The 55,414-nt window shown below is 60.7% G+C and carries 61 protein-coding genes, 1 pseudogene and 1 riboswitch (1 of these 63 running past the window's edge); of the genes and pseudogenes, 24 read left to right on the plus strand and 38 right to left on the minus strand.

From position 1 onward, the window contains the following. From JV201_RS29985 to JV201_RS24545, 3 genes are all read right to left on the minus strand, one after another. On the minus strand, positions 1–348 hold a 348-nt coding region (locus JV201_RS29985), incomplete at its 3' end, for a DUF1302 domain-containing protein (RefSeq protein ID WP_257903264.1). 331 nt (positions 349–679) lie between these two features. Continuing rightward, entirely contained in the window at positions 680–2,362 is a 1,683-nt protein-coding gene (locus JV201_RS24540; RefSeq protein WP_003216170.1) for a fatty acid--CoA ligase, read from the minus strand. Between the two features lie 131 nt (positions 2,363–2,493). Next, entirely contained in the window at positions 2,494–3,126 is a 633-nt protein-coding gene (locus JV201_RS24545; protein WP_003216169.1) for a LysE family translocator, read from the minus strand. 84 nt (positions 3,127–3,210) lie between these two features. On the opposite strand from JV201_RS24545, the gene JV201_RS24550 reads away from it, so the two are divergent. The 3 genes from JV201_RS24550 (at position 3,211) to JV201_RS24560 (ending at position 6,049) form a co-directional block, all read left to right on the plus strand. Then, positions 3,211–4,176 carry a 2-hydroxyacid dehydrogenase gene (locus tag JV201_RS24550; RefSeq protein WP_003216168.1) on the plus strand — a complete coding sequence of 322 codons (966 nt, stop codon included), beginning with the start codon at positions 3,211–3,213 and terminating at the stop codon, positions 4,174–4,176. Positions 4,177–4,206: 30 nt separating this feature from the next. After that, positions 4,207–5,205, plus strand: coding sequence for a class I SAM-dependent methyltransferase (locus JV201_RS24555; RefSeq protein ID WP_008434258.1), 999 nt, complete (start codon positions 4,207–4,209; stop codon positions 5,203–5,205). Positions 5,206–5,256: 51 nt separating this feature from the next. Beyond that, positions 5,257–5,376: riboswitch (yybP-ykoY riboswitch) on the plus strand. Between the two features lie 88 nt (positions 5,377–5,464). Continuing rightward, positions 5,465–6,049 carry a TMEM165/GDT1 family protein gene (locus JV201_RS24560; RefSeq protein WP_003216166.1) on the plus strand — a complete coding sequence of 195 codons (585 nt, stop codon included), beginning with the start codon at positions 5,465–5,467 and terminating at the stop codon, positions 6,047–6,049. A gap of 160 nt (positions 6,050–6,209) precedes the next feature. Here JV201_RS24560 and JV201_RS24565 read toward each other — a convergent pair whose 3' ends face one another. Continuing rightward, a complete protein-coding gene (locus tag JV201_RS24565; protein WP_003216165.1) occupies positions 6,210–7,028 on the minus strand; it encodes a M48 family metallopeptidase in 819 nt (272 codons plus the stop codon). 1,332 nt (positions 7,029–8,360) lie between these two features. On the opposite strand from JV201_RS24565, the pseudogene JV201_RS30285 reads away from it, so the two are divergent. Then, positions 8,361–8,561 (plus strand): annotated as a pseudogene (locus JV201_RS30285) (HAMP domain-containing protein); the annotation flags it as partial. A gap of 114 nt (positions 8,562–8,675) precedes the next feature. Then, entirely contained in the window at positions 8,676–9,419 is a 744-nt protein-coding gene (locus tag JV201_RS30290; protein WP_371135980.1) for a methyl-accepting chemotaxis protein, read from the plus strand. Positions 9,420–9,552: 133 nt separating this feature from the next. Here the strand turns inward: JV201_RS30290 and JV201_RS24575 are convergent, their stop codons facing one another. From JV201_RS24575 to JV201_RS24585, 3 genes are read right to left on the minus strand one after another with little or no spacing between them, the layout of a single operon-like run. After that, positions 9,553–10,173: an SOS response-associated peptidase gene (locus JV201_RS24575; RefSeq protein WP_003216163.1), complete on the minus strand. Its 621-nt coding sequence runs from the start codon at positions 10,171–10,173 to the stop codon at positions 9,553–9,555. A gap of 36 nt (positions 10,174–10,209) precedes the next feature. Further along, entirely contained in the window at positions 10,210–10,470 is a 261-nt protein-coding gene (locus tag JV201_RS24580) for a putative signal transducing protein (RefSeq protein ID WP_017477710.1), read from the minus strand. A gap of 10 nt (positions 10,471–10,480) precedes the next feature. Continuing rightward, entirely contained in the window at positions 10,481–10,660 is a 180-nt protein-coding gene (locus tag JV201_RS24585; protein ID WP_102369897.1) for a CPXCG motif-containing cysteine-rich protein, read from the minus strand. Positions 10,661–10,804: 144 nt separating this feature from the next. Between JV201_RS24585 and JV201_RS24590 the strand changes: the two genes are divergently transcribed. Next, positions 10,805–11,968 (plus strand): 1-acyl-sn-glycerol-3-phosphate acyltransferase, encoded by a 1,164-nt coding sequence (locus tag JV201_RS24590; protein WP_029615884.1) that lies wholly within the window; start codon positions 10,805–10,807, stop codon positions 11,966–11,968. A gap of 135 nt (positions 11,969–12,103) precedes the next feature. Here the strand turns inward: JV201_RS24590 and JV201_RS24595 are convergent, their stop codons facing one another. Beyond that, complete coding sequence (locus JV201_RS24595) at positions 12,104–12,361, minus strand: hypothetical protein (protein ID WP_177122440.1); 258 nt, start codon at positions 12,359–12,361, stop codon at positions 12,104–12,106. A gap of 181 nt (positions 12,362–12,542) precedes the next feature. Between JV201_RS24595 and JV201_RS24600 the strand changes: the two genes are divergently transcribed. Continuing rightward, positions 12,543–12,752, plus strand: a complete 210-nt coding sequence (locus JV201_RS24600) for a hypothetical protein (RefSeq protein ID WP_008434269.1) — start codon at positions 12,543–12,545, stop codon at positions 12,750–12,752. A gap of 107 nt (positions 12,753–12,859) precedes the next feature. On the opposite strand, the gene JV201_RS24605 is transcribed toward JV201_RS24600, so the two are convergent. Further along, on the minus strand, positions 12,860–13,444 hold the full coding sequence (locus JV201_RS24605) for a YajG family lipoprotein (RefSeq protein ID WP_003216157.1): 585 nt from the start codon (positions 13,442–13,444) through the stop codon (positions 12,860–12,862). 184 nt (positions 13,445–13,628) lie between these two features. On the opposite strand from JV201_RS24605, the gene JV201_RS24610 reads away from it, so the two are divergent. Both JV201_RS24610 and mqo read left to right on the plus strand, forming a co-directional pair. Further along, entirely contained in the window at positions 13,629–13,862 is a 234-nt protein-coding gene (locus tag JV201_RS24610; protein WP_003216156.1) for a hypothetical protein, read from the plus strand. Positions 13,863–14,589: 727 nt separating this feature from the next. Continuing rightward, positions 14,590–16,098: a malate dehydrogenase (quinone) gene (gene mqo, locus JV201_RS24615; RefSeq protein WP_003216154.1), complete on the plus strand. Its 1,509-nt coding sequence runs from the start codon at positions 14,590–14,592 to the stop codon at positions 16,096–16,098. 93 nt (positions 16,099–16,191) lie between these two features. On the opposite strand, the gene JV201_RS24620 is transcribed toward mqo, so the two are convergent. The 4 genes from JV201_RS24620 to JV201_RS24635 form a co-directional block, all read right to left on the minus strand. Beyond that, a complete protein-coding gene (locus JV201_RS24620) occupies positions 16,192–16,479 on the minus strand; it encodes a PA4642 family protein (RefSeq protein ID WP_003216153.1) in 288 nt (95 codons plus the stop codon). A 208-nt stretch (positions 16,480–16,687) separates the two neighbouring features. Beyond that, positions 16,688–17,173, minus strand: coding sequence for a hypothetical protein (locus JV201_RS24625; protein ID WP_219406148.1), 486 nt, complete (start codon positions 17,171–17,173; stop codon positions 16,688–16,690). A 35-nt stretch (positions 17,174–17,208) separates the two neighbouring features. Continuing rightward, the gene (locus JV201_RS24630) at positions 17,209–17,676 is read right to left on the minus strand and encodes a WbuC family cupin fold metalloprotein (protein WP_003216151.1); all 468 of its coding nucleotides are present in this window, start codon (positions 17,674–17,676) and stop codon (positions 17,209–17,211) included. A gap of 3 nt (positions 17,677–17,679) precedes the next feature. Further along, positions 17,680–18,237 (minus strand): hypoxanthine-guanine phosphoribosyltransferase, encoded by a 558-nt coding sequence (locus JV201_RS24635; RefSeq protein WP_003216150.1) that lies wholly within the window; start codon positions 18,235–18,237, stop codon positions 17,680–17,682. A 165-nt stretch (positions 18,238–18,402) separates the two neighbouring features. On the opposite strand from JV201_RS24635, the gene upp reads away from it, so the two are divergent. Together upp and JV201_RS24645 are read left to right on the plus strand one after the other, a co-directional pair. Then, positions 18,403–19,041: a uracil phosphoribosyltransferase gene (gene upp, locus JV201_RS24640; RefSeq protein ID WP_003216149.1), complete on the plus strand. Its 639-nt coding sequence runs from the start codon at positions 18,403–18,405 to the stop codon at positions 19,039–19,041. Between the two features lie 2 nt (positions 19,042–19,043). After that, entirely contained in the window at positions 19,044–20,318 is a 1,275-nt protein-coding gene (locus tag JV201_RS24645) for a uracil-xanthine permease family protein (RefSeq protein ID WP_087692860.1), read from the plus strand. 128 nt (positions 20,319–20,446) lie between these two features. Here the strand turns inward: JV201_RS24645 and hisC are convergent, their stop codons facing one another. The 10 genes from hisC to JV201_RS24695 form a co-directional block, all read right to left on the minus strand. Continuing rightward, positions 20,447–21,499 carry a histidinol-phosphate transaminase gene (hisC, locus tag JV201_RS24650; protein ID WP_003216145.1) on the minus strand — a complete coding sequence of 351 codons (1,053 nt, stop codon included), beginning with the start codon at positions 21,497–21,499 and terminating at the stop codon, positions 20,447–20,449. Between the two features lie 3 nt (positions 21,500–21,502). Beyond that, on the minus strand, positions 21,503–22,828 hold the full coding sequence (hisD, locus tag JV201_RS24655; protein ID WP_008434283.1) for a histidinol dehydrogenase: 1,326 nt from the start codon (positions 22,826–22,828) through the stop codon (positions 21,503–21,505). Between the two features lie 127 nt (positions 22,829–22,955). Continuing rightward, complete coding sequence (gene hisG, locus JV201_RS24660) at positions 22,956–23,591, minus strand: ATP phosphoribosyltransferase (RefSeq protein ID WP_003188599.1); 636 nt, start codon at positions 23,589–23,591, stop codon at positions 22,956–22,958. Between the two features lie 247 nt (positions 23,592–23,838). Continuing rightward, the gene (gene murA / locus JV201_RS24665; protein ID WP_003216140.1) at positions 23,839–25,104 is read right to left on the minus strand and encodes a UDP-N-acetylglucosamine 1-carboxyvinyltransferase; all 1,266 of its coding nucleotides are present in this window, start codon (positions 25,102–25,104) and stop codon (positions 23,839–23,841) included. A 23-nt stretch (positions 25,105–25,127) separates the two neighbouring features. Next, entirely contained in the window at positions 25,128–25,367 is a 240-nt protein-coding gene (locus tag JV201_RS24670) for a BolA family protein (protein WP_008434291.1), read from the minus strand. Between the two features lie 114 nt (positions 25,368–25,481). Next, positions 25,482–25,787 (minus strand): lipid asymmetry maintenance protein MlaB, encoded by a 306-nt coding sequence (locus tag JV201_RS24675; RefSeq protein WP_219406149.1) that lies wholly within the window; start codon positions 25,785–25,787, stop codon positions 25,482–25,484. Further along, complete coding sequence (locus tag JV201_RS24680; RefSeq protein ID WP_003216135.1) at positions 25,784–26,437, minus strand: phospholipid-binding protein MlaC; 654 nt, start codon at positions 26,435–26,437, stop codon at positions 25,784–25,786. Before JV201_RS24680 ends, JV201_RS24675 begins: the two co-directional genes overlap by 4 nt. Positions 26,438–26,448: 11 nt before the next feature. Next, a complete protein-coding gene (gene mlaD, locus JV201_RS24685) occupies positions 26,449–26,916 on the minus strand; it encodes an outer membrane lipid asymmetry maintenance protein MlaD (RefSeq protein WP_003216133.1) in 468 nt (155 codons plus the stop codon). After that, positions 26,916–27,713: a lipid asymmetry maintenance ABC transporter permease subunit MlaE gene (mlaE, locus tag JV201_RS24690; protein ID WP_003216131.1), complete on the minus strand. Its 798-nt coding sequence runs from the start codon at positions 27,711–27,713 to the stop codon at positions 26,916–26,918. The genes mlaD and mlaE overlap by 1 nt, the downstream gene beginning before the upstream one ends. Beyond that, the gene (locus JV201_RS24695; protein ID WP_003216128.1) at positions 27,713–28,522 is read right to left on the minus strand and encodes an ATP-binding cassette domain-containing protein; all 810 of its coding nucleotides are present in this window, start codon (positions 28,520–28,522) and stop codon (positions 27,713–27,715) included. Before JV201_RS24695 ends, mlaE begins: the two co-directional genes overlap by 1 nt. 292 nt (positions 28,523–28,814) lie before the next feature. Here JV201_RS24695 and JV201_RS24700 point away from each other — a divergent pair, with 292 nt between their 5' ends. The 10 genes from JV201_RS24700 (at position 28,815) to JV201_RS24745 (ending at position 35,864) form a co-directional block, all read left to right on the plus strand. Next, entirely contained in the window at positions 28,815–29,789 is a 975-nt protein-coding gene (locus JV201_RS24700) for a KpsF/GutQ family sugar-phosphate isomerase (protein WP_003216126.1), read from the plus strand. Then, positions 29,790–30,314, plus strand: a complete 525-nt coding sequence (locus JV201_RS24705) for an HAD family hydrolase (RefSeq protein WP_003216124.1) — start codon at positions 29,790–29,792, stop codon at positions 30,312–30,314. 8 nt (positions 30,315–30,322) lie between these two features. Further along, positions 30,323–30,895: an LPS export ABC transporter periplasmic protein LptC gene (lptC, locus tag JV201_RS24710; RefSeq protein ID WP_003216122.1), complete on the plus strand. Its 573-nt coding sequence runs from the start codon at positions 30,323–30,325 to the stop codon at positions 30,893–30,895. Continuing rightward, positions 30,882–31,454: a lipopolysaccharide transport periplasmic protein LptA gene (gene lptA, locus JV201_RS24715; protein ID WP_023659193.1), complete on the plus strand. Its 573-nt coding sequence runs from the start codon at positions 30,882–30,884 to the stop codon at positions 31,452–31,454. Before lptC ends, lptA begins: the two co-directional genes overlap by 14 nt. Then, positions 31,454–32,179, plus strand: a complete 726-nt coding sequence (gene lptB / locus JV201_RS24720; protein ID WP_003216119.1) for an LPS export ABC transporter ATP-binding protein — start codon at positions 31,454–31,456, stop codon at positions 32,177–32,179. The genes lptA and lptB overlap by 1 nt, the downstream gene beginning before the upstream one ends. Before the next feature lie 184 nt (positions 32,180–32,363). Beyond that, positions 32,364–33,857, plus strand: coding sequence for an RNA polymerase factor sigma-54 (locus JV201_RS24725; RefSeq protein ID WP_003216117.1), 1,494 nt, complete (start codon positions 32,364–32,366; stop codon positions 33,855–33,857). A gap of 75 nt (positions 33,858–33,932) precedes the next feature. Further along, a complete protein-coding gene (gene hpf / locus JV201_RS24730) occupies positions 33,933–34,238 on the plus strand; it encodes a ribosome hibernation-promoting factor, HPF/YfiA family (RefSeq protein WP_003216115.1) in 306 nt (101 codons plus the stop codon). A 12-nt stretch (positions 34,239–34,250) separates the two neighbouring features. Then, complete coding sequence (ptsN, locus tag JV201_RS24735) at positions 34,251–34,715, plus strand: PTS IIA-like nitrogen regulatory protein PtsN (protein WP_003216114.1); 465 nt, start codon at positions 34,251–34,253, stop codon at positions 34,713–34,715. A gap of 2 nt (positions 34,716–34,717) precedes the next feature. Then, on the plus strand, positions 34,718–35,575 hold the full coding sequence (rapZ, locus tag JV201_RS24740) for an RNase adapter RapZ (protein ID WP_003216111.1): 858 nt from the start codon (positions 34,718–34,720) through the stop codon (positions 35,573–35,575). Positions 35,576–35,591: 16 nt separating this feature from the next. Continuing rightward, positions 35,592–35,864: an HPr family phosphocarrier protein gene (locus tag JV201_RS24745; protein ID WP_003216108.1), complete on the plus strand. Its 273-nt coding sequence runs from the start codon at positions 35,592–35,594 to the stop codon at positions 35,862–35,864. Positions 35,865–35,884: 20 nt separating this feature from the next. On the opposite strand, the gene JV201_RS24750 is transcribed toward JV201_RS24745, so the two are convergent. Further along, complete coding sequence (locus tag JV201_RS24750; protein ID WP_177080098.1) at positions 35,885–36,886, minus strand: SLAC1 anion channel family protein; 1,002 nt, start codon at positions 36,884–36,886, stop codon at positions 35,885–35,887. 114 nt (positions 36,887–37,000) lie between these two features. Between JV201_RS24750 and JV201_RS24755 the strand changes: the two genes are divergently transcribed. After that, the gene (locus JV201_RS24755; protein ID WP_008434308.1) at positions 37,001–37,951 is read left to right on the plus strand and encodes a GlxA family transcriptional regulator; all 951 of its coding nucleotides are present in this window, start codon (positions 37,001–37,003) and stop codon (positions 37,949–37,951) included. A 13-nt stretch (positions 37,952–37,964) separates the two neighbouring features. On the opposite strand, the gene JV201_RS24760 is transcribed toward JV201_RS24755, so the two are convergent. From JV201_RS24760 to pmbA, 6 genes are all read right to left on the minus strand, one after another. Beyond that, positions 37,965–38,858: a ZIP family metal transporter gene (locus JV201_RS24760; RefSeq protein ID WP_134327315.1), complete on the minus strand. Its 894-nt coding sequence runs from the start codon at positions 38,856–38,858 to the stop codon at positions 37,965–37,967. A 31-nt stretch (positions 38,859–38,889) separates the two neighbouring features. After that, on the minus strand, positions 38,890–39,501 hold the full coding sequence (locus JV201_RS24765; protein WP_177080096.1) for a superoxide dismutase: 612 nt from the start codon (positions 39,499–39,501) through the stop codon (positions 38,890–38,892). Position 39,502: 1 nt separating this feature from the next. Beyond that, a complete protein-coding gene (locus tag JV201_RS24770) occupies positions 39,503–39,946 on the minus strand; it encodes a hypothetical protein (protein ID WP_003216099.1) in 444 nt (147 codons plus the stop codon). Positions 39,947–39,973: 27 nt separating this feature from the next. Then, complete coding sequence (locus JV201_RS24775; RefSeq protein ID WP_177122446.1) at positions 39,974–41,350, minus strand: aspartate ammonia-lyase; 1,377 nt, start codon at positions 41,348–41,350, stop codon at positions 39,974–39,976. Further along, positions 41,343–41,738, minus strand: coding sequence for a FagA protein (locus JV201_RS24780; RefSeq protein ID WP_102369905.1), 396 nt, complete (start codon positions 41,736–41,738; stop codon positions 41,343–41,345). Before JV201_RS24780 ends, JV201_RS24775 begins: the two co-directional genes overlap by 8 nt. A 149-nt stretch (positions 41,739–41,887) precedes the next feature. Then, positions 41,888–43,234: a metalloprotease PmbA gene (pmbA, locus tag JV201_RS24785; protein ID WP_003216094.1), complete on the minus strand. Its 1,347-nt coding sequence runs from the start codon at positions 43,232–43,234 to the stop codon at positions 41,888–41,890. Positions 43,235–43,342: 108 nt separating this feature from the next. Between pmbA and yjgA the strand changes: the two genes are divergently transcribed. Continuing rightward, entirely contained in the window at positions 43,343–43,864 is a 522-nt protein-coding gene (gene yjgA / locus JV201_RS24790) for a ribosome biogenesis factor YjgA (RefSeq protein WP_003216092.1), read from the plus strand. Positions 43,865–43,909: 45 nt separating this feature from the next. Here the strand turns inward: yjgA and tldD are convergent, their stop codons facing one another. From tldD to mreB, 8 genes are all read right to left on the minus strand, one after another. Beyond that, positions 43,910–45,352: a metalloprotease TldD gene (tldD, locus tag JV201_RS24795; protein ID WP_219406150.1), complete on the minus strand. Its 1,443-nt coding sequence runs from the start codon at positions 45,350–45,352 to the stop codon at positions 43,910–43,912. A gap of 16 nt (positions 45,353–45,368) precedes the next feature. After that, complete coding sequence (locus JV201_RS24800; RefSeq protein ID WP_008437218.1) at positions 45,369–46,217, minus strand: carbon-nitrogen hydrolase family protein; 849 nt, start codon at positions 46,215–46,217, stop codon at positions 45,369–45,371. Between the two features lie 48 nt (positions 46,218–46,265). Beyond that, entirely contained in the window at positions 46,266–50,081 is a 3,816-nt protein-coding gene (locus JV201_RS24805) for a YhdP family protein (RefSeq protein ID WP_177027800.1), read from the minus strand. A gap of 76 nt (positions 50,082–50,157) precedes the next feature. Next, positions 50,158–51,615 (minus strand): ribonuclease G, encoded by a 1,458-nt coding sequence (gene rng, locus JV201_RS24810; protein ID WP_003216085.1) that lies wholly within the window; start codon positions 51,613–51,615, stop codon positions 50,158–50,160. A gap of 70 nt (positions 51,616–51,685) precedes the next feature. Continuing rightward, positions 51,686–52,282 carry a nucleoside triphosphate pyrophosphatase gene (locus JV201_RS24815; protein ID WP_003216083.1) on the minus strand — a complete coding sequence of 199 codons (597 nt, stop codon included), beginning with the start codon at positions 52,280–52,282 and terminating at the stop codon, positions 51,686–51,688. Between the two features lie 50 nt (positions 52,283–52,332). Then, entirely contained in the window at positions 52,333–52,821 is a 489-nt protein-coding gene (gene mreD / locus JV201_RS24820; protein WP_003216081.1) for a rod shape-determining protein MreD, read from the minus strand. Further along, the gene (mreC, locus tag JV201_RS24825; protein ID WP_080673268.1) at positions 52,821–53,930 is read right to left on the minus strand and encodes a rod shape-determining protein MreC; all 1,110 of its coding nucleotides are present in this window, start codon (positions 53,928–53,930) and stop codon (positions 52,821–52,823) included. Before mreC ends, mreD begins: the two co-directional genes overlap by 1 nt. 140 nt (positions 53,931–54,070) lie before the next feature. Beyond that, complete coding sequence (gene mreB / locus JV201_RS24830) at positions 54,071–55,108, minus strand: rod shape-determining protein MreB (RefSeq protein WP_002555108.1); 1,038 nt, start codon at positions 55,106–55,108, stop codon at positions 54,071–54,073. Between the two features lie 210 nt (positions 55,109–55,318). Between mreB and gatC the strand changes: the two genes are divergently transcribed. Beyond that, positions 55,319–55,414, plus strand: the 5' portion of a protein-coding gene (gatC, locus tag JV201_RS24835; protein ID WP_003216077.1) for an Asp-tRNA(Asn)/Glu-tRNA(Gln) amidotransferase subunit GatC. 192 nt of this gene lie beyond the right edge of the window; the window shows 96 of its 288 coding nt (coding positions 1–96); it begins with the start codon at positions 55,319–55,321; its stop codon lies off the right edge, out of view.

The raw sequence follows: 55,414 nt of genomic DNA on the forward strand, positions 1-55,414 counted from the left end.
GAAGTCATACCAGTACTTGCCCCGGACAAACACGCCGGTGTCGCCGTATTTCAACTCAAGGTCATGAATGCCTTTGAAGATCTTCGAGAAGGAATCACCTTTGTCGAAGTTCAGGTGACCGTCATCCGAGGTTTGCGACAACCCCCTGCCACCGTTGTTGGCACCGATCAGGTCTTTATTGCGACCCGCCGTCGACCAACTGGCCCCGACCGACAGGGACGAGTCAAAGCTGCCTTCGATTTCACCGATGTTGAAACTGACGCCGAATGCGGGCCCGGCGAGCGTAGAGGCGAGGCTGACGGCCAAAGGCAGTTTTGCCCGGCGCCAGAACTGGTGTGCTGAGATCATCGACGCTACTCCATGTGCATTATTGTTATGGCAGTGAGTCGTTTCTAAGGGCTTGTAACGGCCGGAATACAACGATTCCAATGCCGGGCGAACAGATGAACCCGCCAGGTTCACAGCACCGCACCTTGAAAAACTCTGGGATGGACTATAGCCAGCAGGGGGTAGCGCTTGATCCCTCTAAAGTGTGATTTGCATCACCAACCCGTCTGCCACAGTCCTTTTCGCCATGCCGGCGATAGCCAGCGCCGCAAGGATGGCTGAAAATTGGCAAATCACAAGTGAAGGCTTGGACTAGAGCGCTGCCGTGCCCGCGAGGGCACGGCAAGCAGCGTCAGAGAGTGGAAAGGAAGGTGCTGTTGTTGGCCTGCCATTCAATGATGTCGACACGGATACGTTTTTTGTCGAGCTTGCCGACGCTGGTCTTGGGAATTTCCGTAACAACGGCGATTTGGCTTGGAATCGCCCACTTGCTCAGGTGGCCCAATTCCACAAACGGCTTGAGATGTTCCTTCAGCTCTTTGGCCCCTATCACATGGCCATCACGCACCACCAGCAACGCAAACGGGCGCTCGCCCCACTGCGGGTCGGCAATCCCCACCACCGCTACTTCGCGTACCGCCGGGTGGCGGCTGACCAGGTCCTCAAGGGCCAGCGAGGAGATCCACTCACCGCCGGTCTTGATCACGTCCTTGATGCGGTCGCGAATATCGATCACGCCGAAGGCATCGAGGGTGGCCACATCGCCGGTGTGCATCCAGCCGCCGGCCCACAGCTCGGCGCCCTTCTGCGGCTCGTTGAAATAGCCTTCGCTGAGCCATGGCGCGCGCAGCACCAGCTCGCCCTGGGATTCACCGTCGGCGGGCAGGAAGTTGCCCTCGCCATCGATGATCGCCGCTTCCACCAATGGCCCGGGCACGCCGGCCTTGATGCGGTAGGTGGTGCGCTCGTCTTCGGTACCCGCCATCAGTTCTTCATTGAGGTGGGCGCAGGACACCAGCGGCCCGGTCTCGGACATGCCGTACGCCGCCGTCAGCTGAATCCCGCGGGCCTTGGAGGCTTCATACAGCGAACGATTGAGGGCGCTGCCACCGATGACGATTTTCCAGCCGCCGAAATCCACGCCCTGCCCGGCCTTGGCGTTGAGCACCATTTGCAGGATGGTCGGCACACAATGGGAGAAGGTGACCTTCTCCTTGCGCCACAGCTCCACCAGGTATTCGGGGTCGTAGCGGCCTGGATAAACCTGCTTCAGGCCGAGCATGGTCGCCACATACGGCAGGCCCCAGGCGTGGACGTGGAACATCGGAGTGATCGGCATGTAGACGTCGTTGGTGCCCAACAGCCGCACGCTGTCGACGCTGCCCATGATGGTCGCCACGCCCATGGTGTGCAGCACCAGTTGGCGGTGGGTGAAGTACACGCCCTTGGGATTGCCCGTGGTGCCGGTGGTGTAGAAGGTGGTGGCGACGGAGTTTTCGTCGAAATCCTCGAAGTCATAGCGGGGGCTCGCCGCCGCCAGCAACGTTTCGTACTCACCCACGAGGTTGGGCAGCTCGGCGGTTTTGTCCGCGCCGTCGGTGAGCAGCAGGGTTTTGTCGACGGTGGTGAGGTGGCCGGCGATGGCCTGGTAGAGCCCCACGAACTCGCTGTTGACCAGCACAAAGCGGTCCTCGGCGTGGTTCATGGTGTACAGAATCTGTTCCGGGGACAGGCGCACGTTGATGGTGTGGATTACCGCACCAATCATCGGAATGGCAAACATGCATTCCAGGTAGCGATGGCTGTCCCAGTCCATCACGGCCACGGTATCACCGGCCTTGACCCCGGCCTCGGTCAGCACATTGGCCAGGCGGGCGACGCGCTCGATCAGGGTCGGATAGGTGTAGCGCAACTGGTCGCGGTAGACGATTTCCCGGGTCTTCTCGTAGCGTGTCCCGGACATCAACAGGCGTTTGATCAACAGCGGGTATTGGTAGGCGCCTTCGGCGGGCGGGATAACACGAGTCTGCAACATACGAATCCCTTATCTGACTGCACGGTCTTGGCTGAAACATCTGCACTTTAGAGCGCTTATGTTTCAGCCAAATCAGCCAAAGGAATGATTTGCAGAACCCAATGAATGCTAGCTTTGAGCCAGCATCCGGCTTATTTCATGCTGGTAAAGGCCAGCTTCACACCGATGGCAATCAGCACCGCGCCCATGGTGCGGTCGAACCAGTGGCCCATGCGTGCAAAACCGGCGCGTACGCGTTGCTGGCTGAACAGCATGGCCACCAGGCAAAACCAGATCGCGGTCGCCACGGCCAGGTACACGCCGTAACCGGCCTGGACCGCCAACGGCGTGTGGGGATTGATCACCACGGTGAACAGCGACAGGAAGAACAGCGTGGCCTTGGGGTTCAAGCCATTGGTGACAAACCCTGAGGTAAACGCACCACGGGCGGTGCGCTCGCCCGCTTCCAGGTGCAGGTCTTCTTCACTGGCAGGCTTGGCCGGCTGGGCGCGCAGGGCCTTGAAGCCGATGTACAGCAGGTAGGCCGCCGCCGCCCATTTCAGCGCATTGAACAGCACGATGGACTGGGACACGATCAAGCCGATGCCCAGCAGCGAATACCCCACGTGCAGGAAAATCGCCGAACCGACGCCCAACGCCGTCCAGGTGCCGGCCCGTCGGCCATGGGTCACGCTTTCACGTACCACCACGGCGAAATCCGGGCCAGGGCTGGCCACCGCCAACAGGTGAATCAGTGCCACGGTCAAGAACTCGGTGAGGTACATGCACACTCCAGGAAGTAACTGATTATTTCATCTGATAGGCTCGGCAGATTACGCCTTCGAATCCCGCCGCAAAAGGTACAGTTGATGACGAACAATCGCCGCGCCGTCTTCCTTGATCACCCTTCCCTGGACCTCGGGGACCTGGACCTCAGCGGGTTGCAGGCACTCTTCAGCGAACTGAGCCTGCACCAGCAGACCACACCCGAAAACATTATCGAACGCCTGCAAGGCGCGCAGGTGGCGATCAGCAACAAGATCGCGCTGAATGCCGAGACCCTGGCGGCCTGCCCCGAGCTGAAGCTGATCCTGGTGACCGCCACCGGCACCAACAACGTCGACCTCGCCGCCGCCCGCGCCCACGGCGTTACCGTGAGCAATTGCCAGGGTTACGGCACGCCATCGGTGGCGCAGCATACGATCATGCTGCTGCTGAACCTGGCGACGCGCCTGAACGACTATCAACGGGATGTGCAGGCGGGGCACTGGCAACAAGCCAAGCAGTTCTGCCTGCTGGACTACCCGATCGTCGAACTGGAAGGCAAAACCCTCGGGCTGCTGGGCCATGGTGAATTGGGCGGTGCCGTTGCGCGCCTGGCTGAAGCCTTTGGCATGCGCGTGATCCTGGGTGCGATTCCAGGCCGCCCGGCCCGCGCCGATCGCGTGCCGCTGGACGAGTTGCTGGCGCAGGTCGACGCGCTGACCCTGCACTGCCCGCTCAACGAACACACCCGCGACTTTATCGGTGCCCGCGAACTGGCGCTGCTCAAGCCCGGCGCGTTTATCGTCAACACGGCCCGTGGTGGCTTGATCAACGAACAGGCCCTGGCCGATGCCTTGCGCAGTGGGCACCTGGGCGGCGCGGCGACCGATGTATTGAGCGTGGAACCGCCGGTGAACGGCAACCCGCTGCTGGCTGGCGATATCCCGCGGTTGATCGTTACGCCACACAATGCATGGGGCAGTCGCGAAGCGCGGCAGCGGATCGTCGGCCAATTGATCGAAAACGCTCAGGGCTTTTTCAGCGGCGCCCCGCTGCGTGTCGTCAGTTGATAAACTGCGCCCCTTTTCAAGGAGCAGACCATGGATCCGCGCAGTGAAGTACTGCTTCGCCAGGCCGAACTTTTTCAAGGCGACGTGCTGCTGGTGGGCTTGCCCGCCGACGACCTGCTGGGCCGCCTGCCCAATGCCCATGGCTGGAGCTGGCACGCCGGCGACCAGGCCGCGCTGGACGCACGTTTTGCCGAGCGCAGCCAGTTCGGTGTGAACGTGCCCGAGCGTTCGTTCGAGACCGCGGTGGTGTTCCTGCCCAAGTCCAAGGACCTCACCGATTACCTGCTCAATGCCGTGGCGGCGCGTTTGCCCGGCAAGGAGTTGTACCTGGTGGGGGAGAAGAAAGGCGGCATCGAAAGCGCGGCCAAGCAACTGAATCCGTTCGGCAAGCCGCGCAAGCTCGACAACGCGCGGCACTGCCAGTTGTGGCTGGTGACGGTGGCCAACGCCCCCGAGCCGGTAGAACTGGAGAGCCTGGCGCAGGTGTTCGAGGTGCCGCTGGCTGAGGGCCCGCTCAAGGTGGTGAGCCTGCCGGGCGTGTTCAGCCACGGTCGGCTGGATCGCGGTACCGCATTGCTGCTGGAGCATCTGGACAAGTTGCCGAGCGGTCACTTGCTGGATTTCGGTTGTGGCGCGGGTGTGCTCGGGGCAGCGGTCAAGCGTCGCTACCCGCATAACACGGTGACAATGCTCGACGTGGATGCCTTTGCCGCTGCCAGCAGTCGCCTGACACTGGCGGCCAATGGCCTGGAAGCCGAGGTGTTGACCGGTGATGGCATCGACGCTGCTCCGATGAATCTGAACGCGATTCTGAGCAACCCGCCGTTCCACGTCGGGGTGCACACCGATTATTTCGCCACCGAGAACCTGCTGCGAAAAGCGGCCAAACATCTGGCAAAAGGCGGCGAACTTCGCTTGGTCGCGAACAGCTTCCTGAAGTATCAGCCGCTGATTGAAGAGCATCTTGGCGTGTGCGCAATCAAGGCAGAAGGTCAGGGTTTTCGCATTTACCGTGCCAAGCGCGGCTGAGATCTTTTTCCAAAAGAAGGCTTGCCGAATGGATTTTGCCTAGGCAGAATCCGCTCCGTCCTAGGGGAGTAGTCTCCCACGAGCGCCACGCTCGTCCGGCATACGTCAACATACTTGGTCAACAGGCCATGGCGTATGCGACCCAGGAGTCCGCACAGACGGACCGGGGTTTGACAAGACCTATGACACGAACACCTTACCCGGGGCGGGAAGGCTGTACGTGTCATAGCCGTGTCGACCCGCCCCTGGAACTTACCTGATGCTGGATTCTCTGCTCGTCCCTACCGCAATCGTTGCCTTGGCCGAAATTGGCGACAAGACGCAACTGCTCGCGCTCATTCTCGCTGCACGCTTTCGCAAACCCTGGCCGATCATCGCCGGCATCGTTGCCGCGACCCTGGCCAACCATGCGGCCGCCGGTGCCGTGGGGGCCTGGTTCGGGAGTTTCTTCTCGGATGCGGTGCTGCACTGGATACTCGCGGCGAGCTTCTGCGCCACGGCGCTGTGGACCCTGGTGCCCGACAAGCTCGACGATGACGAAGCCAGCACTTCCCGCAAGTTCGGGCCCTTCCTGACCACGCTGATCGCATTCTTCCTCGCGGAAATCGGCGACAAGACCCAGATCGCTACCGTGATGCTCGCGGCGCAATACCCGGAACTGTGGCTGGTAATTATCGGCACGACCCTGGGCATGTTGATTGCCAACGTGCCGGTGGTGCTGGCGGGTAATTTTGCCGCGGACAAATTGCCGCTGACGCTGATTCGTCGACTGGCGGCTACGGCATTCTTCATCCTGGCCATTGTTGCGGTGTACAAGGCCATGCAGAGCAGCGGCTGGATCTAAACGCAACCCCCTATGAGGGCTGGGCTTTGGTGGGAGCTGGCTTGCCTGCGATAGCATCACCTCGGTGCAACTGACGCACCGAGGTGCCTGCATCGCGGGTAAGCCCGACTCCCACACAAGCCGGGCCCCCACAGTCAGATTTGCATTTCAGCCTTATAAATCAGGATTTTTTCGCCTGCTGATACAACGGCATCACCTTCGGAATAGCCGCCTGCAACGAGGCGATCCGGCTGTCGGAGGCAGGGTGGGTGCTCATGAATTCAGGTGGCGAGCCTTCCGAAGCCTTGGCCATTTTGTTCCACAGGGTAATCGCCGCGTTCGGGTTGTAACCGGCACGCGCCGACAACTCCAGGCCGATCAGGTCCGCTTCGTTTTCATTGCTGCGGCTGTTGGGCAAGGTCATGCCGTAGTTGGCCACGGTATCGGCCAGCGCCAAGCTGTCCTGACCGAGGCCGAACAACGCACCGGCCCCCTGCTTCGCCATTTCGATACCGTAGGCCTTGGACATGGCTTCGCGGCCGTGCTCACGCAAGGCGTGGGCAATTTCATGGCCCATCACGGCGGCGAGTTCGTCGTCGGTCAACTTGAGATTGTCGATCAACGCGCTGTAGACAAAGATCTTGCCGCCAGGCCCGCAGTTGGCGTTCATCTCGTCACTTTTGATCAGGTTCACTTCCCACTTCCACTGCGCCGCATCCGGGCGGAAGGTGGGCGCCTGGGCGATCAGGCGGTTGGCAATCGCCTGCACGCGCTTGGCGTTGGCGCTGGTCTTGTCCACCAGGCCCTTGCCGCTGGCTTCACCCAGGGTCTGCTGGTAGGACTGCGCATACATCTGGTCGACTTCCTGGCTCGACAACATGCTGAACATGTACTGCTTGCGCTCAACGCCCACGGCGCCGCCGCTGGTGGTGTTGACCGACTGACAACCGGCGAGCAACAAAGCCGCGCCCAACGCACATACCGCCACTGTCTTTTTCATCAACCTGCTCCCTGAAAACATGGCGCGTATCGTAGTCGGCCAATTGTATCGACGCCAGATACAACAGACGTATAGCCACCTGATTTCAGATACATCCCACACTGCCGCAAAAAATTCACAAACGCTGGCAACCATTCCATTTACGACATTCGCCCATCCGGCACAGCCATTTTGAGGTAATGGCCCTCATGTCTCCCCCGCCCGCGGCCGATATACACAAGCAGCCAATCTCCCCCTGCGTTCGGAGCCGTCATGAAGTTCAAGTCGATTCAATTTTCTGTCGCGGCACTGGCCGGGGCCATTGTCCTGAGCGTGGTGGCGGTGTTGGTGCTGTATGCCTTGTTCGCCGGGGCGCGCACCCAGGAGATGGTGCGGGAACGCACCCAGGGTCAATTCGAACAAATCATCGAGCAGCGCCTGACCGCCCTGGCGCAAACCCAGGCGACGCTGATCCAGCGCGAACTCGAAGCGCCGCTGGTGACGGCCAAGGGCCTGGCCACCGCCAACGCCCTGATGGGCATGAAAGACGCCAACGACAACCCACAACTGGCGGTCTCCCGCGAACAGCTGATCAACCTGATCCACGAAACCGTGGTGCGTAACCCGAAGATTCTTGGCGCCTATATAGGCTGGGAAGCCAACGCCATCGACCACAACGATGCTGCCTACGTCAACAGCCCGGTGGTCGGCATCGAAACCAACGGCCGCTTCCTGCCGTGGTGGTTCCGCAATGCCGACGGCAGCCTGGGCCTGGATAAACTGGCTGACGTAGCCGACCAGACCATCCTGTCCACCGGCGTGCGCGCCAGTGAGTACTACCTGTGTTCCAAGGAAAGCAAAAAGCCCTGCGCCATCGATCCGGCCCCTTATAAAGTCGGGAATGCGATGGTGATGCTCGCCTCGTTTATCGAACCAATCATGATCGACGGCACCTTCCAGGGCATCGTCGGCGCCGACTTGTCGGTGAACTTCATCCAGGAAATGCTCACCAAGGCCGATCAGAATTTGTACAACGGTGCTGGTGAACTGGCACTGATTTCCAGCAACGGTCGCCTGGTGGCCTACACCAAGGACGCCAGCAAGCTCGGGGAAAAAGCCAGCGACCTGCTGGACAGCAACGAACTGGCTAACCTCGGCCAACTGAAGATCGGCGAAGTGCGCTACGACGTGGACAAGCAACACGGGCATATCGAGCTGTTCCTGCCGTTCAACATCGGCCAGACCGATGCCCGCTGGACCCTGCTCCTGCAACTGCCCCTGAGTGCGGTAATGGCCGACCTGCAGGCGATGCAGCACGACCTCGACGCCCAGCGCAAAACCGATATTTTCGGCATGGCCGTGGCCGGGCTGCTGATCGCCGGCATCGGCTTGCTGGTGATCTGGCTGGTGGGCCACGGCATTGCCCGGCCGCTCAAGCAAATGGTGGCGATGCTCAATGACATCGCCCAGGGCGAAGGCGACCTGACCCGGCGCCTGACCAGTGATCGCGCCGACGAACTGGGGGCGATTGCCAGCGGCTTCAATACATTCCTGGCCAAGTTGCAGGGGATGATTACCCAGGTGGTGAGTTCGGTGCAGAAGGTCAGCGACTCGTCGGAGCACACCGCCGACATTGCGATTCGCACCAACCAGGGCGTGCACAAGCAAATGGTCGAGATCGACCAGGTGGCTACCGCCGTGCACGAGATGACCGCGACCGCACAGGACGTGGCGCGCAACGCCACTCAGGCCGCACAGGCCGCCAGCCACGCTGATCAAGCGGCGAGCCAGGGCATGCAGATTGTGCGCGACACCTCCACCTCCATCGGCGCCCTCGCCGAGGAAATCGGCAAGGCGGTCGGTGTGGTGCAGGCGCTGGCCAAGGACAGCGAGAACATCAATGCCATCCTCACGGCGATTCGCGGGATTGCCGAGCAGACCAACCTGCTGGCGCTCAACGCAGCAATTGAAGCCGCACGGGCCGGAGAACAGGGACGCGGGTTTGCGGTGGTGGCCGACGAGGTGCGCAACCTGGCGCAGAAGACCCAGAAGGCCACCGAAGAAATCCAGGCCATGATCCAGCAACTGCAGCAGGGCACCCGCGACGTGGTGCGAGTGATGGAAGACAGCCAGAACCGCACCGATGAAAGCGTGCAGCACGCGGCCAAGGCGGCTCAGGCGCTGGAGACCATTACCCGGGCGGTGTCGGTGATCAACGACATGAACACCCAGATCGCCAGCGCCGCCGAGGAACAGAGCGCGGTGGCCGAGGACATTAACCGTAACGTGATCAATATCGGACAGGTGGCCAATGAAGTGGCCGGCGGAGCGGATGAGTCGAGCGCGGCCAGCGCAGACCTGACCAAGCTGGCGGAACAGCAGCGGCGGTTGATCAATCAGTTCAAGGTTTGAGTCAAGCGGCGCCCTTTCGGGCGCCTTCGCGAGCAAGCCCGCTCCCACATTTGATCGCATTCCTTCAGTTGAAATGCAATCAAATGTGGGAGCGGGCTTGCTCGCGAAGAGGCCGGCCGATTCAACACAACGCTCAACCCGGCGTCAGGCACTCCGGTCCATTCAGCTTCGGATCGTTGACCATATTGGCCAGCACCCGCTCGCGCAACGCGGTGGGTTCACTGGCCAACAAGGCCTGCAAGGTGTGCAGCGGGGTCTCGGGGTTCAGCCAGGCTGCCTGCCCCGCCGCATCCAGAATCAACGGTCGGCGCTGACTCTGCGCCGCCTGGGTCACCACCGCCGTACTCAACCAAACCTGCTCCTGCACCGGATACGCCTCCCAGATCGCCGCAAAGAACAGCGTGCTGCCCTCCCCCGGCGTCAGCCAGTACGGGCGCTTGCGCTGGGTGCCGCGCCATTCGTAGAAACCATTGGCCGGAAGCAGGCAGCGGCGCTGGCGAAACGCTTCGCGAAACATCGGCTGTTCGGCAAGGGTTTCCGCCCGGGCATGGGCCGGTGTACGAGAGAGATCGGTCAGCCAGGGCGGCGTCAGGCCCCAGCGCGCCCGCGCCAGGGTGTGCTGGCCGTCACTCAGGCGCTGGATCAGCACCGAGTCATTGGGAGAGATGTTCCACTGGGCCTGCTGGTCGGCCGGGAAGCCCGGCAAGGCAGCAAACGCGGGGTTCCAGCGAAACAGGGCATAACGTCCACACATGGGGCAACACGACTCTTGGAGAAACTGGCCGACAGCCTAACAGACCAGCACGTCGGGAAAGCTGTCGGGTTCATCACCGGGCAGTGGTTGCGCACCGTTGTAGGCGGTGATCAGCTCGCGGGCGTAGGCGGCCTGGTCGTTCTCCACCGCCAGCGCCAGCAGGCCATAGATCGGCAGTTCGCCGGTACCCCCGAGCAAATCGCGCCCCACCAGGTGCGCGGTGATGCCCTCGCTTTCGAGCATGCCTTGCAGCAGCTCGCCTTCCATCAGGTTTTCCGGCTCGTAGATTCGCTGCATGGGCGTACCTTTATTCGTTCTCGCTGCGCACGTTGAGCATCCATTCGTCGTCATGAACCTGCAGCTCGAAAACAATGGGCCGGCAGCACACCGGGCAGTCCTCAATATATTCCTGATCGCCCGCCGACAGGTCCAGTAGCGCCGTGACTACCTCTCCACAATAAGGACATTCGTACGACTCCTCTTCCATCGCGGTCTCCAAGGTGACTTGTGCGTATAATCGCCGGTCTATTTACAGGGCTATTTTTCGTCCCGGCCAATTGCCCGGACCACGCCCTGATATTTATTGTTCCAAACCTTTACTTACCCTAGCCGTTTCTAACAAGAGAGCATGATGGGCGAATTCGATACCATCCGACCTTACAACGACAGCGAAGTCCCGGCAGTGCTGGCCCGACTGTTCAGTGACAAGGCCTTTCTGGACATCCTGACCCACTTTCGCTTCCCGCGCTTTGCCGGCGCCTTCGGCTGGCTGCTCAAGCCGATGATCGCTCATAAACTGCGCCGTGAGTTCGCCGGCGTCACCACCGTGGCCACGCTGCAGGACAAAGTCGAGTTTTACGTCGACCACACCATCGAGCGGGCAACCGACGGCGTGACCTATACCGGCGTGGAGCAGTTCAAGTCCGGCAGCGCCTACCTGTTCCTGGCCAACCACCGCGACATCGTGATGGACCCGGCCTTCGTCAACTACGCCGTGTACCACGCCGGCCTGCCGACGCCACGCATCGCCATCGGCGACAACCTGCTGCAAAAGCCGTTTGTCAGCGACCTGATGCGCCTGAACAAGAGTTTCATCGTGCACCGCTCGATCACCGGGCGCAAAGAGAAGATGGCGGCCTACCAGTTGCTGTCGGCCTACATCAACCATTCGATTCGCAACGACTGCCAGTCGATCTGGATCGCCCAGGCCGAAGGCCGCGCCAAGGATGGGGATGATCGCACCGAGTCGGCGATCCTCAAGATGTTCCACATGAGCCGCAAGGACGAGCCGTTCGCCGAAGTCATCCAGTCACTGAACCTGACGCCGGTGTCCATCAGCTACGAATACGACCCGTGCGACGCAGCCAAGGCCCGCGAGCTGTACATCCGCGCCACCACCGGCACCTACAGCAAGGCGCCGGGGGAAGATGACGTGAGCATTGCCCTGGGCATCACCGGCTACAAGGGCCGGGTACACGTCAACTTCGCGCCGCCGATCACCGAGGCGTTCGAAGACACCAAGCTGTTGGCGATCGAAATGGACCGGCAGATCCTGGGCGGTTATCGGTTGTTCCCGGTGCATTACCTGGCGTACGCCCAATGGAGCGATGCCGATCCGCAATTGCAGGTACCGACCGCAGCCGAGGTATTCCCGGCGGACGAGTTGGCCAAGGCGAAGGCAGAGTGGGAGCGGCGCTTGAATGCGTGCCCGGCCGAGCATCGGCCGTATCTGGTGTTGCAATACGCGACGCCGGTGAGGAATCAGTACCGGGTCAAGGCCGGGATTGCCCTGTAACCCGGTACCAGCAACAGCGCAAACCCAATGTGGGAGCGGGCTTGCTCGCGAAGGCGGTGGATCAGCCAATCATGTATTGACTGACACCGCGCTTTCGCGAGCAAGCCCGCTCCCACAGTTGTTTTTAGGGTGTTCCTACAATCGGGTACTAAGAAAGGACACCAGCAACGCCAGCCCCAGACAGACAAACCCCAACCGGTAGAACAGGCGATAGGTACGCTGCGTCAACACGTCCAGATACAGCATCGGCTGATCAATGGCACGCAGTTCGCTTTGCGCGGCAAGGCGGGCCATCGCGCGCTGTTCATGCAGGCGCGTGACAAACAGCAGCCATGCCGCCGGGCAGGCCAGTAACAGGGCAAGGGAATTGAGCAGTAGTGCGGTCAGCGACATCGCAAACCTCGATGTATCAGTGTCTTGGTATCAATCCAGATACAAACCTGAATGATATGCGCCGCCTGCGCGTCATTACTCCTTCCCCATTGACGGCTAATGTATCCAGTAATTTACAGCGTCACCTGAACGTCACCTTAACAAGCCACTCTGTTGCCCTTCGAAAGCCCGGGAGCTTGTCATGTTGCACGCGCAGAACCAGGATCGGCTGTATCTGATTGCCCCAAGCGATGAGCAAGAGGCCCTGGTGGGCGGCCTCGCGTTCAATGTGCAGGACCGCCACTGGCTGGTGTATTGCGCCCTCGGCGGGCATCAACATGCCGACCTGCCGGAGCTGGACTTGCTCACTGGCGTGAGTGTGCTGGACTTTTATGTCGAAACGGCTGCATGAAAACGGCAGGCGTAAAAAAACCGGGCTCATCGCTGAGCCCGGTTTTTTGATCGTTCCCACGCGCCGCAAAGGAATGCCGACTGGGGCGCTCCGCGCCCGCCTGACGGTTACTGCGAGCTGAGCAGCGAACCGATGCTCGGGTCCTTGAACAGGCGCGTCAGGGCATCGCTCAACACGTCGCTGACCAGCTTGGTGTTGGTTTCCTGGTTCGGCGCCATGCCGAAGCGCTGGTCCAGGGATGCGCCGTAACGGCCGCTGTAGCGACGGGTACCGGCAGTCACGTCGGACTTGAAGGTCGCGCCGATGGTGGCTTCAGTCACGTACAGGCCTTCCTTGGGCGACTGATACTTCAGCTCGGCCAGGGTGATGGTCAGTTGTGGCGCACCTGGCGAGTTGGAAGGGGTGAAGCCCAACAGGCGCACGGCCGCTTCGGCCTGGGCTTGCAGCTTGGGCAGCACGTCCGCACCGGTCACCGTAATGGCGCTGGTTTCCGGGTACAGGCCGCCACGGGTGCCGAGGGTCGGCGACGGACGACCGTCAACCACACGCACCGACACCGGCTGGCCATGGCCGACAGGCGCCAGCTGGGTGGTGATTTTCGGTTGCGGGCTGAGTTGTTGCGGGCTGTGGGCGCAGCCAACCAGGGTCAAACTGGTCACAGTGATCAAACCGAACAACAGGCGTTGCAACATACTCATTTCTCCAGGACTAGATGCAAACAGGGCGCCAGTATAACGGTGAGCGCTCGCCACTCACCAGAATTCCTGAACGGCGCCTGAACTGTCGGCGAAATTACAATTTTCACACAGAACCGTCACCTCAATGTCATGCCAGACTGCCAACCTTCGCAGCATGTAACGAACCGGGTACACAGCCATGCGCCTTCTCAAATCTTTGTTCTTTTCCCACGCCAGCCATCGCCACTTTGCCCTGCTCGACGCCCAAGGCTGCTGCCAGGCTTTCAAGCAGTGCAGCCTGCCGCCCGTCGGTGAAGGCTGGGTCGAAGTCGAAGAGACGCGCCTGAGCTGGATGCACCGTCCGCTGCCCGCCAGCGCGCGCGTCAGCCCCCGGGTTTCGCAGCCACAGGCACGGCACGCGTTGGCCTCCTGACCAGACTGCTAATAAAAGTCATTAAACACGTCCATTTGCGCGCATTTCTTCGCTACAATCTCCCCCCGATTATAAGGACGTCTCCTGATCGGGCCTCGCAGCATCGCTAATGCACTTGTATTAGCTCCCCCGCACCGCCCACAGAGAGCCGCCCACACAGATCGTGTGAAGCTGGCGAGCTTGCTGTTTTCTCTGCAAACCATCGTCTTTACCCGAATCTGCCAGAGCTGCCATGCGCTCGGCCACTTGAGTTGTTTGCCCGTTTTGCCGCTTGCCGGCAGTGATTTCGGGCCAGGTGCCAGGCTGGGGCAGCCCTTTTTTGAGGTTCACGTCTTCAAAAGAGCGTGAAAAAAACGGGTTTTCACAACTTCACAAGAGTGTGGCGAGCAAATGAATAGTTTTGCGTTTGTACAAGCACCATCAGCGTCTGGAACAGCCCCACCACACAGGACCGAGCACTCCTCAAGAACCGGAGCTTGAAGCCTGTCCGCTACGGATTTGGTTGCACGATCGGACGAGCTTGACCATAAGTCGAATTGCCACAGGCGCCCTTAAATGCGTTCATACGCAGATCAGGCCCGGTCGGCAGCGTCCGCTTGCGATAAATTGCGAAGAATCGGACATGGCGATCCTGGCCATGGGTAACCTGGGGCATCACGTGAACCGCCCCGTCACTCCTGGCAGCCATGCCGTCAATTTGGTGCTGCAGATTTTGGAGACGCGTTAAATGGCGCATAACGAAGCAGTCGACGTAGTACTGGTAGGTGCGGGCATCATGAGTGCCACCCTCGCCGTACTGCTCAAAGAGCTCGACCCCGGCCTCAAGCTGGAAGTCGTTGAGCTGATGGATTCGGGTGCCGCGGAAAGTTCCAACCCGTGGAACAACGCCGGTACCGGCCACGCCGGGCTGTGTGAGCTGAACTACACACCGCAGGCCGCCGACGGCTCCATCGACATCAAGAAAGCCGTGCACATCAACACCCAATTCGAGGTGTCGAAGCAGTTCTGGGCGTACCTGACCAAGAAAGGCACCTTTGGCTCGTCCAAATCCTTTATCAGCCCCGTGCCGCACCTGAGCTTCGTACAGGGCGAGAAAGGCGTGTCGTTCCTCAAGAAGCGTTTTGAAACCCTCAGCCAGCACCACGCGTTCTCGGACATGCACTACACCGAAGACCGCAGCGAGATGGCCGAGTGGATGCCGCTGATGATGCCCGGCCGCCCACTGGACGAAAAAATCGCCGCCACCCGCGTGATGAACGGCACCGACGTCAACTTCGGCGCCCTGACCAACCAGTTGCTCTCGCACCTGACCAGCGCCCCGGATGCCCAGGTCAAGTACAGCAAGCGCGTCACCGGCCTCAAGCGCAACGGCGCCGGCTGGACAGTGAGCATCAAGGACGTCAACAGCGGCAATTCCCGTGATGTGGACGCCAAGTTCGTGTTCCTCGGCGCCGGTGGCGCGGCCCTGCCGCTGTTGCAAGCCTCGGGCATCGAGGAAAGCAAGGGCTTCGGCGGCTTCCCGGTCAGCGGCCAGTGGCTGCGTTGCGACAACCCGGAAGTGGTCAAGCACCACCAGGCCAAGGTCTACAGCCAGGCAGCCGTGGGTTCGCCACCGATGTCGGTGCCGCACCTCGACACCCGTGTGGTCGACGGCAAGAAATCCCTGCTGTTCGGGCCATACGCCGGTTTCACCACCAAGTTCCTCAAACACGGCTCGTTCCTTGACCTGCCCATGTCGATTCGTGCCGGCAACATCGGCCCGATGCTGGCCGTGGCCCGGGACAACATGGACCTGACCAAGTACCTGGTCAGCGAGGTGCGCCAGTCCATGGAGCAGCGCCTGGAATCCCTGCGTCGCTTCTACCCTGAGGCAAAAGCCGAAGACTGGCGCCTGGAAGTGGCCGGCCAACGGGTGCAGATCATCAAGAAAGACCCGAAGAAAGGCGGCGTGCTGCAATTCGGTACCGAACTGGTTGCGGCCAAGGACGGTTCGCTGGCCGCCCTGCTCGGCGCGTCTCCAGGTGCTTCGGTGACCGTGTCGATCATGCTGGAACTGATCGAACGCTGCTTCCCGACGAAAGCGGCCGGTGAGTGGGCCGCCAAGCTGCACGAGATCTTCCCGGCTCGGGAAAAGGTCCTGGAGACCGATGCCGAGCTGTATCGCAAGATCAACACGCAGAACAACATCAGCCTGGAACTGGTTGAGCAGAGCAGCGAGACCGAAAGCTACGCTTGAGCGTCGTGACGCAGAGCGTCAGTTGATGCATTCCCACGCAGAGCGTGGGAACGAAAAACGCCCCAACGGGGCGTTTTTTTTCGTCCGCAACAATCAGCCGCGAGCTTGTTCGATCAGCTCGATGTACTCGGCGGCGTTGCGCTGGTCCTTGATCACTTCAACGAAGGTCAGGCCATGCTCGTCCTTGCCATCGAGGTCCAGGCCGGCTTCCTTGAAGAAAACCAGGAAGCGTTCGAAGTCGTCGATACGCAGGCCGCGGTAGGCCTTGATCAGTTTGTGCAGGGACGGCGAAGTGGCGTCTACCGGCTCGAAATCCAGGAACAGCTTGATTTGCTCGTCGCCGATTTCATCACCAATCACCTGTTTCTTATCTTTACGCATTACCGACTCCAGCCTGCAGACATTTACACGGGAAAAGCAGTTTACCTGCGGCACCGCGGCTTCGAAAGCTACGCGAACCAATGTGGGAGCCGGCTTGCCTGCGATAGCGGTGCATCAGTAACAGATGGGCCAACGGACCCACCGCTATCGCAGGCAAGCCAGCTCCCACATTGACTGTATTTACACCGCCGAATGCGCGTCGGCTGGATTATTTGGCGCGCACCGCCCCGGTGTGCAAATCGGCCCAGATATGGCCGTTGGCGTAAGTGAGGAATTGCACATAGACCGTGTCATTGCGCAACAAGTCGACGATCACCCGATACTGGGTCACCGGATACGACAAGGTCAGGGTTTTGCTTTTGTCGTCGAACACCGGCTTTTTCAGGCTTTTGCTTTCAGCATCAAAGTTGAGGATCACCTGGGCGATGGTCGCGCCTTTGTTCAGGGACTTGCCCTTGAGGCGGATCATCAACGGCGAGGTCACCGGGATCGGCTGCTGGGTGGATTGGCGCTGGTTACCCACCACCACCGAATACTCGGTGACTTGCAGCAATTGCTGCTGGTCCGGGGTTTCGGCGCGCAGGGTCAGGTCGTCGGGCGGCAGGAATTGGCTGTGCAGCGGCGCCGGAGCAGCCGCCAGGGGCAAACTGAGGGTCAGCGCCAGGGCGGCGCAGGTGCGAATCAACAGGCGCATGGGCCGCTCCGTGGAAGATGGCCCAGCACTTTAGCTCAATCGAACTGGGCAAGCATCCAGCGCTGATACTCAGCCACTTCAGCGTCGCCTTCACGGGGAGCCCAACTGGCCAGCTCACCCTCTCCCACCGGTCGATACGGTCCGGCTTTGCATTCGAACATCAAAGTATCTGGCTCCAGCACCACCAGGCCGTGAAACACCCCGGGCGGCAAATCGACGCCCTGGCACTCACCGCCCGCCTGCATCACGCGCTTGGCCAGCACCTCGCCGGTCTCGCTGAAGATCAACAAGCCCAGGCTGCCCTTCAGCACCAGCAAGGTTTCCGCCTTATCGGCACTCAAATGACGATGAGGCGGCACATAGGTGCTGGGCTGCATGCCGACAGCCATGCGATGGCATGGCTCTTCCATCTGATGAAAGTTGTGGTGATGCCGGCCACGAGGGCTGCCAGCCGCTTTCTCGGCCAGCTCCGCAAACAGCGTTTGATCAAGAAAGCTGGCCATTGATTACATCCCCTTAACGGCGTAAATCCCATTGGCGTTGCGCCAGTAGCCTTTGTAGTCCATGCCGTAACCGAAGATGTAACGGTCAATGCACGGCAGGCCCACGTAATCGGCTTTCAGGTCCGGACGGGCCTTGCGGTCGTGGTCCTTGTCGATCAGCACGGCAGTGTGCACCTTGCGCGCGCCGGCGTGTTTGCAGAAGTCGATGATCGCGCCCAGGGTGTGACCTTCGTCGAGGATGTCGTCGATGATCAGCACGTCGCGGTCGATGAACGAGACTTCCGGCTTGGCTTTCCAGAACAGGTCGCCGCCACTGGTTTCATTGCGATAGCGAGTGGCGTGCAGGTAGGACGCTTCCAGCGGGAATTGCAGGTGGGTGAGCAATTTACCGGCGAAAATCAGGCCACCGTTCATCACGCAAAAGACCACCGGGTTGGTGTCGGCCATTTCACGGGAGATGTGCGCGCCGACCTTGGCGATGGCCTCTTCGACTTGCGCTTCGGTGTACAGGCAGTCAGCCTCGCGCATGATTTGACGGATATGCTCGAGATCAGCGGACATGGCGCTCTCCAAGGGGGTGCTGTGGCAAGAAAAGCGGGCAAAGGTACGCATGTGAGGCCCAACGTTCAAGCCTTAATGGACTAACGTACTAGATGTCTATAGGACAACACCCTCGGATAGATTAATCTAGGCCGGTTTTTTTGCCCGCCGCCGGAGCCTTTCCCCATGCCCATCCGTGAGATCCGCCATCCGCTGATCCGACATAAACTCGGCCTTATGCGCCGCGCCGACATTAGCACGAAGAACTTCCGTGAGCTTGCTCAGGAAGTCGGAGCGCTGCTCACCTACGAGGCGACCAAAGACCTGCCCCTGGAAAACTACGAGATCGCCGGTTGGTGTGGTCCCGTCCAGGTCGAGAAAATCGCCGGCAAGAAGATTACCGTGGTGCCGATCCTGCGTGCCGGTATCGGCATGCTCGAAGGCGTGCTCAGCCTGATCCCGGGTGCCAAGGTCAGCGCCGTAGGCGTGGCCCGCAACGAAGAGACGCTGCAGGCCCACACCTACCTGGAAAAACTGGTACCGGAAATCGACGAGCGCCTGGCGATGATCATCGACCCGATGCTCGCCACCGGCAGCTCCATGGTTGCCACCATCGACCTGCTGAAAAAAGCCGGTTGCAAGGACATCCGCGCCATGGTGCTGGTGGCCGCTCCCGAAGGCATCGCCGCCGTCGAGAAAGCCCACCCGGACGTATTGATCTACACCGCATCCATCGATGAACGCCTGAATGAACATGGCTACATCATCCCGGGCCTGGGCGATGCCGGCGACAAGATCTTCGGTACCAAGCAGAAGGACGCGTGACCATGCAGGATGAGTTCAACGACCCGCTTTGGCGCCAGATCCTGTCTGGCGCACAGATGCTCTTCGTAGCATTTGGCGCGCTGGTGTTGATGCCGCTGATCACCGGTCTCGATCCAAACGTCGCCCTGTTTACCGCAGGCTTGGGCACCTTGTTGTTCCAGGTGGTTACCGGGCGCCAGGTACCGGTGTTCCTGGCGTCGAGCTTTGCGTTTATCACCCCGATCATTCTCGCCAAGGGCCAGTTCGGCCTCGCGGCGACCATGGGTGGCGTGATGGCGGCCGGCTTCGTTTACACCTTCCTGGGCCTGGCCGTGAAGATCAAGGGCACCGGTTTCATCGACCGGCTGCTGCCGCCGGTGGTGATCGGGCCGGTGATCATTTCCATTGGCCTGGCCATGGCGCCGATTGCGGCCAATATGGCGATGGGCAAGGCCGGTGACGGCAGCGAGTTGATCCACTACCAGACCGCCATGCTGATCTCGATGCCGGCGCTGCTGACCACGTTGATCGTGGCGGTGTTCGGCAAAGGCATTTTCCGCCTGGTGCCGATCATCTCCGGCGTGCTGGTGGGTTTCGCTATGTCGTTCTACTTCGGCGTAGTCGACACCGCGAAGATCGCCGCCGCACCGTGGTTCGCCCTGCCCCACTTCACCGCGCCGGAATTCAACTGGCAGGCGATCCTGTTTATCGTCCCGGTGGCCCTGGCCCCGGCGATCGAACACATCGGTGGTGTGATTGCGGTGGGCAGCGTGACCGGTCGCGACTACCTGAAGAAGCCTGGCCTGCACCGCACCCTGCTGGGTGACGGGATCGCCACCACCGCTGCCGGCCTGTTCGGCGGCCCGCCCAACACGACCTACGCGGAAGTGACGGGCGCGGTGATGCTGACCAAGAACTACAACCCGAAGATCATGACCTGGGCGGCGGTGTTTGCCATCAGCCTGGCGTTTATCGGCAAGTTCGGCGCGCTGCTGCAGAGCATTCCAGTCCCGGTGATGGGCGGTATTCTGTGCCTGCTGTTCGGCTCGATTGCCGCAGTGGGGATGAACACCCTGATCCGCCACAAGATCGACCTTGGCGAAGCGCGCAACCTGGTGATTGTGTCGGTGACCCTGGTGTTCGGGATTGGCGGTGTGCTGGTAGGCACCGGCACTGGCCCGGATGACTTTGGCCTGAAGGGTATCGCCCTGTGTGCGGTGGTAGCGATTGCGTTGAATCTGCTGCTGCCGGGCAATGACGGCTGGAAGAACAGGAAGCCGGATGAGCCGCTGATCTAACTGCCAACGCAAAACCAATGTGGGAGCGGGCTTGCTCGCGAATGCAGTGTGTCATTCAGCACATCAGTGACTGAACCACCGCATTCGCGAGCAAGCCCGCTCCCACATTTTTTGAGTTTCAGTGTGGCTTACAGCTCACCCAACGCATCGATCAGCGCCTGGTTCTGCTCAGGCGTGCCAATACTGATCCGCAGGAACTGGGCAATCCGCTCCTGCTTGAAGTGCCGCACAATCACCCCCTGCTCCCGCACCTTGGCCGCCAGCCCGGCAGCGTCGTGCCCTGGATGCCGGGCAAAGATGAAGTTGGCCGCCGACGGCAGTACTTCAAACCCCTTGGCCTGCAGTTGCGCCACCAGCTTTTCACGGCTATCGATCACCAACTTGCAGGTGTTCCGGAAGTATTCGCGGTCTTCAAAAGCGGCGGCCGCGCCGACAATCGCCAGACGGTCCAGCGGGTAGGAGTTGAAGCTGTTCTTGACCCGCTCCAGCGCCTCGATCAGGTCCGGGTGGCCCACGGCCAGGCCCACCCGCAAACCGGCCAGGGAGCGCGACTTGGAGAGGGTCTGGGTCACCAGCAGGTTCGGGTAACGGTCCACCAGGCTGATGGCGGTCTCGCCGCCGAAGTCGATATAGGCTTCATCGACCACCACCACCGAGTCCGGGCTGGCCTTGAGGATTTGCTCCACGGCGTCCAGCGCCATCACGCAACCGGTCGGCGCGTTCGGGTTCGGGAAGATGATCCCGCCGTTGGGCCTGGCGTAGTCCGACACGCGGATCTGGAACTGTTCATCCAGCGGCACTGCGTCGAAGGCAATGCGGTACAGGCCGCAGTACACCGGGTAGAAGCTGTAGCTGATGTCCGGGAACAGCAGCGGCAGGTCGTGCTGGAACAAACCGTGGAAGATGTGCGCCAGGACTTCATCGGAGCCGTTGCCGAGGAACACCTTGCCCGCGTCGATCCCGTAGTACTTGGCCACCGCCTGCTTGAGCAGGTCGCTGTTGGGGTCCGGGTACAAACGCAGATTGTCGTTCAGCTCGGCCTGCATGGCAGCCAGCGCCTTGGGCGATGGGCCGTAGGGGTTTTCATTGGTGTTGAGTTTTACCAGCTTGGTCAGCTTCGGTTGCTCACCGGGCACGTAAGGCACGAGATCCTTGACGAGCGGGCTCCAGAATTTGCTCATGTTTCAGTTCCCCTGCTTATCGTCAACGATGCGGTATTCGGCGCTGCGGGCGTGGGCGGTCAGCGACTCGCCACGGGCCAGCACGGAAGCGGTCTTGCCCAACTCCGACGCGCCCTCTGGCGAGCAGAAGATGATCGACGAGCGCTTCTGGAAGTCATATACGCCCAGCGGCGAGGAGAACCGCGCAGTGCCCGACGTGGGCAGCACGTGATTGGGACCTGCGCAGTAGTCGCCCAGGGCTTCGCTGGTGTGGCGGCCCATGAAGATCGCGCCGGCGTGGCGAATCAGCGGCAGCCAGGCTTGTGGGTCGGCGACGGACAACTCCAGGTGTTCCGGGGCGATACGGTTGGCCACTTCGATGGCCTGCTCCATGTCGCGGACCAGGATCAGGGCGCCACGGCCATTGATCGACTTCTCGATGATCTCGGCGCGCTCCATGGTCGGCAGCAGCTTGGCGATGCTGGCGGCGACCTTGTCCAGGAATTCGGCATCCGGGCTGACGAGGATCGCCTGGGCGTCTTCGTCGTGCTCGGCCTGGGAGAACAGGTCCATGGCGATCCAGTCCGGGTCGGTCTGGCCGTCACACACCACGAGGATTTCCGACGGGCCGGCGATCATGTCGATGCCGACCTGGCCAAATACATGGCGCTTGGCCGTGGCCACGTAGATGTTGCCCGGGCCAACCACCTTGTCGACCTTCGGCACGCTTTCGGTGCCGTAGGCCAGGGCCGCTACCGCTTGGGCGCCACCGATGGTGAACACGCGATCAACGCCCGCGATGCAGGCCGCTGCCAGCACCAGTTCGTTGATTTCGCCGCGCGGCGTAGGCACCACCATGACCACTTCGGTCACGCCGGCCACCTTGGCCGGAATCGCGTTCATCAGTACCGAGGACGGGTACGACGCTTTGCCGCCCGGCACGTACAGGCCGGCACGGTCCAGCGGCGTGACCTTCTGGCCCAGTACGGTGCCGTCGGCCTCGGTGTAGCTCCAGGAATCCTGTTTCTGTTTCTCGTGGTAGCTGCGCACCCGCGCGGCCGCCACTTCCAGGGCTTCGCGCTGGGGCGCGGTGATGCGGGTCAAGGCCAGTTCCAGGCGTTCGCGGGGCAGGATCAGGTCGGCCATGGAGGCGACATCCAGGCCATCGAACTGCCGGGTAAAATCAACCAGCGCCGCGTCACCGCGCTCGCGCACGGCCTTTATGATGTCGAGCACCCGCTGGTTGACCGAATCGTCGGACACGCTTTCCCAGCTCAGCAGATGATCCAGATGATGGGCGAAATCCGGGTCGGCAGCGTTGAGTCGGGCAATTGCAGTGGACGTGGTCATAGCGAGGGCCTCATAGGAATGGCAAAAATGCTCAGGCGCCGAAAGTTAGCAGTCGATCCGCTTGGGCACCTGAGAATTCTGGCTATGAGGCGGATAGACGGGCGCGGCTTGGGGCCGCGCGGGTGAGTCAACCGCGGTGTCGAGACTCCACTGCCTTGCGCAGGGTGTCGATCAACGCCTGGATACGGGCGTGCTGCATTTTCATCGAAGCTTTGTTGACGATCAGCCGGGAGCTGATGTCGGCGATAAAGTCCTGGGGCTCCAGGCCGTTGGCGCGCAGGGTGTTGCCGGTGTCGACCACGTCGATGATCTTGTCGGCCAGGCCGATCAGCGGTGCCAACTCCATCGAGCCGTAAAGCTTGATGATGTCGACCTGGCGGCCTTGCTCGGCGTAGTAACGCTTGGCAACGTTGACGAACTTGGTCGCCACGCGCAGGCGGCCTTTAGGCTCGACGTCACCGACACGGCCGGCGGTCATCAGCTTGCACAGGGCGATACGCAGGTCCAGCGGCTCGTACAGGCCCTGGCCGCCGTATTCCATCAACACGTCTTTGCCCGCGACGCCGAGGTCGGCCGCGCCATGTTCAACGTAAGTTGGCACATCGGTGGCACGCACGATCAGCAGGCGAACGTCGTCCTGGGTCGTGGGGATGATCAGCTTGCGGCTCTTGTCCGGATTCTCGGTCGGCACGATGCCCGCTTCAGCCAGAAGCGGCAAAGTGTCGTCAAGGATGCGGCCCTTGGACAGTGCGATGGTCAACATGGGAAACGTCAGTCCTTCATCAGGCTATTGCTGTCCGGTCGCAATCGGCGCCAGACACAGATCGAGGCCATTACAGCCTCGACTTGAAACAAATCAGCTAACAGCATACATCGTCGTGTGGCGAGGGAGCTTGCTCCCGCTGGGGCGCGAAGCGGCCCTGATCTTTGTTTAAAAAGACTGGGACTGCTGCGCAGTCCAGCGGGAGCAAGCTCCCTCGCCACAATGAACGTGTTTGCAGTTCCTGGAACTAGCCCGGTACGCGGCGGATTTTCGCGCCGAGCATCTGCAGCTTCTCTTCGATGCACTCGTAACCACGGTCTATGTGGTAGATGCGGTCGATGAGGGTGTCGCCGTCAGCGCACAACGCCGAGATCACCAGGCTGGCGGAGGCACGCAGGTCGGTAGCCATCACTGGCGCGCCCTTGAGCTTCTCGATACCGGTCACGATGGCGGTGTTGCCTTCGACCTGGATCTTGGCGCCCATGCGGTGCAGCTCGTACACGTGCATGAAGCGGTTTTCGAAGATGGTCTCGATCACGGCACCGGTGCCTTCGGCAATCGCGTTCAGGGAAATGAACTGCGCCTGCATGTCGGTCGGGAACGCCGGGTACGGAGCGGTACGCACGTTAACGGCTTTTGGCCGCTTGCCATGCATGTTCAGCTCGATCCAGTCTTCACCGGTGGTGATCTCGGCGCCGGCTTCCTTGAGTTTTTCCAGGACGGCTTCGAGGATGGTCGGATCAGTGTCCTTGACCTTGACACGGCCACCGGTGACGGCAGCCGCGACCAGGTAGGTACCGGTCTCGATGCGGTCCGGCATCACCTTGTAGGTAGCCGAATGCAGGCGTTTCACGCCATCAATGGTGATGGTGTCGGTGCCGGCGCCGGTGATGTTGGCACCCATGGCGATCAGGAAGTTGGCCAGGTCGACCACTTCCGGCTCGCGCGCGGCGTTTTGCAGCACGCTGCGGCCATTGGCCAGGGCAGCGGCCATCATGATGTTCTCGGTACCGGTCACACTGACGGTATCAAAGAAGAAGTTTGCGCCACGCAGGCCGCCTTCCGGCGCCTTGGCCTTGATGTAGCCGCCTTCGACGTCAATGGTTGCACCCATGGCTTCGAGGCCACGGATGTGCAGGTCCACCGGACGCGAACCGATGGCGCAACCGCCAGGCAGTGCGACTTCGGCTTCGCCGAACCGGGCAACCATCGGGCCCAGTACCAGGATCGAGGCGCGCATGGTTTTCACCAGCTCGTACGGTGCGATCAGGGTCTTGATGGTGCGCGGGTCGATTTCGACGCTGAGTTTCTCGTCGATCACCGGCTCGATGCCCATGCGACCGAACAACTCGATCATGGTGGTGATGTCATGCAGGTGCGGCAGGTTGGCCACGGTAACCGGGCCATCGCACAGCAAGGTCGCTGCCAGGATCGGCAGGGCGGAGTTCTTCGCCCCGGAAATACGGATCTCGCCATCAAGACGAGCACCGCCGGTAATAATCAATTTATCCATAAGAATCTCGACGCCTTGGGGGCTCAGGTGCGCTCGGCCCAGGCCGCGCGGCTGAAAAATTTCATAGTGACCGCATGGATGCTGCCATCGGTGATCCACGGGTTCAAATGGGCATAGATCTGCTGCTGACGCTTGACCGGGCTCAATGCCGCCAGTTCATCGCTAATCACGTTCAGCTGGAAATTGCAGCCTTCGCCCTCAACTTCAACATTAGTTTCGGGCAGCTTTCCTTCAAGGAAGCTTTTAACTTCTAGGGCCTGCATGATCAACCTCTATGGGCGCCCAGTGCGCGCGGGTCGCACATCATACAAAAAAGCCCCGCGCCTGCGAACCCCGCATAGCAGGACTCTGACGGGGGGCTTCTTTAATAATGTGTATTAAGGATGCGCCAACAGCTCGGTCAGACCGGAAACCTCAGCGATTTCACGCATGTCTTCGGGCAATGCACGAATGCTCACCGGCTTTTTGACGGCCTGCGCATCGCGCATGAAACACAGCAGCAACGACAAGCCGACGCTGCTGGACTTCACCACCGCCGAGCAATCCAGCACCAGCGCAGGAGCGGTACTGGCATTGATCAGCGCCTGGCCCTGCTTGCGCAGGGCGGGCCCAGTGCTGTAATCCAGCACGCCGCTGAGCAACAGCTCACCGGACTCGCCAAGGCGAATGGCCGACTCGATCATTGGGCAGGCTTCCCGGCAGCTTTGTCGGTTTCTTCCTTGGCCTTGGCCACTTCACCGGCCCAACCGTTGATGGTTTTGTCCAGGTCGTTGCCATTGCGCTGCATGGCATCCGCGAACTGGTCACGGAACAGCTTGCCAATGTTGATGCCGTTGATGATCACGTTACGCAGTTTCCACTCGCCATTGACCTTCTCGAGCGTGTACTGCACAGGGTAGACCGCGCCGTTGTTGCCCTTGACGCTCATGTTGACGCTGGTGCGGTCACCCGACTCATCCCCGGCAGGGGCGACGGTAATCCCCTGGTTGTTGTACTCCAGCAGGGCGTTGCCGTAGAACTGGAACAAGCCCTTCTTGAAGTTTTCCTGGAATGTCTGCATCTGCGCAGGCGTAGCCTTGCGCGAATACTTGACGGTCATGATGCTTTTGGAAATACCTTCAGCATCAACAACAGGCCCGACAATCGTGTTCAGCGCGTTATAGAACTGACTCGGGTCCTGCTTGTACTTTTCCTTGTTGGCACTCAGGTCAGCCAACATCTTGTTGGTGGTGTCCTGCACCAGGTCATGCGCAGAACCGCCGGCAGCGGCGTTAGCCATCAACGGCAGTGCCGCGAGCAGTACCAACAGGCCACGTCGCAAAGTAGAGATCATGAACACATTCCTCATTTGGCGTCTTTATTGACGGTATTGAGCAGGAATTTACCGATCAAGTCCTCCAGCACCAACGACGACTGTGTGTCATGAATGGTCGAACCATCCTTGAGCAGGGCAGATTCCCCGCCGACGCTGATGCCGATGTACTTCTCGCCCAGCAGGCCAGCGGTGAGGATAGACGCAGTGGAGTCAGTCGGCAGATTATCTACCTTCTTGTCCACCTGCATGGTCACACGGCCGGTGAAGCTGTCGCGGTCCAGATCGATTGCCGTGACCTTGCCGATGGTTACACCCGCCATGGTCACTTTAGCTCTGACAGTCAAACCGGCGATATTGTCGAAGTAGGCGTAAAGTTTATAAGTATCGGCGGTGGGGCTGGCCGATAGGCCGCTGACTCGCAGGGCGAGCAACAGTAAAGCCAGGATGCCAGCCAGCAAGAAAAGGCCGACACCGATTTCCACAGTGCGGTTTTGCATCAGAAATCTCCAAACATCAAGGCGGTCAAAATGAAGTCAAGGCCCAGTACCGCCAGCGAGGCGTACACAACGGTCTTGGTGGTGGCGCGACTGATCCCTTCTGAGGTGGGCTCACAGTCATAGCCTTGGAATACGGCGATCCAGGTCACTACAAAGGCGAAGACGATGCTTTTAATGATGCCATTGAGCACGTCGCCGCTGAAGGTCACGCTGTTTTGCATGTTGCCCCAGTAGGAGCCGTCGTAGACCCCCAGCCAGTCAACCGCGACCCAGGAACCGCCCCAGATTCCCACCACGCTGAACACCATCGCCAGCAGTGGCAGGGAAATGAAGCCGGCCCACAGACGCGGGGCAACAATGTACTTGAGCGGATCGACACCGATCATTTCCAGGCTGGACAGCTGTTCGGTGGCCTTCATGTTGCCGATTTCGGCCGTCAGTGCCGAACCGGCACGCCCGGCAAACAGGAGAGCGGTCACCACCGGGCCCAACTCACGCAACAGCGTCAGGGCAACCATCTGCCCAACAGCCTGCTCGGACCCGTAGCTGGAGAGGATATTGAAGCCTTGCAGCGCCAGCACCATGCCGATGAACACCCCGGAGACCACGATGATCACCAGAGACATCACGCCCACGGAGTGCAGTTGCTTGATCAGCAGGCCGAAACCGCCGCCAATACCGCCGCGGCCGAGCAAGGCATGAAACAGGAAAATCGTCGAACGCCCCAGCACACCGATGATATCGATGCCGGAGCGACCGAAAAGGCGAACCTTTTCGAGTAATGATGTCTTGCGCATCAGCGCTTCCCCAGAAGATCTGAGCGGTAGTCCGCTGCCGGAAAGTGAAAAGGCACCGGGCCATCGGGATCGCCGGTCATGAATTGGCGAATGCGCGGGTTGTCTGCGTTCATCAGTTCTTCAGGCGTGCCCTGCCCCAGCACCTGGCCATCGCCCACTACATATAGGTAGTCGGCAATGCTCGCGGTCTCGGCCAGGTCGTGGGAAACCACGATACTGGTGATACCCAACGCATCATTGAGCAGGCGGATCAGGCGTACCAGCACCCCCATGGCAATCGGGTCCTGGCCAACGAAAGGCTCGTCGTACATGAGAATCTGCGGGTCGAGGGCGATGGCACGCGCCAGGGCGACACGACGCTTCATGCCTCCGGACAACTCGTCGGGCATCAAATCGATAGCACCGCGCAGCCCGACGGCCTGCAATTTCAGCAACACAATGTCACGAATCATTTCATCGGACAGCTGTGTATGCACCCGCAGCGGGAACGCCACGTTTTCGAAAACATCTAGATCGGTAAACAACGCGCCGCTCTGGAACAGGACGCCCATATGTTTGCGGGCATCGAACAGGTCACTGCGCGAAAGGGTCGGCAGGTTCTGGCCATTGACCCAGACTTCACCGGCGGAGGGGCGCAATTGCATGCCCATCAGGCGCAGCAGCGTAGTCTTGCCGCAGCCGGAAGGCCCCATGATGCCCGTGACTTTGCCGCGGGGAATGCGAATATCCACATTATTGAAGATGCTGCGCGTACCGCGCTTGAAGGAAAGGCCCTTCAGCTCGACCGCGTAGGCGTTATCGGCACTCATCTAAACTCCTTGGGATGCAGCCTTTCACTCAGACACTTTGTTTTCGACAAATGCTTGCGCCGAATAGACAAAAAGGCCGTGCGGACCGAACTGGCCGCGAACTATATCACTGCTGGTACAGCGCCCCCAAGGCCGGAACAGAGCTTGTTCAGAAACAGGACAGCTAAAAAATCCTGGCTGAGGTTCAATCTCAACCACAGGTGGATTGAATAAAGCCTGACGAACTTGTGTGAGGGAATTGATCATTACCGTTATAATCGCCGACTTTTCGTCAGGCTATACGATTTCAGACATGAGCCAATCCAGCGACCTTATTCAATCCGCACAACGCACCATCCGCCTCGAGCTTGAAGCCGTAGAAGGCTTGCTGGCCCATATCGACGCGGATTTCGTACGCGCCTGCGAGATGATTCTGGCCAGCAAGGGCCGCGTAGTGGTGGTCGGCATGGGCAAATCCGGGCATGTCGGCAACAAGATCGCCGCCACCCTGGCGAGCACCGGGACCACCGCGTTCTTCGTGCATCCGGCCGAAGCCAGCCACGGCGACATGGGCATGATCACCCGGGACGACATCATCCTGGCACTGTCCAACTCCGGCACCACCAACGAAATCGTGACCCTGCTGCCGCTGATCAAGCGCCTGGGTATCCAGCTGATCAGCGTGACCGGCAACCCGGACTCGACGCTGGCAAAAGCCGCCGAAGTGAATTTGAACGTGCACGTTGCCCACGAGGCCTGCCCGCTGAACCTGGCACCGACCTCCTCCACCACCGCAGCCCTGGTCATGGGTGATGCGCTGGCCGTGGCACTGCTGGAGGCCCGCGGGTTTACCGCCGAAGACTTCGCGTTTTCCCACCCGGGCGGCGCCCTTGGCCGTCGCCTGCTGCTGAAAGTGGAAAACGTCATGCACGCCGGCGACGAGCTGCCACAAGTGCCACGCGGCACCTTGCTGAAAGATGCCTTGATGGAAATGACCCTCAAGCGCCTGGGCATGACCGTAATCCTGGAGTCCGACGGGCGGCTGGCCGGGGTCTTCACCGACGGCGACCTGCGCCGCACCCTGGACCGCAACCTCGACATCCAGACCGCCACCATCGACGAAGTCATGACGCCTCACGGCAAGACCGCACGCCCTGACATGCTCGCGGCCGAAGCACTGAAGATCATGGAAGACCACAAGATCCTGGCGCTGGTGGTGGTCGACAGCGACGACCGTCCGGTTGGCGCCCTGAACATGCACGACTTGCTGCGTGCGGGAGTGATGTAAATGACCACCGACCTGATGCAACGGGGCAAGCACATCAAGCTGGCGATTTTCGACGTCGACGGTGTGCTGACGGATGGCCGCCTGTACTTTCTGGAAGACGGCAGCGAATTCAAGACGTTCAACACCCTCGACGGCCAGGGCATCAAGATGCTGATGGCGGCGGGCGTGCAAACCGGCATCATCAGCGGTCGCAAGACCCCGGTTGTGGAACGCCGCGCACAAAACCTGGGTATTCCTCACCTGTATCAGGGCCGCGAGGATAAACTGGTGGTTCTGGACGAGCTTCTTGGCCAACTCAACCTAAGCTATGAGCAGGTTGCGTACCTGGGTGACGATTTACCCGACCTGCCGGTGATTCGCCGGGTCGGCCTGGGCATGGCCGTGGCCAATGCGGCGGCGTTCGTTCGCGAACACGCCCATGGTGTAACCACCGCCCGCGGCGGCGAAGGCGCCGCCCGCGAGTTCTGCGAGTTGATTCTGCGCGCCCAAGGCAGCCTTGAAGCGGCCCACGCCGCCTACCTATAGAGCGTTTTATGCTGAGTAAAAAGATTCGCAATTTCCTGATACTTGCAGTCATCGCCGCGGTTTTCCTCGCGGTCGGCTACTGGAATATCAGCCCGGAGCGCTTCCTCGACAAGCCGGTTGCACAGGTTGACGAGAGTGCTATCGACTATTACGCCATCAACGCCCACAGCATCCAGTACCTGCCCGATGGCAAGGTCCAGTATGAAATGACCTCCGACAAGGTCGAACACTTGAAGGCATCCGAGGTCACTTTGCTGACCAAGCCGGACATGAACCTGTACCGCGGCGCCGAATTTCCGTGGCACGTCACCAGCGAGCGTGGCGAGGTCAACCCGGACGGCACCCAAGTGGAACTGATTGACTCGGTGCGGGTAGCCCGCACTGACGCCAAGAACCGCGACACCATTATTACCAGCAGTCGCATGACCGTATTCCCACAGAAGCAATATGCGCAGACCGAGCAAGACGTTAGAATTGACGGCGCTGGCGGTGTATCGACTGGCAAGGGAATGAAAGCGTATTTGAAAGAAAGCAGGATACACCTGCTATCGAACGTAAGAGGACAGTATGAGGCTCGTTAAAACCCTCCCTATTTTGCTCGGCCTGGGCGCAGCACTGGGAAGCGTGAGCGCCTGGGCTCTGCCGAACGATAGCCAGCAACCGATCCACATTCAGGCTGACGATGCGCAGTTGGATGACAAGCAAGGTATCGCGACCTACACGGGCAGCGTGATCATCACCCAGGGCTCGATGAAAGTGACGGGTAACACCGTGACACTGACTCGTACCCCGGCGGGCGATATCGACGTGGTCACTTCGGTGGGCAACCTGGCGTATTTCGAACAACTGCAGAAAGTGGGCGACCCTACGCCGGTCAAAGGCTATGGCAAGACGATCCAGTACCACGCCCAGCAAAACCGCATCGTGCTGATCGACCAGGCCCGGGTCATCAATGACGGCAACACCACCGACGGCGAAAAAATCGTCTACGACACGGTGAAGCAGATCGCCCAGGCCGGCCGTGCTACCGGCTCGAAAATCAGCACGCCGAAGCCGCGTATCGACATGGTTATCCAGCCGAAGCAGAAACCGGGCGCAGCCCAGCCGGCGCCGAAACCCGACGCGAAGAAGGCGAATTAATGGCAACCCTGAAAGCCCAGCATCTGGCCAAGGCTTATAAAAGCCGTCAGGTCGTGCGTGACGTCAGCCTGTCGATCGACAGCGGCCAGATCGTCGGCTTGCTCGGCCCCAACGGTGCCGGCAAGACCACCTGCTTCTACATGATCGTCGGCCTGGTGCAGGCCGATCAAGGCCGCGTCCTGATCGACGACCTGGACGTGAGCCACCAGCCTATGCACGGCCGTGCGCAAGCGGGTATCGGCTATCTTCCCCAGGAAGCATCGATCTTCCGCAAACTGTCGGTTTCCGACAACATCATGGCCATCCTCGAGACCCGCAAGGAACTCGACCGCGCCGGGCGCAAGAAAGAGCTGGAAAGCCTGCTGCAGGAATTCCACATCAACCACATTCGCGACAACCTCGGCATGAGCCTTTCCGGCGGCGAGCGTCGTCGTGTGGAAATCGCCCGCGCGCTGGCCACGGCGCCCAAGTTCATCCTGCTGGACGAACCTTTCGCCGGTGTCGACCCGATCTCGGTCGGCGACATCAAGCAGATCATCCATCATCTCAAGGCCAAGGGCATCGGTGTGTTGATCACCGACCACAACGTCCGTGAGACACTCGATATCTGCGAAACCGCCTACATCGTCAACGATGGACAGCTGATTGCCGAAGGTGACTCTGCCACTATCCTGGCCAACGAACTGGTCAAGGAAGTGTATCTGGGTCACGAGTTCCGCCTGTAAACACGGTGGTATCAGGCCATTCGCCATGGAGCGCGGTAGTCAATAAAAACCTCAGTATTTTTATTGTTACCGCGCTCTAGGCAAAGCCCCCGATATCAGGCATATAATTTGCTTATGTTTGGCGCTCACGCGCCCTGTCGTGGATGGCGCATTGCGCCGGCGAATAAGGTGTTAAGCCCCTGCCATGAAACCATCGCTAGTCCTGAGAATGGGCCAGCAGCTGACGATGACACCGCAGCTGCAACAGGCCATCCGCCTGCTCCAATTGTCGACCCTGGACCTGCAACAGGAAATCCAGGAGGCCCTGGAGTCCAATCCGATGCTCGAACGCCAGGAAGAAGGCGACGACTTCGATAATGCAGACCCGCTGGCCGACAACATCGAGCAAAAGCCCAACCCCGACGTACAGGAACCCTCCTACCAGGAAACCGCCCCCACGGTGGATAACCTTGAGGAAGGCGAATGGAACGAACGCATTCCCAACGAACTTCCCGTGGATACCGCCTGGGAAGACGTCTACCAGACCAGCGCCAGCAGCCTGCCCAGCAACGATGACGACGAGTGGGACTTCACCACCCGCACATCAGCCGGCGAGAGCCTGCAAAGCCATTTGCTCTGGCAGCTGAACCTGGCACCGATGTCCGATACCGATCGCCTGATCGCCGTGACCCTGATCGATTGCATCAACAACCAGGGCTACCTGGACGAGACCCTTGAGGAGATCCTCGAGGCGTTCGACCCGGAACTGGACATCGAACTGGACGAAATCGAAGCCGTCCTGCACCGCATCCAGCAATTCGAGCCGGCCGGCATCGGCGCCCGCAACCTCAGCGAGTGCCTGCTGCTGCAACTGCGCCAATTGCCGGCCAAGACGCCTTGGCTGAGCGAAGCGCAGCGCCTGGTCACCGACTACATCGACCTGCTGGGCAGCCGCGACTACAGCCAGCTGATGCGCCGCATGAAGCTCAAGGAAGATGACCTGCGCCAGATCATCGAGCTGGTGCAGAGCCTCAACCCACGCCCGGGCTCGCAGATCGAGTCCAGCGAAGCCGAATATGTCGTGCCCGACGTGATTGTGCGCAAGGACAATGAGCGGTGGCTGGTGGAGCTGAACCAGGAATCGGTGCCGCGCCTGCGGGTCAATCCGCAATACGCAGGTTTTGTGCGCCGCGCCGACACCAGCGCCGATAACACCTTCATGCGTAACCAACTGCAGGAAGCCCGCTGGTTCATCAAGAGCCTGCAAAGCCGCAACGAAACCCTGATGAAAGTCGCCACCCAGATCGTCGAGCACCAGCGCGGCTTCCTGGAATACGGCGATGAAGCAATGAAGCCGCTGGTACTGCACGACATCGCCGAGGCGGTGGGCATGCACGAGTCAACGATTTCCCGGGTGACCACGCAAAAATTCATGCATACCCCACGGGGTATATATGAGCTGAAATACTTTTTCTCCAGCCACGTCAGCACCTCCGAAGGCGGCGAATGCTCGTCCACGGCGATCCGCGCGATCATCAAAAAACTGGTTGCCGCGGAAAATCAGAAAAAGCCGTTGAGTGACAGCAAGATCGCTGGTTTACTGGAGGCACAAGGCATTCAGGTCGCCCGTCGAACCGTCGCCAAGTACCGCGAGTCCCTAGGGATCGCGCCTTCCAGCGAGCGTAAGCGTTTGATGTGACGGGCGGGCCATAGCGTTCCAGTGGCGGGTATTCCTACCCGCCGCTTTATGCACTGGCAACGAAGGAGAAGCTGTATGCAAGTCAACATCAGTGGACACCATGTAGAAGTCACCCCTCCATTGCGCGAATACGTCGAGCTGAAGCTGAAGAAGCTTGAGGGCCATTTCGACAAGATCACCAACGTGCAGGTCATCATGAAGGTCGACAAGCTTCAGCAGAAAATCGAAGCGACACTTCAGATACCCGGTGGCGAAGTGGTCGCCAATGCCGAACATGAAGACATGTATGCATCAATCGACTTGCTCACAGACAAGCTTGACCGCCAACTTAAAAAGCATAAGGAAAAGCAGCAGAGCCTTCTTCAAGGCACTGGCCGCTAACACTCCCCACCCATGATCCGACTTGAAACCATCCTGACCCCCGGCCGTTCCCTCGTGAACGTGCCGGGCGGCAGTAAAAAGCGCGCCCTCGAACAAATTGCCAACCTGATCGGCCGCGAAGTGCCCGAACTGGATACGCAAGCTGTGTACGAGGCCCTGATCGCCCGTGAAAAGCTCGGCTCCACCGGCTTTGGCAACGGCATCGCCATTCCTCACTGCCGCCTGCAAGGCTGTGAGTCTCCAGTCAGCGCCCTGCTGCACCTGGACGCCCCTATCGATTTCGACGCCATCGACGGCGCGCCGGTCGACCTGCTGTTCGTGCTGCTGGTCCCGCAAGCTGCCACCGATGCGCACCTGGAACTGCTTCGGCAGATCGCCAGCATGCTCGACCGCAAGGACGTACGCGACAAACTGCGTAGTGCCTCAAGCAATGAGGCGCTCTACCAGGTTGTCCTGGATGAACAAAACGGGCATTAATCATGCGTTTGATCATCGTCAGCGGCCGTTCCGGCTCAGGTAAAAGCACGGCCCTCAATGTTCTTGAGGACAACGGCTTCTATTGCATCGACAACCTGCCCGCTGGCCTGCTACCGGAACTGGCGGAACGCGCGCTGATTCATACCGAGCTGGCGCAACCGCTGGTCGCCGTGTCGATCGACGCCCGCAACCTGCCCAGCCACCTCACACGCTTTCCTGAACTGCTCGAAGAAGTGCGGGCCAAGCATATCCATTGCGATGTGCTGTACCTGGACGCCGACGAAGAGACCCTGCTCAAGCGCTTCTCCGAAACCCGTCGCCGCCACCCGTTGAGCAGCCCTCATCGCTCCCTGGCCGAAGCCATCGAGGACGAGACCAAACTGCTGGGGCCGATCATTGACCTGGCCGACCTCAAGATCAACACCACCAGCCTGAACCTGTATCAACTGCGGGATGCGATCAAGCTGCGTCTGCTGAACCAGCCGGAGCCAGGCACGGCGTTCCTTGTCGAGTCGTTCGGTTTCAAGCGCGGCATGCCGGTAGATGCCGACCTGGTGTTCGATGTGCGCTGCCTGCCCAACCCGTACTGGAAGCCGGAACTGCGCGATCAGTCGGGGCTGGACCAACCTGTGGCCGAGTACCTGGCGGCGCAACCGGATGTCGAGGAAATGTACCAGGACATCTCCAGCTATCTGCTCAAATGGCTGCCGCGTTTTGCGGCCAGCAATCGGGCTTATGTCACCATCGCCATTGGCTGCACCGGCGGCCACCACCGATCCGTCTACCTGACCGAACGCCTGGGCAAGGTGCTGCAACAAACCCTCAAGAACGTCCAGGTTCGCCACCGCGACCTCAGCTGAAAGGAACACCCCCGCGATGCCCGCTCTGGAAATTGAAATCATCAACAAGCTGGGCCTGCACGCCCGGGCCTCGGCCAAGTTCGTCGGCGTCGCCGGGCAGTTCCCTTGCCAGATCCGCGCCGGGCGCACCCCGGAATCCATGGTCGACGGCAAAAGCATCATGGCCATGATGATGCTGGCTGCGGGCAAGGGCACGAAGATTCATTTGAAGACCGAAGGCGAGCAAGAGCAGGAAGCGATGGATGCCCTGGTAGCGTTGATCAATAATTTCTTTGATGAGGGCGAGTAGGTAATCGCCCCTCCCCTGCGTCAGTTGGACAGCAGTTTGCCGTTGAACAGAATCTTCAACGTCTTGACCGTCAGTACGGCCAGGGCGATCGACAGGAAAGCCAGGATCAGATAGGCAATCGCTTCCAGGATCACGCTTCCTTTGGCATCGGCATATTTCAACGCAGCGTTGCTCAATGCCGCAATCGGAAAGCTGATTGCCCACCAGGCAGGAGAAAAAGGCGCGGCCTGACGGAATACTTTGAATGCCAGCACCCCAAACAGGAACAGGCCAAAGTAGAAGAGCACGCTGGCAAAATAGTCGACGCTGCCAAAGAAGTTGGTGTAAGCCAGAAAGCCGACTTCAAAGGGGGCGATAAGTATCATCAGCGAAGGTGTCATACCTTTGGCCATCACCGGCTCGTGAACCAGACGTGAAAAAATTCGCGTGAAGAACACCAGCGCAATCACACTCCCTACCGCCATCGCGAACAGATTGAACTCGTATGCCCACGCCATGGGCATGTGGGCACCTGTCACCGCGATGTCGAGCGCCGCCACCCCCGGGATCAGCCAGGCAGGCACCGCATATTGCGACTCCTGATTACCGGACAACAGTCGCGAGAGCACAATTGCCGCCAGGATCATGGTCAGCAGGCTACCCAACATCCAAAGCCCCTGGCTGATCAGGGTGCTAGCTGAACCTACGACTGCCGACAGCAGCAGCAACGCGATCGTCACCGTGCCAAAGAAATTTCCTGATATCGGGTGATTGAACTCGGCTTTGACCGCCGCAGGGTATTTAACCCATTTGGTGAGATACCCCGCCACCAGTGCGATAAACACCAGAATGGCAAACCCACCAATGACCGCTCCGATCATTTGCGCGTAAGCCACATATTCACTGGCGGACTGCCAGGCCAGGCTCAGGCCGGCCAACCCCATCACGGCGCCAAACAAATTGATGGGAAGGTTCTTGATGGACCCCGACCGCTCGCTCGATTCGACAGCGAAGGGGGGAAGTGGCGCGTTACAGATGCTCATGCGGGTCTCCGGTTGACGATAAAGCACGTGACGGACAGTGTCGCCTACCTCCCCTCTGTCCTATAGTGTCGCTTAACGACGATTTCAGCCATTTCCACTACGGAGACCGACACCATGCGAATTGCCCTCCTGGCGTTTCCCCGTGTGCAAATGCTGGATGTCGTGGGCCCTGCCGATGTGTTCGCTGAAGCGGCCAGGCAATTGGGCAATTCCCGTGCATACCGGATCTCGGTCATCGGTACCGTCGCGGGGCAGATCAAGGGAACCAATGGGCTTCGCCTGGCCACGGATGACTCTATCGATACGTTCAAGGGGGCTATTGATACGCTGCTGATCGCAGGAAGCCCCAGCGTGAATGACGTGACACACGACGCCCACCTGCGGGACTGGGTGCGCTACCAGGCCACGCGCGTGCGGCGGATAGGCTCGGTTTGCAGTGGCGCTTTTGTGCTGGGGGCTGCTGGCTTGCTGGTCGGGCGACGCGTCACCACGCACTGGAATTCCAGTGCATTGCTGGCCAGGCAATACCCTGATGCCGTGGTCGAACCGGACAGCATTTTTATCCGCGACGGTAACCTGTACACCTCCGCCGGTGTGACGGCCGGTATGGATCTGGCGCTCGCGTTAGTCGAGGAGGACCACGGCCGGGATTTGGCGCTCAGTGTGGCCAGGGAAATGGTGATGTACTTCAAACGGCCGGGCGGCCAGTCACAGTTCAGCGCCCAACTGGCGGCACAGACCGCAGAGCGCACGAACATTCGCCAGATACAGACCTATATCGTCGACAACCTGGCCGCAGACCTGAGCGTGGCATTGCTGGCCCAGCGCGCTGACATGAGCGAACGCAACTTTGCCCGGGTATTCAAGGCCGAGGGTGGATTCACCCCTGCCGAGTTCGTGGAGCTGGCACGTATCGACCAGGCACGGCGGCTGATCGAAGGCTCGAATGTCTCGCTCAAACGCCTGGCCGATCAGGTCGGCTATGCCAATGTTGATGGGTTCCGGCGCGCCTTCGTTCGCCGCCTGGGCGTTACCCCCAGCGACTACCGCAAGCGCTTCTTGTAGAAGCGCGACAGCCTCAGCCCAACGCCGTATCCATCACCATCATCAAGCAAAACCCGATACACAGCCCCAGGCTGGCGAGCTTGTCATGGCCATTGCGCCGCGACTCGGGAATGACTTCGTGAGTCACCACCAGCAGCATGGCCCCGGCCGCCAGCGCCAGCCCCAGCGGCAACAGCACCTGAGCCAGGCTCACCAGCCAGGCACACAGCACCGCAAACACCGGCTCCACCAGCCCTGACGCCGCGCCGATCAGGAACGCCTTGACCCGTGACATCCCTGCCCCGGCCAGCACCAACGCAATCACCAGTCCCTCCGGCACATCCTGCAAGGCGATACCCATGGCGAGGCTGTCGGCATCCGGCATGCCGCCGCCTGCCGAGACACCCACGGCCATGCCTTCGGGAATGTTGTGGGCAATGATGGCGAACACAAACAGCCAGATACGCGGCGGTATCACCGGATGATCCGGACTGCCCACGAGCATTTCCGGGCTCGCGCCGGAGACCTTGCGATCCACCAGATACAGCCCGAACGCGCCCAGCATGATGCCGAAACTGATCAATCCACTGGCAGCCCATGGCGTCAGCCCCAGGCTTTGGGCAGCCGCAATACCCGGCACGATCAGCGAAAACGCCGTAGCGGCCAACATCACCCCGGCACCGAAGCCGAGCAGCGTGTCGCTCACCGCCAATGGCATCCGGCGGATCACCAGTACCGGCACGGCACCCAGGGCGGTGCCGAGCGCGCAGATGGCCCCGCCCTGCAAGGCACGCAGGATGCGCGGTTCCAGGTCAAGCCAGGCCAGCCCTTGGGCCACCAGCAATGCAGTTCCTGCCAATAGCAGCAGCGAGCCAAACGCATAACGAAACATTCGCACGCTGCTGATCGCCAGTGTTTCAGTGCCCATAGTCGGCCTTAGATCTTGTTATAGAGGAGTTTCAGCCCAGCGCAGCCTGGTAGCGGCCGGCAACTTCCGGCCAGTTGATGACGCTGTAGAACGCATTGATGTATTCCGGACGACGGTTCTGGTACAGCAGGTAATAAGCGTGTTCCCAGACGTCCAGACCGAGGATTGGCGTATTGCCGTTCATCAACGGGCTGTCCTGGTTGCCGCTGCTTTCCACCACCAGGGTCTTTTGCGGCGTCACGCTCAACCACGCCCAGCCGCTGCCGAAACGGGTCAAGGCAGCTTTGGTGAAGGCCTCTTTGAAGGCGTCGAAACCGCCCAACTGCTCGTCGATGGCGTTACCCAGCGCGCCGCCTGGCTTGCCGCCGCCCTTGGGCGACATGACAGCCCAGAACAATGAGTGGTTGGCGTGGCCGCCGCCCTGGTTGATCACCGCCGCCCGCAGCTTTTCCGGCAGTTGCTGGACGCTGGACACCAGTTTCTCCACCGGCCAAGCGGCAAACTCGGTGCCTTCGACGGCTGCGTTGAGGTTGTTGATGTAGGTCTGGTGGTGCTTGGTGTAGTGGATCTCCATGGTTTGCGCGTCGATATGCGGTTCAAGGGCATCGTAGGCGTAAGGCAAGGCCGGCAAGGTGTAGGACATATCAATGAGCTCCATAAAAAGGGCTGTTGCGGGTCGACGCATCCGATGGCGCCACGTTGCTGCCCAGCAGGCGGTGGGTACGTGGGTACTCACCGTGATCGCTGATGAAATTCAGCAGTTCGACGTAGGTCTTGCTGCTCTGACGCAGGGCCGCTTCCCGCAATAGCGGGTTAAGACGGGTGTCTTGCATGGTCTGCAACAGGCGCTGGTGAATGGCGCAGAGGTATTCCGCGCTTTCTTCCGGCTGGTTCAGGCGCAAGTGCAGGTCGGCCAGGTTGTGATGGGAAATGACGCAAGCCGCCACCGCTTCGTCGGCATCCGCCCAGCGCTCAAACAACACTTGAGCCAGGGCCAGGGCTTGCAGGTAGGCCTCGCGGGCATCTACCAGCTCGCCCGCCATAAAGCAGCGATTGGCCCGTTCGATCGTGCGTTTCCAGTGCTCCATGGTGAGCCTCCAAAGCAGGGTCGGTGATTACACGCCGCCGGCCGTGAGCTTTTCCGGATCCAGCAGGATTTCCAGTTGGCTGCGGGGCAAGTCGGTATGTTCAAGCGCCACATCAATCACCGGACGGCCTTGTTGATAGGCCCTCTTGGCGATTTCGGCGGCCTTTTGGTAACCGATGATCGGGTTCAGTGCGGTCACCAGGATCGGATTGCGCGACAGCGCTTCCTTGAGCTTGGCTTCGTTGACCTTGAAGCTGGCGATGGCCTTGTCGGCCAGCAGTCGGCTGGAGTTGGCCAGCAACTCCAGGCTGCCGAGCAGGTTCTGGGCAATGATCGGCAGCATCACGTTGAGTTCGAAGTTGCCGGACTGGCCGGCGATGGTAATCACCGTGTCGTTGCCGATGACTTGTGCGGCAACCATGGCGGTGGCTTCCGGGATCACCGGGTTGACCTTGCCGGGCATGATCGAAGAGCCCGGCTGCAGGCCTTCCAGCTCGATTTCACCAAGGCCCGCCAATGGGCCGGAGTTCATCCAGCGCAGGTCGTTGGCGATTTTCATCAGGGACACGGCGGTGGTCTTGAGCTGCCCGGAGACCGCGACGGCCGTGTCCTGGGAGCCGATCAGCGCGAACAGGTTCTTGCCTGGGGTGAACTGGACGTGGGTCAGGCTGCTCAGTTGCTGGCTGAAACGCGCTGCAAACTCCGGATGCGCATTGATCCCGGTGCCGACTGCAGTGCCACCCTGGGCCAGCGCCTGCAAACTCGGCAGCAGGTCTTGCAGATGACCGATATTGGCCTTGAGCTGCTGCGCCCAGCCATTGAGCACCTGGCTCATGCGCACCGGCATGGCGTCCATCAGATGCGTCCGACCGGTCTTGACGAAACGGTGCACCTCCTCGGCCTTGTGCTCGATCACCTGGACCAGGTGCAGCAGCGCCGGCAGGGTCTGTTCGTGCAGCACCAGTGCCGCGCTGACGTGAATGGTGGTGGGGATGATGTCATTGCTGCTCTGGCCGCAGTTGACGTGATCGTTAGGGTTGACCGGCTCGCCCAGCAAGCGGCTGGCGAGGGTCGCAATCACTTCGTTGGCGTTCATGTTGGAGCTGGTGCCGGAACCGGTCTGGAAGATATCCACCGGAAAATGCTGCATGAAATCGCCTTCCAGCAAGCCTTGGGCGGCATCAACGATGGCCTTGCCCTGGGCTTCGCTCAGTTGTTTCAGCTCGACGTTGGCTTTAGCGGCGGCAGCCTTGGCCAGGATCAACGCACGAATGAACTGCGCCGGCATGCGCTGGTGGCTGATGGGAAAGTTGTTCACCGCACGCTGGGTTTGTGCGCCATACAGGGCCTCGGCGGGCACTTGCAGTTCGCCCATGCTGTCGCGTTCGATACGGGTGTTACTCATCGGAAGATCCTTGCACCAGGTCAGAAACAGAAATGGAAGGCAGCAATTCGCAGGTCGCCAATTGCCAGGCAAAGGTCTGCCAGCGCTTGAGGCGGCAGGCACAGTGGGAAAGTTTTTCCAGGTCGCGCAACGGGCGCCAGGCCTGGTCCAGGCACATGGACCGCCAGTGCCAGGGCAAGGCGATGTCGGAGGCGGTGTCCAGCAGCAGGCGGAATGAGGTTTCGCCGATGGTCCACGGGTGGGTCGCAGTGCAACAGGCGAGGTACCGGCCTTCGGCCAGGTAATGTTCGATCAGGCGGGGCTCGTCGGGAGCAAGGCCGCAACGAATCTGACGACTCATCCAACGCCAGCTTTCCAGGTAGGGATCCTCATGCAGGACAGAACTCATGATCCACACTCATTCGGTAATGATATTTATTATTAAATGATATTGAGAATCAAAACAAGAGCCTGAGGGAATCACTCGGAATTCCAGGCACAAAAAAAGGCGCGCCACCCAATGGGTGGCGCGCCTTCTTTATGGCGTCTGTCGGCGGATTAGCTGCCGGCGACGGTCATCTTTTCGATCAACACCGAACCGGTGCGGATGTTGCTGCGCAGTTCCAGGTCATTACCCACCGCGACAATCTGCTTGAACATGTCACGCATGTTGCCCGCGATGGTCACTTCCTGCACGGCGAACTGGATTTCGCCGTTTTCCACCCAGAAACCCGCCGCACCACGGGAGTAATCACCCGTGACCATATTCAGGCCATGGCCCATCAACTCGGTGACCAGCAAGCCACGGCCCATGCGCCGCAACAGCGCCGCCTGGTCTTCATCGCCATGGGTGATGAACAGGTTGTGTACGCCACCGGAGTTGGCGGTGCTTGGCAGGCCGAGTTTGCGACCGGCGTAGGTGCCCAGCACATAGGACACCAGCTCACCGTTCTCGACGAATGGCTTGGCATAGGTGGCCAGGCCATCACCGTCAAACGACGAACTGCCCATGGCGCGCATCAGGTGCGGGCGCTCATCGATGGTCAGCCATTCCGGGAACAGCTTCTGGCCAATCGCGCCTTCCAGGAACGACGACTTGCGGTACAGGTTGCCACCGGAAATCGCCCCAAGGAAACTACCGAACAAACCACCGGCCAGTTCCGCCGAGAACAACACCGGCACTTCACAGGTCGGCACCGGGCGCGCGCCCAGGCGGCTGGCAGCACGCTGCGCGGCACGCTGGCCGATGAGTACCGGGTCCATCAGCAATTCGCCCTGGCGGTTCACGTCGTACCAGTAATCACGCTGCATCTGGCCGTTGGCTTCGGCGATCATCACGCAACTCAGGCTGTGACGCGTCGAGGCATAACCGCCGATAAAACCGTGGCTGTTGCCGTATACGCGGCAACCCTGATGAGTACTCAAGGTGGTGCCATCGGCGTTCTTGATCCGGCTGTCGGCATCGAATGCCGCCGCTTCACAGGTCAAAGCCTGTTCAATAGCCTGTTCCGGGGTGATGTCCCAGGCATGGAACAGGTCAAAATCCTTCAAGTCCCGAGCCATCAGGGCTGCATCAGCCAGGCCGGAGCTTTCATCTTCGGAGGTGTGCTTGGCAATCGCCAGTGCTGCTGCAACGGTTTCGCGAATCGCTTCCGGGCCGCTGGCAGAAGTGCTGGCCGAGCCCTTGCGCTGGCCCACGTACAAGGTGATGCCAAACCCCTGGTCGCGGTTGAATTCGACGGTTTCCACTTCCCGCTGGCGCACCGAAGTCGACAACCCCTGCTCCAGGGACACCGCCACTTCACAGGCACTGGCCCCCTGGCGCTTGGCCTCGGCAATGATCTGCTCGACTTGTTCCTGCAGTGCCGGTAACGCTTGCGGACCGACGCTTTGGGCTGCACTCATGGTTTTCTCCACTCAAATTCTGCTTTCGGTTAAGGCCTTCTAGCGACCGGGCCGGACAAGCGGCCCCCGACTGGTTATCATGGCGGCGTTTCTTTGCGGACTGCCACCATGGTTGATTCTTACGACGACTCCCTCGATGGGGAGAAAAGCAAATCTCAGGTCAAACGCGAGCTGCATGCTCTGGTTGACCTCGGCGAGCGCCTTACAACACTCAAGCCTGACTTGTGTGCAAAACTGCCATTGACCGACGCCCTGCGCCGGGCTCTGAACGATGCGCCCAAGCACACCGCGAATATCGCGCGTAAACGGCACCTCATGTTCATCGGCAAACTGATGCGCGACCAGGACACTGACGCCATTCTGACGTTGCTCGATCAACTCGATGCCTCCACTCGCCAGTACAACGAGCGCTTCCATAACCTGGAACGCTGGCGTGATCGCCTGATCGCTGGCGATGACGCGGTACTGGAGAAGTTCGTCATCGAGTACCCGGATGCCGATCGCCAACAATTGCGCTCCCTGATCCGTCAGGCCCAGCACGAACTGGCGCAAAGCAAGCCACCGGCCTCCAGCCGAAAAATCTTCAAATACATCCGTGAGCTGGACGATAGTCAACGCGGCCTGCGCTGACCCTCTTCCCCGGGTGGCGGCCTTCGCCACCCGAAGCTCCCGTTCTTACGACCCCGTGCCCCCCACGGTGATCGCATCGATTTTCAAGGTTGGCTGGCCGACACCCACCGGCACCGACTGACCATCCTTGCCGCACGTCCCCACACCGCTGTCCAGCGACAGGTCGTTACCGACCATCGACACCTTGCTCATGGCTTCCGGGCCGTTGCCAATCAACGTTGCACCCTTGACCGGCGCGGTGATCTTGCCGTCTTCGATCAAATACGCCTCGCTGGTGGAGAACACGAACTTGCCGCTGGTGATGTCCACCTGCCCACCACCGAGGTTGGCGCAGTAGATGCCGCGTTTCACCGAGGCGATGATTTCGGCCGGATCGCTTTTGCCGCCGAGCATGTAGGTGTTGGTCATGCGCGGCATCGGCAGGTGCGCGTAGGACTCGCGACGACCGTTACCGGTGCGGGCCACGCCCATCAGGCGCGCGTTGAGCTTGTCTTGCATGTAGCCCTTGAGCACACCGTTTTCGATCAGTGTGGTGCACTCGGTCGGGGTGCCTTCGTCATCGACGCTCAACGAACCGCGACGCCCGGCCAGGGTACCGTCATCGACGATGGTGCAGAGCCTGGACGCAACCATCTCGCCCATGCGCCCGCTGTAGGCGGAACTGCCCTTGCGGTTGAAATCACCTTCCAGGCCGTGGCCCACCGCTTCATGCAGCAGCACGCCGGACCAGCCAGAGCCCAATACCACCGGCAACGTACCCGCCGGGGCCGGAATTGCTTCCAGATTGACCAGGGCCTGGCGCAACGCTTCACGGGCATACCCCATGGCGCGGTCTTCGGTGAGGAAATAACGGTAGTCGGTACGCCCACCGCCGCCATGGCCACCGCGCTCGCGACGGCCATTCTGTTCAACGATCACGCTGACATTGAAGCGCACCAGCGGCCGCACATCCGCCGCCAGGCCGCCATCGGTGGAGGCCACGAGGATGCGTTCCCACACCCCGGCCATGCTTACGGTGACTTGCTGGATACGCGGATCCAGGGCGCGGGTCGCCGCGTCCACACGCTTGAGCAGCTCGACCTTTTCGGCGCGGCTGATCACTTCCAATGGGTTATCCGGGGCATACAGCTGGGCCACGTCCTGGGTGCTGAACGCCTGCACCGTGCCGTTTTGCCCGGCACGGGAGATCGAACGCGCTGCACGAGCCGCCAGCCCCAGGGCTTCCAGGGTGATGGCGTTGCTGTAGGCAAAGCCGGTTTTTTCACCGGACTGCGCACGCACACCCACGCCTTGGTCGAGGTTGAAGCTGCCTTCCTTGACGATCCCGTCTTCCAGGGCCCAGGACTCGGAAATCTGCCCCTGGAAATACAGGTCGGCCGCGTCGATGCCTGGCCCGGCCAGATCGCCGAGGACCGTTTGCAAGCTTTCGATGGTCACGCCACCAGGCGCCAGGAGGTGTTCACTGACTGAGGACAACAACTCGCTCATAGGTTTGGCCTTAAATTCATCGTTCTGAAGCAGGTCGCTGTGCGCCCTGCGAGAAAAAGCGCCGGTGGCCCGCCACCGGCATGCGCGTCCGTATCGACGCCTGTTCGCTGCTATCGCGTTCGGCCAACAACACCGCCTCGCCTTGATCCTGTTGTGCCAGCACGCGCCCCCATGGGTCGATGATCGCTGCATGCCCGAAGGTTTCCCTGGGCCCCGGATGCACGCCACCCTGGGCGGCCGCCAGCAGGTAGCACTGGGTCTCGATGGCACGCGCACGGATCAGCACATCCCAGTGCGCGGCGCCGGTTACCGCTGTAAAGGCCGAGGGCGCGGTGATCAACTCGGCACCCGCAGCGCGCAATTCGCTGTATAGCTCCGGGAAGCGCAAGTCGTAACACACCGTCAGCCCCAGGCGGCCGACCGGCGTATCCGCCACGACCACCTGGCTACCATGAGCATAGTCATCGGATTCACGATAACGACCCCGGGCATCGGCCACATCGACATCGAACAGGTGCAGCTTGTCGTAGCGGGCAACGATTTCGCCCTGATCATCGATCAGCAGCGAGCAGGCATTGGACTTGGCGTTCGGCTGATCCTTTGGGGGCAGCGGCAAAGTGCCGGCCACTATCCATAAGGTGAGGTCGCGAGCGGTCTGTTTCAACCATGGCAGGATCGGACCTTCGCCCAAGGCCTCGGCGCGACCGATATCGGCCACATCGCGACGGCCCATGGCGGCGAAGTTTTCCGGGAGTACCGCAAGCCTTGCACCGCCCGCCGCCGCTTGCTCAAGCAGGCGCCGGGCCTGAGCCAGATTGGCCAGCACATCGCTTTGGCTGACCATTTGAATTACCGCAAAGGACATGGGCCCACACTCCAGAAAAGGCATGCGGCCATGCTACTCCACAGGTACTCAGTTTGGCTTTTCAAATGGCTTGTCGAAGGTGATTTTCGGGTCCTTCCACGGGCCTTCTACCTTGTACTGCACGCTGGCGAAACGCGAAACACGGTCGCCAATCAGCTTGTCGATCAGGAACAGCGCCCCGCCAATGGCCGGCGCGCCGACGATCAATGCAGCAATCGGCAGGTTGTTGGTGACCGGCAGCGTCACCAGCAACTTGGCATCGACGCGATCAGCCACCAGGTCCAGGGTGCCGTTGATCTCCAGATTACTCGACGGGCCCGTCATGGTGATCGGCTCACGGGTTACAAACACGCCGTTACTGGCGGCCAGCAAGCCCTTGACCCGGTCATAACTCAAGCCCTTGCCAAGCAAGTCCGAGAAGTCCAGGCGCAGCCGGCGACCGATGGAGTTGAAGTTCAGCAAGCCAAACACCCGCAGGGCCTGCGCACCGCCGTCCACTTCAACAAACTGGCCTTTGCGGAAACTGGCGTCCAGGCTGCCGGAGAAACGCTTGGGACCTACCCAGGCCGGCGAACCCGGCCAGCGGCCGTCCACGTCCACGTGAAAATCTTCGCTGGTCACGCTCGGCGCAAATCCCCAGCCCTTGAGCACGTCGCCAATGTTCTTGCCATCGAGGCGGCCCTTGTACCAACTGCTGCTGGCACCGGGTGCACCTTCCCAACCGCCGGCGCCCTGGAGCACCATGCCCTTGAGCCCCAGGTTCAGGCTGTTGAACGCCATGCCCCTGGTGGTCGGGCGAACTTTCAGAGACCAGGCACCTACCAGGTCCGGGCCCTGGAACAACTGGGCAATCGAGATATCCAGCGCGGGAATATCCTTGGGATCAACATCAGCCAATGGGTCCGGCGCATTTTCATCCGCCTGCACGGTCGGATCCACCGCAGGCAGCTTCACGTATTGCAGGTTGACTGCAATCGGCGCGCCCTTGGCGTCCGGCAACCCCACGGTACCCTTGGCCTGCTGGCTGTCGAACTGCAAGCCCCAGGCAGCGGGTTTGCGGTCCAGCTGCAAGCTGACCTGGTCGAACTGGGTGCCGAAACCGGTCAGCTTGCCGACCTTGAAATCGGCCCCGCTCAACAACTGCTTGGCACTGCCACCCGGGTCGTTGCCGGCGTAGCGGTCCACGAGCTTTTTCCAGGGGTCGATATCCAGCTCCGACAACACGCCGCGGATTCGCAAGCCCTTGCCGGCCGGCAACACCGCATCGCCATCTCCCAGGAACAGCTCACCCCGGCCGTCGGCGAAATTGTCCGCCGGGGCGGCGAAGGTGAAGCTGCCCAACTCGCCATAATCGAACCAGTAACGGCGCTCCTTACCCTGCAAGGTCATGCGGAACACACTGTCGCGGCCCTGGCTCGCCGGCATACCGAACGGCGCCGGCAGGTCCACGGCCACGCCCTTGAGGTTGGAGCTGACCATCAACTGGCTGTCGGCGCCATCGAGGTTGAGCTGCAATTGGTAGGGGATATCGCCGGACACCGGCAACGGCTGGCTGACCTTCAGCCAGTCAGTCAGCCGCTTGACGGTCACCTGCCCTTTCGCGGTGACGCGGGTGTTGAGGTCGCCTGGCTTGCCATCGGCGAAAATCTGCGCGGTGATCGGTCGGTCGAAGGCCTGGGCGCTGATGTTCTGGCCACTCAGGCCCTTGGCGCTGTCGAAGCGGAAATCACCCTTGAGCTGGCTCAGGTCCAGCGTAGGCTCGGCCAGTTGCAGGCGGGACTTGTCGGTCTTGAAATCCACCACGATCTTGGGATCGGCGCCCTTGGCCAAGGGAATATCCAGGTCCAGCTTGCCTTGCAGGTCGCCCTCGCCTTTCCAGCCGGCGAAGGTCGAGGCGGTGCCGATCGGCGCTTCCTGAAGGATTTTCAGGCCATCGCCCAGGCCACCGGCAAAGTTGCCGGTGAGCAGCAGGTGGCTGTCCTTGCCTTCGGGGGCGTGGGGAATGTTGACGTAGATATCATTGACCTTGGTGTCGAGCAGCTGGCCCTTGCTGGCCAGGATGCGCACGCCGCTTTCCTCGACAAACACTTCACCCTTGACCTTGCTCACGTGCGGCCAGCCCGGCTGGAATGCCAGCTCGGCATCATGCACCTTGAAGAACAGGCTGATATTGCGCGAGGCAGGCAGTGCGTCGTGGTTCAGCGAGCCTTGGTACTGGAAGAAGCCCTCGTCCACTGCACCCTTGAGAATCGCAGTGCGCAGCCACTCATCGAGTGCCGGGCTCAACACCGCCGGCAGGTATTTGGGGGTGAAGCGCCCATCGCCGTCGACCATACCGACCCGCAGGTCCATGTAGTCTTCCTGGCTATGGTCGAAATGCAGGCGAATCAGGAAGTCGGCGGCGACCTTGCCCTCCTCGCCCAGCACCTTGATATACGGCGCGATCAGGGTGAAGCCTTCCTTGTCGAGCTTCCACGTCAGGCGGGCGTTGGCCTGGATGTACTGCCAGGGCTTGGCGAAGATCGGAAACAGGTGCAAGGAGAAATCCTTGCTGTCCATGCGCAGCTCACCCTTGCCCAGGTCACCGCTGATGCTGCCGCTGACATTGCGGGCGGCCGGCGCGCCGAAGTAAGCGTCGAAACCAATACGGTCGAGGTTGGCCGCGAAGCTCACGCGCTGGTCGGTGGTGTCTTGAGGCCGATAATCCAGCAACACGTTCCGCAGCGTGCCAGTGGCCTTCAGATGATCCAGGGTGGTGGCCACGGCTTCCGGCAAGGGTGCCAAGGCGTGCAGCAATGGCGTGATCGGCGTCAGGTCGAGGCGATCGGCCTGCAGGTTCCAGACTTCCTGGGCCTTGTCGGTGGCCAGGGTTTGTTGCAGTTGCAGGCGCGATTCCCAGCGAGTGTCGCCGAGGTTCATTGCGAGCGAGTCAAACAGCACCTTGAGGCCGCTGTCACTGCGTTGCAGGTACGCAGTGAGGGCCAGGTTCTCAATATGAGTCGGCTTGCGATCGGCATAGCTGCCCTTGAGCTGCGGGGCGTTGAGGCGCACGGCGGCGCTTTGCACGGTGCCCTTGGCCCAGGTCAGCCAGAATTCGCCGCCAGCCTTGAGTTCGGAAAGTTTCCATTGCTGGGTCAGTTTTGCCGGGATCCATTTTGCCCAGTCACTCTGGGGCAAGCTCAGGTAAGCCTCGGCTTCGCCGTCTTTCCACTGGCTGGCGCGGATTCGGGTGCGCAGGTTCAACGCCAGGGGCTGGCCGTCGGGCAGGGTCAGGCGCGCGTCCAGGCGCTGGCGGTTGGCGCCGGTCTGCAGGCTCACGCCGACATAGGTCAAGGTCAGCGGAGCCTGGTCGAACGGCTGCAGCGTCACCTGGCTGTCGAGCAATGAAACCTGCCCGACCATTTGCATGCGCGTCAGCAGTTGTTCGGGATCCAGCGGCTGGTCATCCTGCACCGGCAGGCCTTGCAGCGCCCAGTGGCCGTCCTGGTCTTCCTTCACGCTGACTTGCAGGCCGCTGACTTCCAGGTGGGCAATGCGCACTTCACGCGCCAGCAGGCTGGCCCAGATATCCGGCACCACTTGCACCTGGTCCAGGCGCAGGGCGCTGCTGCCCTCGCCGACCATCACGTCGTGAGCCAACAATACCGGCGCGAAGCCACTCCAGCGCCCTTCCAGGCTGCCGATGTTCACGGGCATATCCAGCGCAGTACGCGCCTTGGCCTCGATTTCGCCACGGTATTCCGCCACCAACGGCGTCAATTCACGGCCCAGGCTCACGTACACCGCCGCCAATACCAGCAGCAAGGCGCACAGGCCGAGGCCCCAGCGGGTCAGTGCGGCAAAAAAGCGTATCAGACGCTCCATGTCAGGCGACCCTCAAAGGCAATAGTCGGACGGCAGATCAAGGCCTGCCCGTCTCGTTGATAAGAACTAACGCGAATCAGAGCAGCACCACGTCATATTGTTCCTGGGAATACATGGTTTCGACCTGGAAGCGAATGGTGCGCCCGATAAAACCCTCCAGCTCGGCTACGTTGCCGGATTCTTCATCCAGCAGACGGTCGACCACCTTCTGGTTAGCCAGGACTCTATAGCCCTCGGCCTGGTAGGCGCGTGCCTCCCGTAAGATTTCCCGGAAAATCTCGTAGCAAACCGTTTCCGGGGTCTTCAACTTACCGCGCCCCTGGCAACTGCTGCACGGCTCGCACAGCACTTGTTCCAGGCTTTCGCGGGTGCGCTTGCGGGTCATCTGCACCAGGCCCAGCTCGGTGATGCCGATGATGTTGGTCTTGGCGTGATCGCGCTCCAGTTGCTTCTCCAGGGTACGCAGCACCTGGCGCTGGTGCTCTTCGTCTTCCATGTCGATGAAGTCGATGATGATGATCCCGCCCAGGTTGCGCAGGCGCAGCTGGCGGGCGATCGCGGTGGCCGCTTCGAGGTTGGTCTTGAAGATGGTTTCTTCGAGATTGCGATGGCCCACAAAGGCACCGGTATTCACGTCGATAGTGCTCATGGCTTCCGCCGGGTCCACCACCAGGTAACCGCCGGACTTGAGCGGCACTTTGCGCTCAAGGGCTTTCTGGATTTCGTCTTCGACGCCATACAGGTCGAAAATCGGCCGCTCGCCCGGGTAATGCTCCAGGCGATCGGCGATTTCCGGCATCAGCTCGGCAACAAATTGCGTAGTGCGCTGGAAGGTTTCCCGCGAGTCGATGCGAATTTTCTCGATCTTCGGGCTGACCAGGTCGCGCAAGGTGCGCAGGGCCAGGCCGAGATCTTCGTAGATCACGCTGGGGGCGCCAATGGTCTTGATCTGCGCGCCGATCTGGTCCCAGAGGCGGCGCAGGTAGCGGATGTCCATGAGGATTTCATCGGCACCGGCACCTTCTGCGGCAGTACGCAGGATAAAGCCGCCGGCCTCCTTGATACCTTCCAGCGCCACGCAGTCACTGACCACCTTTTTCAGGCGCTCGCGCTCGGCTTCATCTTCGATTTTCAGGGAAATACCGACGTGGGCCGTGCGCGGCATGTACACCAGGTAGCGCGAAGGAATCGACAGTTGCGTGGTCAGGCGTGCGCCCTTTGAGCCAATCGGATCCTTGGTGACTTGCACCACCAGGCTCTGCCCTTCGTGCACCAGGGCGCTGATGCTTTCGACCGCCGGGCCTTCGCGCAGGGAGATTTCCGAAGCATGGATAAACGCAGCGCGGTCCAGGCCGATGTCGACGAACGCCGCTTGCATCCCCGGTAACACACGCACGACCTTGCCTTTATAAATATTGCCGACGATCCCGCGCTTTTGGGTGCGCTCGACGTGCACTTCTTGCAGAACACCGTTCTCTACCACCGCCACGCGCGATTCCATCGGCGTGATATTGATCAGAATCTCTTCACTCATGGCTGGGTCTCGTTCAGGCGTTTTCACAATAGTGACCGATCGCTTAAGGCTTGGCGCTGGAATAAGGCGTTTAGCGCACGGTAAGGTTTTGCCAACAGGGTATGCCGAATTGGCCCAGCAGTTCTGCGGTTTCGCAGACCGGCAGGCCAACGACGGCAGAGTAGCTGCCATTGAGTCCGGCGACGAACACCGCCGCCAAGCCTTGGATAGCATAGCCGCCCGCTTTGTCCTGGGGCTCGCCGCTGTGCCAATAAGTGGTGGCTTCGTCCGCTGAAATCCTGCGAAAGCGCACGCGACTGCTGACCAGCTGCGTTTCGCAACGCTGGCCGTCAATCAGGGCAATGGCGGTCAAGACTTCGTGTTCACGCTCGGAAAGGGCCAGCAACATGGCCAGGGCGTCGGCTTGATCCACGGGTTTACCGAGGATCCGGCCGTCGAGGATCACGGCTGTGTCCGCGCCCAGCACACAGGCGCCGGTGGCATCGGCCAAGGTCGCTCGACCGGCCGCAGCCTTGCCGCGCGCCAGGCGTTCTACGTAGGACGCGGGCGATTCATTTGTAAGGGGAGTTTCATCAATGGCGGCGCTGACGACGGTGAACGGCACGCCGATCTGTGTCAGCAGCTCACGCCGCCTCGGGGAGCCCGAGGCCAGATAAAGCGAATTCATGCAGACTCTCCCTGTAGGGTTCGATAACCAGGCAGAGCCTCGCGATCCATTCAATTGATTTTATAGCGACGACGCAATCCACGCAGGCCAAAACTGACCCAGGGCCACAACAGCGCGCTGACCAGCGCGGGCAACACCAGCGCCAGGGTCGGTTGGCGGTTGCCGGTCAAGGCGCTGAGCCACAGCTGTACCAACTGCGCCAGGCCGAAGATCACCAGGATCACCAGGCACTGTTGCCACATCGGGAACATCCGCAGGCGCTGCTGCAATGACAGCACCAGGAAGGTAATCAGGGTCAGGATCAACGCGTTCTGCCCGAGCAGGGTGCCGTAGAGCACATCCTCCATCAGCCCCAGGCACATGGCCGTGACCATCCCGACCTTGTGCGGCAGCGCCAGGGCCCAGAACGCCAGCAGCAAGGCGAGCCACAGCGGGCGCAGGATCTCCATGAATTGCGGCAGCGGCGAAACGCTGAGCAGCAAGCCGATGGCAAAGGTCAGCCAGACGATCCAGCCGTTACGCGAATGAGTACCGGCCATTATTCTTCCCTCTGCCGAGTGGTTGCCGGGGCCGCGGCCGGTGGTTTGGCGGCGGCGGGCGGTTTGGCAGCGGCAGGTGTTGCAGCCGCAGGCTTGGCCGGACGCGCGCTATGGGCCACAGGCTTGACCGGTGTCGCAACCGGCGCGGCTGGCGTTGCCGGAGCGGCTGCCGGGGCAGCAGGTGCCGCCGGTTTTGGCACGGTGGCCGGAATGATCGGCGCGGTGCCGTTTTGCTTGTCTTCCGCTTCCTGGGCCTGGGCGGCTTCGTTGGCACGCTCTTCCGGGGTGCGGTTGTCACTGAACACCAGCAACAGGTAACGGCTGCGGTTCAATGCGGCGGTCGGCACGGCACGCACAATGGCGAACGGCTGGCCGGAATCGTGGATCACTTCCTTGACCGTCGCGACCGGGTAGCCTGCCGGGAACCGCTGACCCAGGCCGGAGCTGACCAGCAGGTCGCCTTCCTTGATGTCGGCGGTGTCTGCGACGTGACGCAACTCCAGGCGTTCCGGGTTACCGGTACCGCTGGCAATCGCCCGCAGGCCGTTGCGGTTGACTTGCACCGGGATGCTGTGGGTGGTGTCGGTCAGCAACAGCACGCGAGAGGTATAAGGCATCAACTCCACCACCTGGCCCATCAAGCCACGGGCATCGAGCACCGGCTGGCCGAGGACTACGCCGTCGCGCTCACCCTTGTTGATGATGATGCGATGGGTGAAGGGGTTCGGATCCATACCGATCAACTCGGCCACTTCGACCTTCTCATTGACCAGCGCAGAGGAATTGAGCAACTCGCGCAGCCGAACGTTCTGCTCGGTGAGGGCCGCGAGCTTTTGCATGCGCCCCTGCAGCAGCAGGTTTTCGGTCTTGAGTTTTTCGTTCTCCGCCACCAGTTCGGTGCGGCTGCCAAATTGACTGGCGACACCCTGATAGAGACGCTGCGGCAGGTCAGTGATCCAGTACGTCTGCATCAGGACCAGCGACATCTGGCTACGCACTGGCTTGAGCAGTGTGAAGCGGGCATCGACCACCATCAGCGCAACCGATAGCACGACCAGCACCAACAGGCGCACGCCCAATGAGGGGCCTTTGGAAAAAAGCGGTTTAATAAGCCGCTCCTCCCAGGCAAATGTTTTCTTTATTCATACGGCATCAAACCGGCCTGGATGCAGATTGAAGAAGATAAACGCCAACAGGCAGCACTGCAAAGTGCTGCCTGTGAGCGAAACATGGGCAAACCAGCAAATTCTTATTCGCTGGAGAGCAGGTCCATGGTGTGTTTATCCATCATTTCCAGTGCACGGCCACCGCCACGGGCGACGCAGGTCAACGGGTCTTCAGCGACGATCACTGGCAAACCGGTTTCCTGGGCCAGCAACTTGTCGAGATCGCGCAGCAAGGCGCCACCACCGGTCAGTACCAGGCCACGCTCGGCGATATCGGAAGCCAGTTCCGGAGGCGATTGCTCCAGGGCGCTCTTCACCGCCTGAACGATGGTGGCCAGGGACTCTTGCAGAGCTTCCAGCACTTCATTGGAGTTCAGGGTGAAGGCACGTGGAACGCCTTCGGCCAGGTTGCGACCGCGAACATCGACTTCGCGAACTTCGCCGCCCGGGTAAGCAGTACCGATTTCCTGCTTGATGCGCTCGGCGGTGGATTCGCCGATCAGGCTGCCGTAGTTGCGACGCACGTAGGTGATGATCGCTTCGTCGAAGCGGTCGCCGCCAACCCGTACGGATTCGGCATACACCACACCATTGAGGGAGATCAGGGCGATTTCAGTGGTACCACCACCGATATCCACCACCATCGAACCGCGCGCTTCTTCAACCGGCAGGCCGGCACCGATCGCAGCGGCCATTGGCTCTTCAATCAGGAACACTTCACGGGCACCGGCGCCAAGGGCCGACTCACGGATGGCACGACGTTCCACCTGGGTGGATTTGCACGGAACGCAGATCAGCACACGAGGGCTGGGCTGCAGGAAACTGTTTTCGTGAACCTTGTTGATGAAGTACTGCAGCATCTTTTCGCAGACACTGAAGTCAGCAATCACGCCATCCTTCATCGGACGAATGGCAGCAATGTTGCCCGGTGTTCGGCCCAACATGCGCTTGGCCTCGGTGCCAACGGCAACGACACTTTTCTGATTACCATGGGTCCGAATGGCCACAACCGATGGCTCATTCAGGACGATACCGCGCTCGCGCACGTAAATAAGGGTGTTGGCAGTGCCCAGGTCGATGGAAAGATCGCTGGAAAACATGCCACGCAGTTTCTTGAACATGGGAAAGGGACCCTAGGCAACGCGTGGGTAAAAAAGTGCGGCAAACTCTAACAACGACAGGGATTTTGGGCAAGGCGCCAATGTGCTAAATTGGCCGACTTTCTGTGCACCAACCCCCACAATCGCGGCCATATGACCGTAGAAATGCGGTAGTGTTCCTACAATCTAACACACGGATAGCTTCCGTTCTGTTTTCCACTGGAGAATCCCATGGCGCTTGAACGCTCCGACGTGGAAAAAATCGCTCATTTGGCCTGCCTGGGCCTCAATGAAGCCGATCTTCCACAGACCACCGCAGCCCTGAAC

Origin of the sequence: Pseudomonas sp. Colony2, assembly GCF_019382755.1 — a bacterium.
In the GTDB taxonomy this organism is placed as follows: Bacteria; Pseudomonadota; Gammaproteobacteria; order Pseudomonadales; family Pseudomonadaceae; genus Aquipseudomonas.

Coding starts and splice junctions, on each gene's coding strand:
- JV201_RS24540 (WP_003216170.1), bottom strand. CDS start 2,362: ATGTTGCAGACTCGTGTTATCCCGCCCGCCGAAGGCGCCTACCAATAC.
- JV201_RS24545 (WP_003216169.1), bottom strand. CDS start 3,126: ATGTACCTCACCGAGTTCTTGACCGTGGCACTGATTCACCTGTTGGCG.
- JV201_RS24550 (WP_003216168.1), top strand. CDS start 3,211: ATGACGAACAATCGCCGCGCCGTCTTCCTTGATCACCCTTCCCTGGAC.
- JV201_RS24555 (WP_008434258.1), top strand. CDS start 4,207: ATGGATCCGCGCAGTGAAGTACTGCTTCGCCAGGCCGAACTTTTTCAA.
- JV201_RS24560 (WP_003216166.1), top strand. CDS start 5,465: ATGCTGGATTCTCTGCTCGTCCCTACCGCAATCGTTGCCTTGGCCGAA.
- JV201_RS24565 (WP_003216165.1), bottom strand. CDS start 7,028: ATGAAAAAGACAGTGGCGGTATGTGCGTTGGGCGCGGCTTTGTTGCTC.
- JV201_RS30290 (WP_371135980.1), top strand. CDS start 8,676: ATGGTCGAGATCGACCAGGTGGCTACCGCCGTGCACGAGATGACCGCG.
- JV201_RS24575 (WP_003216163.1), bottom strand. CDS start 10,173: ATGTGTGGACGTTATGCCCTGTTTCGCTGGAACCCCGCGTTTGCTGCC.
- JV201_RS24580 (WP_017477710.1), bottom strand. CDS start 10,470: ATGCAGCGAATCTACGAGCCGGAAAACCTGATGGAAGGCGAGCTGCTG.
- JV201_RS24585 (WP_102369897.1), bottom strand. CDS start 10,660: ATGGAAGAGGAGTCGTACGAATGTCCTTATTGTGGAGAGGTAGTCACG.
- JV201_RS24590 (WP_029615884.1), top strand. CDS start 10,805: ATGGGCGAATTCGATACCATCCGACCTTACAACGACAGCGAAGTCCCG.
- JV201_RS24595 (WP_177122440.1), bottom strand. CDS start 12,361: ATGTCGCTGACCGCACTACTGCTCAATTCCCTTGCCCTGTTACTGGCC.
- JV201_RS24600 (WP_008434269.1), top strand. CDS start 12,543: ATGTTGCACGCGCAGAACCAGGATCGGCTGTATCTGATTGCCCCAAGC.
- JV201_RS24605 (WP_003216157.1), bottom strand. CDS start 13,444: ATGTTGCAACGCCTGTTGTTCGGTTTGATCACTGTGACCAGTTTGACC.
- JV201_RS24610 (WP_003216156.1), top strand. CDS start 13,629: ATGCGCCTTCTCAAATCTTTGTTCTTTTCCCACGCCAGCCATCGCCAC.
- mqo (WP_003216154.1), top strand. CDS start 14,590: ATGGCGCATAACGAAGCAGTCGACGTAGTACTGGTAGGTGCGGGCATC.
- JV201_RS24620 (WP_003216153.1), bottom strand. CDS start 16,479: ATGCGTAAAGATAAGAAACAGGTGATTGGTGATGAAATCGGCGACGAG.
- JV201_RS24625 (WP_219406148.1), bottom strand. CDS start 17,173: ATGCGCCTGTTGATTCGCACCTGCGCCGCCCTGGCGCTGACCCTCAGT.
- JV201_RS24630 (WP_003216151.1), bottom strand. CDS start 17,676: ATGGCCAGCTTTCTTGATCAAACGCTGTTTGCGGAGCTGGCCGAGAAA.
- JV201_RS24635 (WP_003216150.1), bottom strand. CDS start 18,237: ATGTCCGCTGATCTCGAGCATATCCGTCAAATCATGCGCGAGGCTGAC.
- upp (WP_003216149.1), top strand. CDS start 18,403: ATGCCCATCCGTGAGATCCGCCATCCGCTGATCCGACATAAACTCGGC.
- JV201_RS24645 (WP_087692860.1), top strand. CDS start 19,044: ATGCAGGATGAGTTCAACGACCCGCTTTGGCGCCAGATCCTGTCTGGC.
- hisC (WP_003216145.1), bottom strand. CDS start 21,499: ATGAGCAAATTCTGGAGCCCGCTCGTCAAGGATCTCGTGCCTTACGTG.
- hisD (WP_008434283.1), bottom strand. CDS start 22,828: ATGACCACGTCCACTGCAATTGCCCGACTCAACGCTGCCGACCCGGAT.
- hisG (WP_003188599.1), bottom strand. CDS start 23,591: ATGTTGACCATCGCACTGTCCAAGGGCCGCATCCTTGACGACACTTTG.
- murA (WP_003216140.1), bottom strand. CDS start 25,104: ATGGATAAATTGATTATTACCGGCGGTGCTCGTCTTGATGGCGAGATC.
- JV201_RS24670 (WP_008434291.1), bottom strand. CDS start 25,367: ATGCAGGCCCTAGAAGTTAAAAGCTTCCTTGAAGGAAAGCTGCCCGAA.
- JV201_RS24675 (WP_219406149.1), bottom strand. CDS start 25,787: ATGATCGAGTCGGCCATTCGCCTTGGCGAGTCCGGTGAGCTGTTGCTC.
- JV201_RS24680 (WP_003216135.1), bottom strand. CDS start 26,437: ATGATCTCTACTTTGCGACGTGGCCTGTTGGTACTGCTCGCGGCACTG.
- mlaD (WP_003216133.1), bottom strand. CDS start 26,916: ATGCAAAACCGCACTGTGGAAATCGGTGTCGGCCTTTTCTTGCTGGCT.
- mlaE (WP_003216131.1), bottom strand. CDS start 27,713: ATGCGCAAGACATCATTACTCGAAAAGGTTCGCCTTTTCGGTCGCTCC.
- JV201_RS24695 (WP_003216128.1), bottom strand. CDS start 28,522: ATGAGTGCCGATAACGCCTACGCGGTCGAGCTGAAGGGCCTTTCCTTC.
- JV201_RS24700 (WP_003216126.1), top strand. CDS start 28,815: ATGAGCCAATCCAGCGACCTTATTCAATCCGCACAACGCACCATCCGC.
- JV201_RS24705 (WP_003216124.1), top strand. CDS start 29,790: ATGACCACCGACCTGATGCAACGGGGCAAGCACATCAAGCTGGCGATT.
- lptC (WP_003216122.1), top strand. CDS start 30,323: ATGCTGAGTAAAAAGATTCGCAATTTCCTGATACTTGCAGTCATCGCC.
- lptA (WP_023659193.1), top strand. CDS start 30,882: ATGAGGCTCGTTAAAACCCTCCCTATTTTGCTCGGCCTGGGCGCAGCA.
- lptB (WP_003216119.1), top strand. CDS start 31,454: ATGGCAACCCTGAAAGCCCAGCATCTGGCCAAGGCTTATAAAAGCCGT.
- JV201_RS24725 (WP_003216117.1), top strand. CDS start 32,364: ATGAAACCATCGCTAGTCCTGAGAATGGGCCAGCAGCTGACGATGACA.
- hpf (WP_003216115.1), top strand. CDS start 33,933: ATGCAAGTCAACATCAGTGGACACCATGTAGAAGTCACCCCTCCATTG.
- ptsN (WP_003216114.1), top strand. CDS start 34,251: ATGATCCGACTTGAAACCATCCTGACCCCCGGCCGTTCCCTCGTGAAC.
- rapZ (WP_003216111.1), top strand. CDS start 34,718: ATGCGTTTGATCATCGTCAGCGGCCGTTCCGGCTCAGGTAAAAGCACG.
- JV201_RS24745 (WP_003216108.1), top strand. CDS start 35,592: ATGCCCGCTCTGGAAATTGAAATCATCAACAAGCTGGGCCTGCACGCC.
- JV201_RS24750 (WP_177080098.1), bottom strand. CDS start 36,886: ATGAGCATCTGTAACGCGCCACTTCCCCCCTTCGCTGTCGAATCGAGC.
- JV201_RS24755 (WP_008434308.1), top strand. CDS start 37,001: ATGCGAATTGCCCTCCTGGCGTTTCCCCGTGTGCAAATGCTGGATGTC.
- JV201_RS24760 (WP_134327315.1), bottom strand. CDS start 38,858: ATGGGCACTGAAACACTGGCGATCAGCAGCGTGCGAATGTTTCGTTAT.
- JV201_RS24765 (WP_177080096.1), bottom strand. CDS start 39,501: ATGTCCTACACCTTGCCGGCCTTGCCTTACGCCTACGATGCCCTTGAA.
- JV201_RS24770 (WP_003216099.1), bottom strand. CDS start 39,946: ATGGAGCACTGGAAACGCACGATCGAACGGGCCAATCGCTGCTTTATG.
- JV201_RS24775 (WP_177122446.1), bottom strand. CDS start 41,350: ATGAGTAACACCCGTATCGAACGCGACAGCATGGGCGAACTGCAAGTG.
- JV201_RS24780 (WP_102369905.1), bottom strand. CDS start 41,738: ATGAGTTCTGTCCTGCATGAGGATCCCTACCTGGAAAGCTGGCGTTGG.
- pmbA (WP_003216094.1), bottom strand. CDS start 43,234: ATGAGTGCAGCCCAAAGCGTCGGTCCGCAAGCGTTACCGGCACTGCAG.
- yjgA (WP_003216092.1), top strand. CDS start 43,343: ATGGTTGATTCTTACGACGACTCCCTCGATGGGGAGAAAAGCAAATCT.
- tldD (WP_219406150.1), bottom strand. CDS start 45,352: ATGAGCGAGTTGTTGTCCTCAGTCAGTGAACACCTCCTGGCGCCTGGT.
- JV201_RS24800 (WP_008437218.1), bottom strand. CDS start 46,217: ATGTCCTTTGCGGTAATTCAAATGGTCAGCCAAAGCGATGTGCTGGCC.
- JV201_RS24805 (WP_177027800.1), bottom strand. CDS start 50,081: ATGGAGCGTCTGATACGCTTTTTTGCCGCACTGACCCGCTGGGGCCTC.
- rng (WP_003216085.1), bottom strand. CDS start 51,615: ATGAGTGAAGAGATTCTGATCAATATCACGCCGATGGAATCGCGCGTG.
- JV201_RS24815 (WP_003216083.1), bottom strand. CDS start 52,282: ATGAATTCGCTTTATCTGGCCTCGGGCTCCCCGAGGCGGCGTGAGCTG.
- mreD (WP_003216081.1), bottom strand. CDS start 52,821: ATGGCCGGTACTCATTCGCGTAACGGCTGGATCGTCTGGCTGACCTTT.
- mreB (WP_002555108.1), bottom strand. CDS start 55,108: ATGTTCAAGAAACTGCGTGGCATGTTTTCCAGCGATCTTTCCATCGAC.